The following is a 57,671-nucleotide window of genomic DNA, read 5'->3' on the forward strand; positions in this document are numbered from 1 at the left end:
TCAGCCGCGCGGTCCGCAGATCGGCACGCCCCTCGTTGGCTCTTACGATGAAGGCCTGAAGCGAGTCAGTCGCGGGCGACGCCGGCTTGAGATCCGGTAAGGCCTCACCGGGAGCAAGCTGCGCCAGCCGCCGGAGCGTTGCTTCCGCGGTCGACAGACGTCCTCGGGCACTATTGATCTGCACGGTAGCCTTGGCCAGTTCTACCTTCAGCAGATTGGCCTCAAGCGCGGGAGCATCGCCTTCGCCTACGCGTGCTTCGGTTAATCCCAGTGCCTGCCGGTTCGCATCACTGAGTTGCCGCAGCATCGCAAGCCTGTCCGCCTCAGCCGATCGATCAGCCGCGGCGACCCTGATCTCGTAGGCGAGCTCAGCTGACCTGGCCGCCAACTCGGCCTCAGCCTTGTCGACATCGAAGCCTGCGACCGCGATACGCTTGCCGCGTTTTCCGAAGGTCTCGACTTCCTGGGAGAAGTCAGCGCCATAGGTGTCTTCACCAATGGTGCCGATCGGTCTTCCTGTCGCCCCTTTCAACGTAAGGCCCGGCGCCGGCCGTACTCCAGCCTGCCGCTTCAGGCCGCGCGCTTCGGCGATTCCCTCACGAGCCGCGGCAAGATCTTGATTGCGCTCAATTCCTATGCGTACAAGTTCCTCAACCGTAGATGGCGAGGTCTGCTGCGCCGGCGCGTAAGCCGATGCAGACAGCAGTACGCAAAGGACGAGCAATCGTCCTTTGAACATGGGTATCTCCTTGTGTCGTTAGCTCAAAACAACGAAGCGACGATCAGGAGAGTTGAGGAGGGTGTTCGATCTCGGAGGGTCTTGTGTGGGGCTTCTGGAGCGGTTCTGCAATATACGCAGAGACACTGATTCGGTCCAGCGTGACAAAGGCAAACAGTTCTACCGGCGCGGGATGGGCACAGCAGCAGATACAGTTATCGCCGCTATCTGTCGAGACCAGATCCTTATGCTGACGCTGTGACGCTAAAGCAGAGCAATCTGATCCTGGAACATCGCACGTTATAACCTGCACGCCCACATAGAGGACGAGCAGCAGTGCGACTGCGCGGAAGATGCGCGACCAGACAGCCATGGGCTTATCAGCCATAGGCTCATCATACCGCGTTGATCGGAAGCGGCTTCGCATCGACATCGCGACAGGCGTAAGTAGTTGAATTCACAGGGGTAAATGTGATATAATACTAAAGGTAATTTCATCCTGAAACTCACTATGAGGTGTCATGACAATCTCACGCGACGCTGTTGCATCGTTCTTCCGGAAGTTTGCGGCCAGCAGTAATTCCAAAGACACACCAGCCGAGATCTCTCACTTTGCCGACGTATTCGTTGCGGCGGGTCCGTCTGGCAACGCTATCGTCAAGGTCGAAGATTTCGCAAAAGTATTGCCGAAGAGACGCCAGCTCCTGGAAGCATCCGGCCTTGTTCATACCTCACTCAAGTCCTTCGATGTAACGGCCTCAACAGACCGCCACGTCGTCGTCAACAACACGTGGGAGATGAGCTTCAAGACCCAGACACACGGCGAGGTCACAATACCGGTCTCAGCCACCTTCACCATTGATATGGGCGGTGAAAGTCCCAAGGTGCTTGTCTACCTTGCACATCAGGACATCCTGCAAATTCTGCGGGATCGCGGGATGCTGGCCGCCAACTAGGCCAGGATAGACCGCCAAACCTACTTCACTAATGGAGCTAGTAAGTCGCTGAGCAGATCGGGCATGTTCACGGTGCGCTCCAGGCGAGGAAATCGCTCACCATCGTGATACATGATCGGCACATCTCGTAACGCATTGCCAAGTTGCACAGTGATGAAGATGGGCTTGGATGCATCTACGTCGGTGGACTCCGGCTTTCTCTCCATCAGTGCTTTGTGCAAAGCAGATCGGGAGAAAGCTCGGCCATCGATCGTAATGATCTTCTCGCCCGGAGAGAGTTTGGCCTCGAAGGCGGGCGAGAAGAACCGGACATCTCCTATGGTTCCATCCTCCCTTACGAGCAGGCCCAGCGAAAAGTATGCGTCGATGGTTTTGCCCATCTCCCCTTTCTCGTAATCGCTCGCCTCGTCAGAGTACGCGAGCGTCCAGCCGCTTTGCGTGATGCCATCGAGATCAGCGTGAGGCGAGAGAGAGGTGATCTTTTCCCGCAGGAAGTTCGCCCAATCATAGGGGGCAACCTGGTTCAGGTCGGCAACCAGTTCGTCAAAGTTATAAGGCACCGTGACGGGTGCAGTGTTGCCACCCTTCGCAAAAAAGACCAGGCAGAAGTCGTGCAGCGATTTCTGCCCGTTCGTCAGCTCGCGAATGAGCATGTCGGTATGCAGCCACAGGAGCTCGCCCTCAGCGTAGTAGTCAAAGCTGCGCCGCCAGTTGTTGTAAGCCATATTGCCTCCCTGGATGGGAGCCGATATCGCTGAATCTTCCACGTTGCGCCAAACACGGCCTGGCTTTTGATCCAGCGAGGCTGCTGAGTATGCGAGCGCCTCTCGGAACTGCTCCGGTGTCTCGAATCCAGACCGCACCGCCAGAACATCTCCCAGAAGTCTTGTCAGCCCTTCGTAGACCCAGAGCAATTCGCCTTTCATCGGTGTTGCGAAATCGGGTGTGTCGAGTCCTACCGGACGGCGGTATTTGCCATTCCATGAGTGGGTAAACTCGTGCGGCAGCAGCTCCCCATTCGATACTGCCTGGACTGGATCACTGTACGCATTATGAGAGCCGCCATTGTTGCTCGATTCCTGGTGCTCCTGACCATGACGTCCGGCGAAATCACTCAGGGTAAGCAGGAAGTGATACGAGTCGTAATGGTGAGATCCGTACATCGCCCACGCTTCCGGCACCAGCTTGTTGAGCGCGGCAAGAAAGGCCGGGGTCAGGTTCTGATCGAGGTCCTGGGGCGAGTCGGCGGCGACATCCAGAAAATGCTGCGGCGCAATGCCCGGCGCCAAAGGAATCTCTTTGAAGTAACGGCCGGTGAGAATCGGCGAGTCCTCAAGATGGCGAATCGTCGTTTGCGCAAAGGTGGTAGTGTTTCCAGTGGATTTAGCCGGTATCAGCGCAGTACCCAGATGCCAGCCCTCCGGCACAATCACACTCGGCACAACAACGATCTGGCTAACGGGCACGCCCGCGGGATAGAACATCAGCCGTTCCCATTCAAGCTCAGCCAGATTGGGCGCCACGTCGATGCCTTGAGAAACAGCAAGAAAATCGTCGTGAATGTGCAGGCGCGTTACTCCGTTGGGAACGACAACGTGGAATGCGTACAAATCAATGTCGTCACGCCGCCAGGGAATGGCCTGCCCGTTACCAGTGACGACAATGCCGGCGAACTCGCCGATTGGTCCTGTTGGACTGTGACTGCCCGGAATCCATTTGGCCGCGGTAAACGTAAAAGGTCCGGGTTTGACGGGGATTTCGATTTCGGCATGTAACAACTTCCGAGGCGCATCGGTCAGGTTCGCGGTAATGGTCATCGGATTCGCCGCAGCCGTTTGATTGTTAGTTTGCGCAAGGGGAGCAGCATGAATCCGTAAAGAAGCGAATACACAAGCGAACAGGGTGATACCCGTGAGACAACGAGCGGACAGCCGGAAGGGCATGCGCGGGCTCCTCTTTCCGGAGATACGGTGCCAGATAACGTTTGGTTCCCGAATCAAAAAGCCAGGTACCAGCCTGTCCGTTTCATCGCGCGAGGTAGATGATTGTTAACGCCAAGTAAGGCAACGTACCGCAAATGGAGGGAGCATGGCGAAACTGCTCTCAGTCAATGTCGGCCTTCCACGTGAGATCGAATGGCAAGGCAAGCTGGTCCGTACCGGAATCTGGAAGCTCCCTGTCTCGGGCCGTGTCTTTGCCCGGCGATTGAACCTGAACGGCGATGGCCAGGGAGACCTTGCAGGTCACGGTGGCGAACACCGTGCCGTCATGGTCTATCAGATCGATGCCTATCGCTACTGGGAGAAGGTACTCAACCGCAACGATTTTGAACACGGGCAGTTCGGAGAGAACTTCACCGTCGAAGGTCTTGCGGATGATGAGGTCTGTATCGGCGATCGATACAGCATCGGCAACGCGGTCTTTGAGGTGACGCAGCCTCGCGTGACCTGCTACCGGCTTGGCATCCGCATGAACAATCCGCAGATGGCCGCATTGCTTGTCTCGCACCGAAGGCCGGGATTCTACTTCCGCGTGATTACAGAAGGCGAGGTTGGCGCAGGAGATGAGATTCAGAAGATCGCCGATGGTCCCGGACGAATTACCGTCGCCGAAGTGGACGGCTTGTTGTATCTGCCGAATCACGATGCCAAACGCATTGCGATAGCGGTCGATATTCCTGCACTGAGCGGTGGATGGAAGGGCTCGCTTGAAGAGTTACTGAAAGCAGATGAGCAGGGAGTGCATAGCGGAAACGCCGGTCTTACATCTTCTATCGCATCTCCACCCTTGTGGAATGGCTTTCGCACGCTACGGGTTGGCGCAGTCCACCAGGAGACCAATGAAGTAAAGTCCATAGTGCTGGAGTCCGCGGATGGCGTGTCTCTCCCGGCCGCACTGCCGGGCCAGTACCTTGTCCTGCGGCTATACCCGGACAAAGGTTCGCGCCCAGTGGTGCGCAGCTATTCCATCTCAGGCGCTTGCGATGCGGGAACATACCGCATCAGCGTGAAGCGAGATACCGGCCCAGGCAGCCAATACATTGCGGACGTAACCCAGGCAGGCGACATGCTTGAAGTAAGCGCGCCGCGTGGCGAGTTTGTACTGCGTTCCGGGATACGTCCGGTCGTTCTGCTGAGCGCCGGGATCGGTGCGACTCCAGTCTTATCGATGCTGCATGCTCTTGCCTCCAATAGCGCAGCATCTCATCGCGAGGTGTGGTGGATTCACGGAACGCGCAGTGGCGGAACACATGGCTTTGTCGAAGAGACGCGCGGGCTGCTGAAAGCCGCTCCCGGAAGCCATTCGGTGATCGTCTATAGCAAAGCCGAACCGACAGATCGGCTGGGAAAGGACTTCGATCTCGCAGGGCGTCTGGATCTTGATGGCCTGCGGAAACTCGGCATGCCTCTCGATGCCGATTTCTACCTGTGCGGCCCTGCAGGCTTTCAAAACGACATCACCCGAGCCCTGGCCTCTTTGTCGGTTCCAGCGAACACGATTCACCAGGAGATATTCGGCTCAGTGGGTTCTATCACCCCCGGCGTCGTGAAGGCCGAGGTTAAACTTCCGCATCCACCCACTGCATCCACGGGAAACGGACCGCTTGTCTCGTTCACGCGCAGCAATCTAACGGTACCGTGGGACAACAGATTTCGAAGCCTGCTGGAGTTTGCCGAGGCCTGCGGCGTTCCCGTCCGATGGTCTTGCCGCACCGGCGTCTGTCACATGTGTGAATGTGGGCTGCTGAGTGGCAACGTGCATTATTCTCCTGATCCTCTGGATCAGCCGGCCGGCGGGAATGCGTTGATCTGCTGTTCGACGCCGGAATCACAGGTTGATCTGGATTTGTAACCACCCGAGACCTGTGCCGCAGGATGCATCGACGCTTGCTTTGGGCCTTGTTAGAAGTTGTGGGCATTCCCCACCCACCCTAGCGTTGCGAGGGCGGGGCACCCCGGGCAAGGAAAACAAGAGAAACGACAAGCAAAGGTGCCAGGCTCTAAGCGCTGAAGGCGCGCTCTATACCAGCCTGGGGCGTTGCCCGGGCAACGCCCCAGGTTTCATTGCCAAAGATGTTCAAGGGCTGAAGGCCCGCTCTATAGTTCTCCCGTTCAGGCGATTGAGCAGGCCCAACGACTCACTAATATTCGGTAGAACAAACATCTCTCCAAACTCACCGCAAGACGCGCGCCCACACTTCGTGAATAATTCTCCTTGTGAAAAAGACATCCCTCGCGCTGTTGAGTCGCCGTGACCTCATCCTGGGAGCAACCGCCTCGGCTTCGCTCGCCGCCACACCGCTTCGCGCACAGAGCGTCAAGCCATCGCTCCCCTTTGCCGATCTTCGTGAGACACCTGCACAGATAACGGCATTTGCTGGACTGGACAATGCACGCCCGTTGACTCGTTCCGGCAGCGAATGGCGGGCGGGCGACCTGGTGGTTACGCTCGACAACTCGCGAACAGGAACCGTCGTATCGCTCGCGGCTCCGTCGGTGGCTGTGACGCACCTGCGTCTTCGCTGGAGCCTCCGGTATCCCGAAGATATCGTCGTGCTGGGCGATGCGTGGGAGCGCTCGTACGGTGACCTCGGCTGGCGCAATGTCGTCGCCGAGCGTCCATTGCCCTGGTACTGCGCTGTTCACCAGAACGGCACCACACACTGTTACGGAGTCGAGACCGGTGCTGCGAGCCTTGGGATGTGGCAGGTCGACACGGCAGGAATCACGCTCTGGCTCGACGTGCGCAACGGCGGCGAGGGCGTCCTCCTCGGATCACGCGTGCTCAAGGCAGCCACGCTGGTCGCGCGTCGCGGAGATCGCGGCGAGTCCATTCATAGCGCTTTGTCTGCCTTCTGCCGCACCATGTGTCCCTCGCCACGCCTGCCGAAGACTACCGTCTACGGATCGAATGACTGGTACTACGCTTACGGCAAGAACACTGCCGAAGGCATCCTCCGTGATGCGGAGCTGGTCGCAGCGCTTGCACCCTCCAACGGGCCGAAGCCGTTCGCCATCGTCGACGACGGCTGGCAGAACCAACAAACCTTTCCCGACATGGCGGCACTGACAGCACAGATCCGCTCCAAAGGCGCACGTCCGGGCTTGTGGATTCGCCCGCTGCAAGCGCATGCAGGCACCGATCCCAAACTTCTCCTTCCCGACGTACGCTTCGGACGCCGGCGAGAGCGTTTCAACGACCTTGCCTACGACCCCACCATTCCAGAGGCTCGCGAAGCCGCACTCAACACCATGCGTGAGGCGGTGCGCTGGGGCAATGATCTGGTCAAGCATGACTTCTCGACCTACGAGCTGTTCGGCGGCTGGGGCAGTGAGATGGGAGCATCAATGACGACGGGCGGTTGGCATTTTAACGATCGCTCACTCACCAATGCCGAGATCGTACTCAACCTGTATCGTGGCCTGCGCGAAGCTGCAGGTGAGCAGACGGTCGTCATCGGCTGCAACACCATCGGACATCTCGCCGCCGGGCTGTTTGAAGCCAATCGCACGGGAGACGATGTCAGCGGACGAGCCTGGGAGCGGACACGCCGCATGGGCGTCAACACGCTCGCCTTCCGGCTGCCGCAGAACCGCGCTCTCTTCATCGTGGACGCGGATTGTGTTCCGCTCACCAAAGCCATCGCGTGGGAGAAGACACGCATTTGGCTCGACGTGGTGGCGCGCAGCGGCACCACGCTGATCGTCTCTCCCGAACCCGGCGCGATTGGAGCAGAACAGAAGGCAGCCCTGCGTGAGGCCTTCGCCATCGCAGCGACAACTCCTGCCGCTACCGCGGACGATATGCTGCAAAGCAATGCTCCCGAGCGCTGGACGTTTCAGCAGAACGGTGGAATAAAGAAAGCGAACTATAGCTGGGATGAAGACGGCGCATCGCCGTTCTCGATTTAGCAACCGGGTGGGAGCCGTGGGCTTCAGCCCACGGTTTATTGGCCACAAAAGAGGTCGGGCTTTAGCCCTGGGCCTTTTCCTGATAGACAGAGAATGCCCAGGGCTAAAGCCCGACGTTTTGATGCTTGCTAATCAGCGGGCTGAAGCCCGCTGCTCCCACCGGTTCGAGCTACGCTCGAATCACCCCACTCAATGCGCCGCTGGGCTCCTTTGAACTAACCCCGACACATAGTGCACGATGGTAGTGATGAGTGAGTTTGTGAACGTTGGTCTTATCGGTTATGGATACGCGGGTCGTGTCCTTCATGCTCCTTTAATTCAGGCAATCCCTGGCCTGCGTCTCACCACGGTCGCGTCTTCCAAGGGAGACCAGATCCGCGCGGCCTTGGGAGACGTCCGTGTCTGCACGCCGCAGGAACTGATTGCGGACGAACACATTGACCTGGTTGTCATCGCCACGCCGAACACCGAACACTTCCCGCTCGCGATGGCGGCGCTTGAGGCCGGCAAGCATGTCGTGGTTGACAAGCCGTTCACGCTCGATCTGGCCGAAGCAGAAAAGCTGCGCGCTGCTGCCCTTCGTAAAGACCGTATGCTCACCATCTTCCATAACCGCCGCTGGGAGAGCGAAGTTCTTGCCATCGACGAAGTGCTGCAACGTGGAGTGCTCGGGCGCGTGGTGCAGTTTGACTGCCACATGAACCGCTATCGCCCAGTCGTCCGCAAGCGCTGGAGAGAGGATGCCGGACCGGGCGCAGGACTGTGGTTCGATCTCGGTCCACACATGATCGACATGGCACTGCACTTCTTCGGCCTGCCCCAGCAGATCACCGCTTCGTTCGCAATCCTGCGTGACGGTGGACAGACCGATGACTGGGCCCACGTCATCCTCAGCTATCCGGACAAGCGCATCGTCCTCGAAGCCATGAATCTTGCCTCCGGCTCACTGCCTCGCTCCATACTCCATGGCACGCAGGGCACCTGGGTGAAGTATGGGCTCGATACGCAGGAGGCGCAGTTGCAGGCAGGCATGTCTCCGCTTGATCCGGCCTTCGGTATCGACCCTGTGCCCGCGGTCTTCTATGCCGGCACGGGTGAGACAGTGGAATACCCCACGCCTCGCGGCAATCAACTGCCGTTCTATGAAGGCGTGCGCGATGCCATCCTGCACCACAAGCCTGCACCTGTCTCCTCGCGAGACGCTCTTGCCGTCATGGCGGTTCTTGAAACCACCTTCCGCTCCGGCGAACAGCAGCGCACGCTTCCTCTCGAATTCAAGCTGCCGCAGGAGCAGGAGTGGGGCGAATCAGAACGGTCCGCAGGCGAGAAGCAGTGACAAGCATCCATGAGAAAAGGACCAGGACAAATGCGCGATTGGTAATGCCGTAGGGAGCGCCTCGATGCAGCGTACGGAACTGGATAGCAAAGGCGATAAGGATAAGCACTGCCCAAAGTACTGACTCCAGGCGAAACGATCGCCAGCCAGGATGTTTCCAGTACGCCATAGGTAAAAGTAGCGCAACGAGTATGCTGCCGCCCACATTAATGAGGAAGCTGACGGTATGGATATTGCCGGTGCGAGTACTTACGGTAGACTCCTCCAGATCTGTGGGGAAGATCGCGGAGACGATCAAGCCAATGGAGACCACCACAAGCAGCGATATCGCAAGACGGGCGACCAGCGAACGTAGGCCGCTCCGGTTGAGTCCGAGTGCCAATGAGAGATAGCCAAGGCTCATCGCCACGAAGACAGACTGCATCAACCAGCCGAAATGCCCGACCGCGTAATCACTGATCATGTGAGAGCGCGGGGTATAGTCTGGCCGCAGAAAATGCAATAAAGCCAGGGCGGCGAATGCATACAAGATGAAGAAGGCAACCAGGTTCGGCCAGATGCTGCTTTGAGTCCGAGCGGGCGGGACAGAAATCTCCTGAGTCATAAAGGCATTCCAGATTGCATCGAGTTTTAGAGTGACGGGAGAAAGGCGGAATTCTCTCGCAAGTAGCTTACTTCGGGCCCGGTTGTTTGTCCTCAGAAGCTCCGTGCGCCAACTGAAAGCTAACGTAATTCCTGCAAATACGGCGCGAAAAACCGATAAAACCTCACGAGCGGCAGTAGCGTTACACTCATAGGGTGAAAACGAAGATGTTGTTTGCACCTTTCATGGCGATCGCGCTCGCCTCGACCGTCGCCGCGCAAAACACCAAAGCGTTTCTCGGCCGTTGGGACATGACCGTTACGCCCGCCACCGGCAAGCCATATCCGCAGTGGATCGAGCTGACGGAGAACGGCGGCAAGATTGAAGGCCGCGTTCAGCCGCGCGGCGGCGGGTGGCATCCGATCTCGGACGCACACATCGAATCAAGCAAATTGATCGTGGCCGTGGGAGAAGCGACCAATTGGGAGCTCACCTCTCCCAGCGCAGGCAAGCTGACTGGCATCGAGAAGCACGGCAACACCGATGGCCCAGCACTCGCCGGCGTGAAGGCGCCTTCGCTGGATCGGCCCATGCCGAAGAAGTGGACCAAGCCCCGGCCTATTTTCGACGGTAAGGATCTGAAAGGCTGGGAGCCGATCGGCAATGTCGACAACAGCAAATGGGTGGCTCGCAATGGCGAGCTGGTGAATGACAACCCTGAAGTTCCCGGTCAAAGGACCCACGGCGCTGCCAACATCATGACCACCGAGAAGTTCCAGGACTTCAAGCTGCATATTGAAGTGAACTGCCCTGAAGGCGGTAATAGCGGAATCTACCTGCGCGGCCGCTACGAGGTACAGGTCGGCACCGAAGGCGGCAAGCTGCCATCGCACGAGATGGGCGCGATCTACAGCCACTATCCACCGCCGGCGGGTTCAGAGCTCGGTCTCGGAAAATGGACGACCTTCGACATCACTCTGGTCGGCAGGCATGTAACAGTTCTGCGCGATGGCAAGGTGTACCACGACAATGTCGAGATCCCCGGCCCGACCGGCGGCGCTCTTGATAGCAACGAGGCCGAGCCGGGACCGTTCTATCTGCAGGGCGATCACCACGGCGTCATCGAATACCGCAACATCACCATCTCCGTTCCGGCAAAGTAAGACCTTCTCTGAACCGCGCGTCTGCGGACTCGGTAGGCGGACGCGCGGTTCGATAAATTCGGTTTGAATTTTGATAGGAATTTTGGGTATTCCGAACCCACCCTCACGTTGTGAGGGTGGGGCGCCCCGGTTGGGGACAACGTATCAAAAGCAGATTTCTCCGCTACGCTTCACCCCAGCCAGCAAAGCTGGTTGTGGACCCCGAACGCTCCGAAATGACAAAGCAAAAAGATCTCACGATTCTTAGCGCTGAAGGCGCGTTCTATACCAGCCTGGGGCAACGCCCCAGGTTTCATTGCCAAAGATGTTCAAGGGCTGAAGGCCCGCTCTATAGTTTCAGTGTTCAGAGTCGACGATTTCAGCGTAAAGTTCTGGCTGTGAAATGCGCGATCACAGCAACGCTGCTCTCCGTAATGTTCGCTCTCTCGGCGCCCGCCGAGACTTCGCCTCATCCCGTCCCTCCGGGACATCCCTTGGCAGATTTACTGAAACAGGAAGTTCCCAAGGCCCCCGCTCCGCCCGTCGCACTACAGACACCCATCAGCGACTACGACACCCTGAACGACGCTTCGTATTTCGTCCTTGGCTTCTATACCTTCCATCCGGAGTCAAAAACTATTCAGCCTCCATTGCAGATTCTGCTTTTGGACAAGCCGAGTAACTCGTGGAGCTACCTCGAAATCCAGGGTAAGTCTGACGCTGATGACGATCCCAGGAATGGGTGCCTCGGCAGCGTTGTTCGGATCAGATCCATTGAAGAGAAGTTCTTCCTCGAGACTCACCAGACACCTTCAGCTTCCTGCCAGTTTGTTCTTTCGCGTCATCTCAAACTGGAACACATTCTCTATGGCTGGCCGTGGGAGAGCCGCCCTTCTCGCCGTGTCCTCATCGAGGGCAACACGGTTCATTTTGCCAGGACCCACCCTCTACGCCTGAGCCTGTATGATCCTGCAACCGCAGTCGAAACCTCATTGCTGCCAGTCGCCAATGATCGTTCGATGAAATGGCTTGACGACGACCTGAGCGACCTCATCGATGATTCGTGGTGCCGGGAAAACAACTCGCCTTGCGAGGCTTCAGGGCTCGCTGGCTCAGCAAAAGCTTTCTTCGTGAACGACAAGTCGAACGCGGTGGCGATTGACGTCGAATACATCGGGGAAGGAATGGGGCCGAGAGCCGAAACCTTCAAAGCCGAGGTGATCTATATCTTCGACTTGCGCGGCAAGGCGTTGCGGCACGTGGAATTCAAGCCCGATTCGTTGCAGAAAATGATTGGCGACTACAACATGGAAGAGCTAACCCAGCCCTCAGCTTTGCGCCAATTGCTTTCGCACTAGTCGACAACCTGACTACACTCAGGAATGAGCGTGCGGTGAAATGCATCCACATTCACAACCTGAGGAGCATCATGAATGTCGAATGACGACGGTACCAGGATTATTCCCAGGCGCACGCCGGAGTCGGCGGCCATGGTGGCCAGCGTCAAGCGTGCCATGGCAATCACTCCGGCTCTCAACCGTCTGACCTTCGACGATGCAGACGAGATTCGAGCCGTGTTCAGCGATCTCATCGGCCGCAAGGTAGACGAGAGCTTTTCGCTGATCCCCCCGTTCTACACCACCGGTGGCGAGAATATCCGCATTGGGCGCAATGTCTTCATCAACCAGAACTGCACCATGTACGATCTCGGCGGCATCGACATTGCTGACGATGTGATGATCGGGCCGAACGTAAGCCTCATCACATCAAGCCATCCGGTCGAGCCTTCGCAACGGCGCGCCTTCGTCATCGCAAAGCCCATTGTGATCGAAAGAAACGTGTGGATTGCTGCCGGAGCGACCATTCTCGGCGGAGTCACCGTCGGTGAGAACTCAGTCGTAGCCGCAGGCGCGGTCGTCACCAAAGACGTTCTCCCGAATACCCTTGCCGGCGGAAATCCTGCGAGAGTAATTCGTTCGATTGGCGATTGATCCCGAATAGCCCCGGTAGACGTCCAACACTGGAGAGCACTCAAGGGGATTGACCGCCATGCGGACCTGGGCTGTAGCCTCATTCTTTGCGCTTCTTTCATGCGCTGAAGCTTTCGCGCAGGTCTCTGCAACCTTCTACCTGGATAAAGACGTCATCCAGTCAGGACAGAGAGCTATTCTTCACTTCAAAGTGACAAATCTGGGATCGTCTCCCTACATGCTGAACACCACGGGGCTGCCCAATCAGCCGTTTTGCTCTGGTTATTCCTTCAAGGTCTTGCGTCAGCCCAGTTCCGCCTCCAATCAAAATGGGGCGCTGGCTAATACCTGTGTCATCAATGGACAATTCCACCATGTGTCCATTGCTCCCGGCGCCACCTACGTTCAGGACATCGACCTCAGTCTGTATCTCGATCTCCAAGTGCGGGGAGAATACGTCATAGAGGTATCCCACCGCCCCATACCGTGGTCCGGAGGCGCTCATGATCCAGCGAATGCCAAAGCGGACTTGAGCTTGCGTGTTGAATGAGATGTGTCGTTGCTTTAGGCCTGTTAGCAGCAAGAACGGGTCTCCAGCGAACGATACGAGTGCTCAGTAAAATAAAGGCCGGGCCCATGTCCCTAAGGGGACATGGGCCACCCGGTGCATGGGCAATCTCAAAGATGTCGATCCGCCCGAGCTGGCGGCATCAGTCATTTGCGATGGGCTGCCAAAGCTCGATGCGATTTCCTTCCGGGTCGGTGACCCAGCCAAACTTTCCGAAGTCGTAGCTTTCGCGCTTTGGATCGACCGTGACACCTTCGGCGATCAGACGGTCCAGCAATCCATCCAGGTCATCCACCTGAAGATTGATCATCGCCTTCTGTTCCGGAGGAAAATACGCGCTGTCTTGCTTGAAGAAAGAGAAGACAACCCGCGGGTGTTGCGTCGGAGCTGGAAATCCAAACGCTCCGTCAGCTTTCACCAGGCCGAGATGCTGCTCGTACCACTGATAGAGAGCCTTCGGATCATTTGCCCGCAAGAATGCTCCGCCAAAGCCGGTAATGGAAGCCATGTAGTTCTCCTATGAGGAACGCTTGTCCAGAGCTTAAGCCTGGAGGATCACAGTGTATCGGAGAGTTCGAAGGGGTGACTAACAATGGAGGGGAGATTCGAGCGAAGCTCGAACCTGGTGGGAGCAGCGGGGTCCCCGGCCAGCTTTGCTGGCTGGGGTGTTCAGCGGGCTTCAGCCCGCTGACAAGCGATAACAGATAGGTTGGGCTTTAGCCCTGGGCCTTCTCTATCTATAAGAAAAAGGCCCAGGGCTAAAGCCCATTTCTTTCTTGGGTCGATGGACCGTGGCCTGAAGGCCACGGCTCCCACACAGTCCGAGCAAGCCACCGTTACGCAATCTCCTCCGCAGGCGTCACTTTAGCAAGATCCTGCTTCAGCAGATAGAACGACACGGCCAGCGGCACTACATCCTTCATCAGAAAAGCCACGTTGCCAACCATCGCGGGAAAGCCGCCTGCAGATGGGGCCCAGCCATCGGGCATGAACGGGATGATCGTCACCGTCGCGATGAAGGTGAACATCGATCCCAGGGCTTCCAGAATTCCCGCCTTACGGTTCCAGAAGCCGGTGAGCAACAACCCGGATACACAACAATTAAAATCAGGCTCTCGCCGAGTCGTCCGGGCTGAGCGACAATGGCTTCGAAAGGGTTTTGTTATGAGCGCACCCACGATCGAACTTTCGATGATCGTGAAAAACGGCGGAAGCAGTCTGGCGCGGTGTTTACAGAGCGCGCGCTCCATTGTGGATCGCATCATCATCGGCGACACCGGATCTACCGACGACACCGCTGAGATTGCGAAGAGGTTTGGGGCGACCTGGATGCCCATCCCCTGGAACGAGGACTTCGCCGAGGCCAGGAACCTTGTGCTGCAGCAGGCAACCTGCGACTGGATTCTTGTCCTCGACGCCGACGAGATGATGGACCCGGAGGGCGCTGAGCTTCTGAAGAAGCTGGTCGCAAAAACGGAGATGGACGCCTTCGATGTCGTGCGATGGAACTACGTACGGCAGGCCAACAGTCGGAGCGGCGCGGAAGGAGCATTGGCGAACCCACGTATCCTTCCGGAGTCAGCCCCCTTCCCTGCGTATGTCACGACCATCAATACCCGGCTGTTCCGCCGAAATCCTGAGGTCCGTTTCGAACGGCCGGTGCACGAGACCGTTGTCTATCGCGTGCAGGAGCTCGGTCTCCCAATCGGCCAGGCAACGTTCGTGATTCATCACTTCGGGCTGGTCGACGATGACGAAAGCGTTCGCGATGCCAAGAACGCACTTTATCTGGAGATCAACAGACGGCATTTTGAAGCCTATCCAGAGGACAGTAGAACGGCCTATGAACTGGGCTGGGCCTTGCTGGAATTCTCCAAGGACCCGCAGGCAGCCCTGGACATGTTGATCCGCGCCGTCCAGCTGGATGAATCCAACATGGATGCCGTCATCCTGGGCGGGGTCTGCCTGCTGCGCATGCAGCGTTATGACGACGCGATCCAACTACTCTCGCATGCCACAGCGAGGAACGTGACCAGCATCGTCCTGTATGAGACCATCGGAGACGCTCGCCTGCACCTGCAGCAGTACGAGGAAGCCGCTCACGCCTACAGCACGGCTCGCAGACAGGGTGGAGCAACCGCGCTGATCCTCGCGAAATACGGTGTATGCCTGATTCATCTGGGCAAGACGCAGGAAGGAATAGAGATTCTGCGTGAGGCTTGCTCGATGGAGCCCAAATATCCAGAGCTACTGGATATCGTGATTGCCGGCGCAGTAACGATGAACGAACTGGCCTTTGCCGCCGAGATCGCGAAGCAACGCCTGGAGCTCCCAGGAGCGACCGACCTGCATCGCTCGATTGCGGAGTATTTAGAAGTGGAGCAGAAATAGTTCAGCGTTTTCTCCGGAAGGAGGCGTGCCCCAACGGGATCTCCTTCCCGCTCATGGTTAGCCACATCGACAACTGCAACATGCCAGCTGCTGACAGGCCGACAATCTCGCGTAAGACGACAACACCCTGCTTACGTCCAATGGCATGGATCGATTGCCCATCAAGGCGATACGAAATCTCATCGACCAGCGGCGATCCTTTGACGGGATAGAACTCTCCGTCCAGGACAGCATCCACCTCCACAATAAGATCACCGGTTTCGCGCGAAATCTCTTCGCGAATGTGAATTCGCTTGCCCTGAATATCGATGATTTGCTTCCAGTGCGAAGGTGAGGACGTCAGTTCAGACGCACTTGGGTCAAAGTCCCACGTCCCGGCGAAGAGCTCGATTGACATACGTTTGCCTTACCCCTGATCCACTTCAGGTTTTGGGGAAATCCTAAATGGGAGCCTCGCTCTCCACAAACTGCTCTCTTCCGTCTTACCTGCCCGCCTGAGACGCATGGGCAGCATATCTCACTCTGTCCGCATCTGAAGTTCTACAGAACGGAGGAGGATTGAGATGACCACAGCAGACCGCATCAAGCATGCAATAGCCATTACATTGATCGGCGACGGAGTGGCTGCTGCCTTGCACCCCACGCACGGTGCACAGTTCTGGAAGAAAGGCCCTGCTGGCTGGCGGCGCAGCATGCGCTGGTGTCAGCGCCATCCTCACGCGACCCGCATGTTCGCCATCGCGCAGGCGGGTCTGGCAACAATGTGGGTGCTGCATCACGAGCGCGGAGCCAGAAGTCTCTTCGGCTGACTCGTTATTGTTCGTATGACAGTGCTTCTATGAGATCCTCCGCTGAAGCTGCCCAAAGTCCGCACAGATCCGCGAAAAGAAAACTGGCTGCGGCCGTGATTCCTGCGAGCGGCCACAGCTCGTAGCGTACCTGGATGAAAAGCAGGTCAGGAACCAGATGTGCGAGCAGCAGACGGATGGCATACACCAATCCGATCCCGCCGATTGTCCCGGCCACCGTAACCAGAATCACTTCCTCCAGCAGCAAAGTATAGATAAGGGTCCAGGACGCGCCCAGGGTCTTCAGAATCGCGAACTGCTGCGTCCTTTCGCCCACCTGCGAGTACCTGTTGATCGTCATCAGGACCATGCCCACGAGCAGGCCAAGCCACAGCATGGAGGCAAAGGTCACTTTGAGGATCTTGTTGATGAGCAGCATCCCTGCCTGATGGGTTTCTCTGAACGTCGCTCCCGCCAAAATCAACATGATCATCACGACAAGCGCGATGCCGAGCGCGTTCAGGAGCGCCTGCTGGGCATGGCCACGAAGATGTCCCACTACGACTCGATGAATCATCAGGGGTGCTGGCCCATATGTTCATTCAAATAACAGAACGGCCGGTTTTTGGGAAGCATTTGTGGTCAATGAGTACGCGCCGATTTGACGTGAATCCAAAAGGACACCTGGATGCAGAGGCGGTTTCCGGTACTCACCACATACTATGGTTAGAACGTGACTGATGGTCCCGAGCAATCCGCCGGCGGACGGCCTGAACGCGGTTTCTCAAGATTCTGTCCTACCCATGGAGAAGTACAAATGAGACGCGCGCTGTTCTCTTTGCTGCTGGTGTCGCTCTTACTCTGCCTAACCCCTGGTCTCCATGCCCAGACCTTCAACCTGCAAACCGGACGCGAACCCGTTGCTTCCCTCGATGGCCTCTGGCGTTTTCACACCGGCGACAATCCCGGATGGGCCGACCCTGGTTTCGACGATTCGCAATGGCCTCTGCTCCGCTCCGATGAAGAGTGGGGCCAACAGGGTTATAAGAACTATGGCGGATTCGCGTGGTATCGCTTCACCGTCGCGGTGCCCGATGGCAGCAGGAACTGGTCCATCTATTTAGGACCGATGGAAACCGGCTATCAGCTTTTCGTTGACGGACGTCTCGCCGGTTCTTTCGGCCCGATCCAAAGTTCCCGAAACTACGCCATCTCAAGCCGCGTCTTCGACCTATCCCCCGCCGCCGCCTCCGGCCCGCGTACATTTCACATTGCCATCCGCGCCTGGCACGCTCCTAATTGGGCGGGGTTTGCACGGGGAGGGTTTTACGGCGGCAATTATTTCGGAGACTCCCGATTCATCGCGCAACGTGCGGCGACGGACCGATCGCTTCAGTGGAACGGGTTCGGCAATGAATATACCTATGCCGTGCTCAGCACGCTCGTCGGCCTCGTCGTGCTCGTCCTGTTTTTCATCCGTCGCCAGGAACGGGAATATCTGTGGTTCGCGCTGCTTCTACTGGCGAACGCGATCGACATTGGATTAGGCATTGGCCGGCTGCTTGCTCTGATCCCATTGCCGGTCTTCGATTTGGTCGATGGCCTCGTGCAAGCGGCTGCTCTCTTTGCCGCCCTGGCATTTTTCTCCGTCGTGCTGCACGCCTCGCGTTCCAGATCCTGGTGGCTCATCGTTGCCCTGTTGTTCATCAGCCCGCCAACGGTCGTCTTTCTTTACGTCTTCAATATCACCCCCGTGGCAATCGCCGGGCTGCTTGGCACGCTGGCGTTGCTCCCTGCCATCGTATGGATTCTCGTAACCCTGGTTAAGCGTTCACTCCAACGCGATCGCGACGCGCTCATCCTGCTTGCTCCTACCCTTCTCTGGCAGGGATTTCCCTTAATCGACAACATCCTCCTGGTCACGTGGCAACTGGGCTGGCAGCGTTGGACGGCGCACTGGGTTTTCCCATTGCTCACCAAACCGTTCGTGCTGATGCCTGGTCCGGCCGTCGGCACAATCTATATCTTTGCCCTGCTTCTATTCCTGATTCGGCGCTTCTCCCTCGCCCGGCAGGAGGAAACGCGCCTTGCAAGTGAACTCGAGTCTGCCCACAGCATTCAGCGCACGCTCGTGCCACCCATCTCTGCCTCATGCAGCGGCTATGACCTGAATGGCCTCTCGCTGCCCAGCGAAGAAGTGGGCGGCGATCTGGTGGACGTCGTCGTGCTCCCCAATCAATCCATCCTTGCCTACGTCGCTGATGTTTCCGGCCACGGGCTCCCGGCCAGCATCCTGATGGGCATGATCAAGACCGCGGTCCGCACCATCCTGCTCGAATCCTGGGATGACTCCGCCTTCCTCCTCGCCGGTCTCTGCGACCGTCTCAACCGCGCACTTCCTGCGGTGAAGGCGCCGCACATGTACGCGACCCTCTCCGCGATCTATCTTGCACCCGATGGCCGCGTCCGGTACACGCTCGCGGGACACCCATCGATCCTCCACTACCGGGCATCCAGCCGGACCGTGCAAGAGATCACCTGCCATCAGCTCCCCGTCGGCCTGCTTCCGGTGGACGCATATATCTCCCACTCCCTGCAAATGGAAGAAGGCGATCTTCTCGCCATTGCCACCGACGGCATTCTTGAAGCGGCCAACACTCAGCAAGAAGAGTTCGGAAGCGACCGCATCGCGGCGCTCCTCACAGAGATGCCCGGTCAGAACCTCGCAGGCATTCGCGACAGCATCGTCTCCGCCGCAAAGGCCTTTGGCAAACAAGCCGACGATCAGACGATCCTGCTCATCCGCCGCGTTGAATAAACTCGCAGCCACGGCTTCGGACAACCTCGGCATCCATCTCACCGGCCATCTGGCTATTGCAACGCAATGGGCGGGATGTTCGGGGTGAGCTATTCGAGCGGAGCTCGAAACCAGTGGGAGCCGTGGGCTTCAGCCCACGGTCTATCGGTTCAATATAAAAATGGGCTTTAGCCCTGGGCCTTCTCTGCCCGTCAGGAGAAAACCCAGGGCTAAAGCCCATTTACTTTTATATGCTGTTATCAGCGGGCTGGAGCCCGCTGAACACCCCAGCCAGCAAAGCTGGCCGGGGACCCATGGGATTATCAATGCACCTCACCGCGGTTGGCACGGCGGAACGCCAATCGATCGTGATTATCCTGCATCAGTCATCACAGATCCCGACCACATGGTCCATGAGTGGACACCAAAGGGTCTTTGCCAAGCACGCAAGTAAGCGAAGACAAGTCTCGAGTAGCGCCAAAAACTCATTCGGCTTGGAGCGTCGTGATTGGATCAAGGCGAAGGCGGCGCATTCGCTGAACGTGCAGCTTTTGGCGGCGAAGATGGTGCTCGCAGGTGGAGTCAATCCTCTGGAGATGCCTAGCCTGATCCAAAGCTAACGGTTATCATGATGATCCACCATGATCTACCGTCGTATCTTCTTTGTCTCTCTTGCGGCCTTTATCGTAACCACCGTTGGCTGCTTGGGATTCGTGTATATCTCGTTCAGGTACTTCACCTATCAGGGCAACGGGATGGATTGGATTTATACCGCTGGAGGTTTTGCAGTCTTAATTTGGATGGCAAGTGCATTTTGCACTGTTCTGGCAGCCGTCATGATGGCGACACGCCGTAGAGCAGACCGGGACATGAGGTGAGAGACGATGAGCGCGCCAACTACACCCAGTCCAGTACCGGCGGCAGTCAGGCCGGCGCCCCGGCGCAAGACAATCCTGAGGATGTTGCCTCTTTGAACTCCCCATGCGAGGCGAATGGCGATCTCTCGTCTCTGTTCATTCACGACATACGAAATCGTCCCGTAGAAGCCCTGCGAGCAGCAAGCAGAGGCATCCAAAATCAGGACACCTCCGCTTAGCATGCCAGGGTTCAGAACAGGTACTTGATTGCCAGCTGTAGCTCGCGGTTGTTCAAACGGGTTGAGGTGATCTGGCCGAACGTACCATCTCCCAGGTTGGAATCCGGTGTCGACCACTGCGGAGTGTTGAAGGCGTTGAATGCTTCGAAGCGGATCTGAAGTTGATGGGCCTCGTTGAAAGGCATTGCAACGTTCTTCATCACGGCGAGGTTTACTACGTCGGTTGCAGGCGACACAAGAGGATTCCGCGTCGACGTCCCATAGTGCAGCGTGCTGAGCGTAAACGCATCCGTATTGAACCAGTTGTCAATGGAGCGATGTGCCACCGACAAAGTCGAACCAGGAACCCTGTCGGGACGTTGCCACTGGTTATCCGTATTCTGTCCGTCACTGCTCTGCAGGACATCGTAAGGATTTCCGCTCGCAAGCTGTACCAGTCCGTTCAATGCCCAGCCGTCGGCCAACAACTTTGCGGCCATCGCATCGCTCTTGTTGAAAGCAGGAAGCTTCCACACGTAGCCCATGGATAGGTTGTGCCTTTGGTCAGTCGTTCCGCTTGCCCACTCATGCGGGTTGCGAGGGTTCTGACACCCGCAGCCGCCGCCATTCGTATCAAAGGCCTGGTTATCCAGCTCATGAGACAACGTGTACGCAGCCGTAAAGCTCAGCCCTTTGGTGAACCGATGCTCGAAGTGCATCTGCAAACCGTTGTAGTTCGATGCTCCATCGAAATCCTGATAGCGGATCCGAGCGAAGGTATTGTAGGGCCGTCGCCCCTGGACCGGATTGACCAGGTCGCCCGGCGCAGGCGAGTTGAAATTCTTGATACTGCTGTCGATATGGCTGCCATTCACACCGACGTAGCTTACGTCCAGCACATTGGATCCGAACTGTTTTGAAACAGTCAGATTGTAGGTTTGCAGATAGAGGTCCGGGCGCCTACGATCCGCAGGAAGAGTTACGGCATTGAAATAAGGATTCGCGGGATAGAGCGAGGCCGGCACGGGGTTCTGAATCGTCGCAACCGGATTGCTGCTGGGATTGGTTATGGTGAGACTGCCTGCCGTTGGAGGATTCAGCTGCAGGATGTTGATATTGTCGAACTGTCCGCCATAGTAGAAGATTCCGTATCCACCGCGAACCACCATCGTAGGTGTCACACTGTAGGCAAAGCCCAATCGCGGCCCGAAGTCTTTATGGGTGATCGACCAGATGTTGTTCAACCGTTGGCCCGGAGCCGGCGTGAATACCGGCACAGCGCCACTGAAGTCGAGCGTACGGCTGACGTTGTTCACATCAACCGGCGGAGCGAACAGGTCATAACGAATGCCAAGATTGACCGTCAGTTTTGAGTTCACACGCCAGTTGTCCTGCACGTAGTAAGCCGAGCGCCATTGCCGGGCCTTTGTGATCGGAACACCTTCAGGAGTAAGGCTGGTGCGTGGGAAACCGAGCATGAAGTCCGCAGCGGGATCCCCGGTGATATCTCCGGTGAAGTCCATCTCTCCAAAGGGCGTGTTGTTCGTCGTCGCGTCGTCGAGCACATAGCGGATGTCGGTGCCGAAGATCAGTGTGTGTTTGCCATGGGTCCACGTCAGATTGTCGGCAAGCTGATAGGTCCGGCTGTAATCAAGATTCGATGCTGCGAGGTCGTCACCCATGCCCAGATATCCAGCGATATTGAGGATGGGGAAGCCTTCTTCATTGGGATTCAGAGGCCGGCCATTCGGACCGCCGACTTTGAACCCATTGATCCCTAGAGATTCAACTGTAAAACCCGTGCCAGTCCGCGTACTCGACTGCTTCACGTGTTCGAGGTTCGTGCCGGCGCGAAGCTCGTTGAGCAGCTTCGGCGAGAAGATATGGAGATATTGCAGCGCAACGTTGTGGATTGGATATGTACCGGTGAAGTGAAAGTTAGGATTCACATCAGTCACCGGAAAGTCGCGGATGGCATAGATGTAATGGAGGAATACCTGGTCGCGGTCGCTGAACTTGTGATCGAGCCGAACGATACCCTGGTTTACACTCAACCGGCCAGAGTTGACCCCAGCATAGTTCGTACTGCCACTGCTGTTTGGCAGGGGCATATACGTATTGATGATGTTCTGGGCTACGGCATTCACTGGAATCTGGTTGTTTGGGTATGGGTTACCGGTAAACGGGTTAATGATGGGAGTCGATGAGGCGGAAAAATCGCCTTTGCGCTGCGCCGGCGTCAGAACATTCGCCGTCGATGGAAACTCCTCAATGGAGCGAAGGCTTTCATAACTGAGAAAGAAAAAGGTATTGTCCTTGATGATCGGACCACCAACTGTTGCTCCAAATTGATTCTGCTTCAATACATTTTTCGAAAGCGGAGCGGGGCGGAAGTAGTTACGCGCATCGACTGCATCATTACGAATGAATTCGAATGCGCTGCCGTGGAATTTATTCGTTCCCGACTTCAACTGGATATTTACATTCGAGCCGGCACTTCCACCGTACTCCGCGGAGTAGTTGCCGGTTTGCACGGTGAACTCTTCGATTGCGTCGATGGAAGGATAGAGATTCACATACGCATGCCGATTGTTCACCATCGTGATGCCATCGACGTTGATCTGCCCCCAGGTCGAGCGGCCGCCATTGGAAGATATGGCGGAACCGTCGGTGCTCGATGAATGAAGATCGGGATTGTAGACACTGACACCCGGGGTCAACACGGCGAGATCATCGAACTTCCTTCCATTCAACGGAAGATTCTGGGTTCGTTCTGTATCGATCACTGCGCCCAGCGAGGCATTCTCGCTCTGCAATAAAGGCTGACTGGCTTCGACCTGCACAGTCTGGTCCGATGCACCGGCACTTAACGTAAAGTCGATCTTTTCCTGTTGATTGAGAGTCAGGACGATCCCAGTCTTTTTCTGCCTTGCGAATCCCTGGGCTTCAATCGCAACATCATAGGTTCCCGGAGCAAGATAGCGGACAGCGTACTGGCCTTCGCTGCCCGTGACGATGGCCTTTCGGGTGCCTGTCGCAGGAGACGTGATCGTGATTGTCGCGCCAGGCAAGACTGCACCTGAACTATCCGTGGCCGTTCCCAGAATGCCGGTGTCAAAGGATTGACACCAAAGCGGACAGGCCATTGCAAAACACAGTATTGTCGCCAGAAAAGCGAGACGGGTACACATCGGGGGAGACCCTCCTGAGCATTGAGTTTGCGTTCAGAGATGGGGAAGCAACGCTTTAGCGCGGTACGATGTCTACGATTTCAACTATTAAGGACTTGTTACGACGATGGGCGATTATAGTCATGCCATGGTCGTCCGAGGACAGGGGCAAATGACCTAGTAAACGCTAGGAAATTCCTGCTTATAAATTTTATTGATCAATAGGTGAAAGTAATTTTTTGCCGGTAACACGGCAGATCCGCGGCCCAATACACGTACCGACAAACGTACTCGAGGTCTGCTTCTGTATACCCATCCCATTTCGAATGATGACAACAGTGCTTACCACTCATTGAATCGGAGTTGCGATGCTGATGTATGGAACATCACAAATCTCAATGGTCGCGTACGGAGCCGTCTGTCGCATCCCACATCTCCGGGAACTTCCATTCCGGGATGCCGCGCTCATTGTCGATGAGGTTGTCATCCAGCTCGATGCCGAGCCCTGGCCCGTCCAGATTGCCCTTCAGGACAATATTGCCCTCGGTCATCACGAATGGCTTTTTGATGTAGCTCTTCCCCATCGGGCTGCGCTGCACATTGGGCGGCCCTCCCTTCACCGCCTGCAGCGACGGCACCTCATGTGCGAGGAAGTTCGGGATCGACGCCGCCACATGCATTGAGGCGGCAAAGCCCACCACACCTTCCTTCGAGTGCGGCAGCATATCGGCATAAAAGGCCTCCGCGAGCGTGGCAACCGCCTTCAGCTCGGTGATGCCGCCCACATGCGTAACGTCCGGCTGCAGCAGTTGCGCCGCGCCGGCCGTCAGCAGGTCACGGAACTGCCACTTCGTCACCATGCGCTCGCCCGTGGCGAAGGGGAACACTGTCTTCTTCGCCATCTCCGCCATCAAAGGCAGGTTCTGGAACTGGATCGGCTCCTCATAGAACCAGGGGCGGAAGGGCTCGAGCGCCTTGATGATCTCCATCGCGGCGGGCGGCTCATGCTCGCCATGCATCTCGATGCCCAGGTCGAAGTCGGGACCGACGAGCTCGCGGATCGCCTTTACCTTTTCGACAAAGCCGTCGATGTAGTACGGGCTCTCAGACGAGCGTGACAGCCGGCCTCGTGTGGACGAGACGCTGGTCTTCATCGACCGGTAGCCCTGGGCGAGCACGTGGGTTCGGGTTTCTTCGACACTCTCGGCCTGGCCGTAGCATTTGATGCGATCCCGCGTGGGGCCACCCAGAAGGTCATAGATTGGAACTCCCAGAGCCTTGCCCTTGATGTCCCACATCGCGATATCGACCGCGCCCAGCGCGGAGGTGAGGACAATATCGCCGCGATAGAACGCGTGCCGGTAGATCGCCTGCCAGTGGTGTGCCGGCCGGCGTGCGTCCTTGCCGATGAGGTAGGGCTCGATCTCCTTGATGGCGGCGACCACCGTGGGGATGCGTCCCTCCACAGTGCCCTCGCCGATACCGGTGATACCGGCATCGGTGTGCATCTTGATAAAGATGCTGCGCAGCGAGTTGACCGGGATGATCTCGAGTCCGGTTATCTTGATCTCGTCGCGCGGGTCGGCCAAAGCGGAGGCGTGGTTCACCGGCTGCGCGGCAAGGTTGCGCTCGCTCGCGAGCAGGCCGCCCAAGCCCATGGCGGCGGTTTTCATCCAGGTGCGGCGTGACTGGGCCATCGGCGATTCCCTCGGTGTGATTCCAGGAAACGCTGGAGCATTTTTCCTGTAAGTGTAGTGTAGGGTTTCCGCATCTATGGGCGTTTTCCGCAATGAAAACGCCACTGTACTCCCCTCCCGGGATACCCAGCAACAGGAAAAGTGCTCTATCACCTGCGCCGTGAGAACGTCATCATGCAGCGTACCGGCTCGTGGTAAAGGCTGTAGGAATTTTCCTGTGGCGCTTGTCAGTAGTTACCTGATCATTTCCGGTAAGACGGCTTCGCGGAACTCATGCGGATCAACGAGTGCATTCGCTATTTGGCACCAACCCGGAAGTATCTCTGACGAGGAGAGCGTTTATCGGAACTTTGAGATCAGCGGATCGAGTAGCCACCATCGACGACCACCGTGGTCCCCGTGACGAAATCGGATGCTCGCGACGCTAAGAACACCGCAGCCCCAGCAAGCTCTTCCGCCTGCCCCCACCGCCCCGCGGGAGTCCGCAGCATGATTTCATTATGCATCGCGGGCATCGTTTTCACCGGAGCAGTCATCTCCGTCTCGAACCATCCCGGTGCGATCGCGTTCACTTGAACGTTCCCCGGAGCAAACTCGATCGCCATCGACTTCGTGAGTTGGATAATCGCTCCCTTCGCGGCGCTATATGAAGGGATAAGCCCCGACCCGAAAAACGAGTACATGCTTCCGATATTGATGATCTTGCCCGCCCTGCGACTGAGCATCCCCCTGGCAGCGATCTTGGATAGAAGAAACGTTGCATGCAGATGAGTTGCGATTACGTTGTCCCAGTCGGCATCTGCTTCGTTCATGATGCCGCCGCTCAGAGAGACATTCCCGGCGTTGTTGACGAGAATGTCGACAGCCCCCAGTTTCGCTTCCACGGCTTCGAAGGCTGGGGCAAGATCGTCCCGCCGGGTAAGATCGAGTGCCACGGCCGTACAAGGAACGCCAGCTTCTCGAAGCTCTTGCAGCACGGCGTTGTTCTTGGCTTCGGTTCTGCCCAGCACTGCAACAGCGGCACCCGCCCTGGCTAGTCCCAAAGCGATTCCGCGACCGAGACCACCGTTACCGCCGGTAACGACAGCGACTTTGCCCTTTAAATCAAACAGCTCGCCATTCGACATCACAACCTCCATTGCGAGTCCGGAAGATCAGTTCCGCCTCATAACGATGTGTGAACAGACTGATCCTACTACGAGCCGCCGACCTCAAAGCCTCAACCAAAGGACTGGAAAAATCTGGCCGCATTAAGTACCGGGAAGCCGGCTTACCGGAAGTGACCGGTTTGTGACGGGAAAAGCCTTTATCAGGATTGAATTTATGTTCAGCTGCCTTCTGGCCAGAAGACCTCGGTAATCGCAGATCGGTTGTGCTCAAGAATCCAGTTGACTTCGGACCGGTCCCGCGAACGGCAGACATAGGCGTTCGCTACGGTTGTGCTCGGCGCGTTGCCTTTCGCCGTACGGCGGATTTTGCTATCTGCTTCCCGCACGAGGGCGGGACGTTGGCCATCTGCTTTGCGAAGACATGGTAGCTTTGTGTGCCCGGTTGCAGCGTGGACCAGTAACTGCTGCGGGAGAGCAGAGGCTTATCATGGTCGATGATTTGGGTCTTCAGTATCCGCATTCCGCAGGCAAGATTGCGCTCAGGCTGAAGGATCGTGCGGGCTGGGTCTTTGAGACCGAGCCGGCTGTCGGCCTGCCAATCGAAGTTACAGCCGTAGGTTTCTCCGTCCTGATAAGAAAGTTGCAACAGGCCTTCCTGCCGCATGGGACGGCGCGTGATCTTATCCGTCTTCGCAACGGCGGGCTGCGTGTGTTGGGCGGTTGCCTCGGGTTTCAGGCCTGCTTCAGCGGCCGCCATGGCCTGTATCGTGTACGCCCAGAACGCCCGCTTGTCGGCTTCTGACGCGGCGGAGAAGGCCGGGCAGTACGACTCTACAGCCTTTGCAGCCTTGGCAGACAACATTTCAGGCGGGAGATTCTTCTCAATGAAGGTATCCCAGACTTGTGTCCACGCGTTCTCGGTACCCAGCTCGTCCTTCTTTTCAGAGAGCGGAGTAGCGGGTGCAGGCTTGACCGCGGGCTGAATGGGCGCGGGCGGTGGGGTCTGAGACTGCTTGCAGCCAGTAACGGATAAAACAATCGTGAGTAAGACAGAGCCGGCGCGGTATAGCATAGTCGGTGAATTCCAGGCGAAACAGCTACTCGACCTTGCTTGCTTTATTCAGCAGCACCACGTGAGAGAAGACTCCCGTGTCGGGCGTGGTTGGGAGATGCGAACAGAAACCAATGCCCACATAAAACGGTGCGTCGAAGTGCATTGTCAGCGGAGGCCCAAGCGGGTGCATCGGTTCACCCTTAATCGACGCGTAAATCGTGATCTCATCACCCTTCTTCCTGATCCCGATCCGCTGAGCAATCACTCCGTTGAGGGTGCCGCCAAAACGATATTCCATGTCGCTCATCTGCGCGCCTTTTTCCGGACGATCGGCTAAGTGAATCATGCCAGTGCCGTGCATACCGACCATGGCTTCCTTCGAGTCGTCCTCAAGTGTCTGCCGGACTACCAGCACGACCTTGCGATCGCCGTAACCGCCAGTCTTCGGAAAACTGGTATTCGCCGCAAGAGAGACATCGCCGGACATCCTCTTGAAGAGAAAATGGAACTCGTCCCGCTGGTACCAAATGTTGTATCCGGCCGAGGTCACCGTATATTGCCCGATGGACTTGTCGTATCTGCCGCTGCCTTCCACAAGCGCGCCACCCACGTCCGCCTGCCCATCGAAGATGCCGATGGGCATATTGTCGATCCGGCTGGATCGGTGGAAATCGGAAGGTGGAGGCACCTGCTTATGCGTCGGCGAGCCGGGCAGCGCCCAGTCCGGCGCCTGCGGTTGCTGTGCTGTCGACAGAAGGCTGAGTGGTCCTATGAGTAATGCAAATGCAGCGCAATAAGCATGCTTTCTCATCGCCTCAGCACTCTAGCAGATGGTGGTGAGAAGTTGCCACGAACTTACAAACACTATGGATAGACGGTCAGACCATTTCCTCCGCCTGCCCAACCCGAAGGGACGCGAGTTAGTTTATGCGTAAACGAGGATCAAGCTGTGATCGAGTGGTCTTGGATACCGCAGTCCGCACTGCGAAAGCTCATGGTTCAATAACCTTCCAAAATCGCGCGCATGATCCATGCTCGACAGATGTAATAAGCCCTCATAATGTCGGCTTGTGGTCACCAACGCCTCAACTGACGAGAAGAGCGTTTAGCGGGACCAATCCTCCGCACCATTCCAGCCCCCACTCACCTATGTCATCGGTAATCAGAACCGGTAATCCGGCTTAAGTTCACAGCGGTAGACCGCAGTCTTCTCTTTCTCCGGTCCGGTCCGAACATTACAGACGGCCCAACTCAAGTTCAGGTGCGGACCCAGCGGGAATACCATGGGAGAGCCATCGATCTCACCCTGAAGGCTCACGCCTTCCTGAGTAGGTGGCAGGGTAAAGTTGAGCGTCCGACCGAAGATGACAGGGTACAGTTCACGGACGTTGGAACTGATTGTCGTGCGATAGACCTCAGCCTCCATCAGGAAGGTGGCTGTGTCCGACCAGTTCAGAGCTGCAACCCGGATGTTGCGGCCGCCATGAATAAATCCACTTGTGTCGATCCGGGTAAACGGGCACGGCCCTGCAATGCAGGAGGCTCTGACATTCTCGAACGTATTGTCCGCTCCAGCATCCAGCGACGCAGATCCCCAGGATGCCTTCCACTTCCCGTCCGGGGAACAAGGAGACTGATTTTCGCAGGGGACATTTCCTTTATTGATGACCTGAAAGGTCTTGACCGCGCTACCCACATTCGTCTCGGTCCTGGAGTTCGTCGTATATCTCACCCGGATGTTGGAAACCACCTTTTCCGGGCGTCTGGGCCCGGCTGCGATCTTCGCAGGAACCGGGATCATTGACGCAATGTATAGCTCGTTCTGGGTCTCCAATCTTCCAGTTTGCACATTTAAGTCAAGCGGTTCATAGGATGCATGCCGGAAACTGACCGTGACAGGCTTTCCGGACAGCACTCCTTTTTGCAGGACAATCTTGAAATATCCCGAAGCTTCGGACTGAGTCGTGGCACTCTTCACGCCATCCGATGCGGTGATCGCAACACCTGCGATTGGCAGTTCCTTCTCCGTGTCAGCATCGCGCTGGATTACTGCGCCTTCAATTGTGATCGATCGATGCACTGAGATTGATCTTAGCCAGTGCGCGCGCAGCAACAGCGCAATGACCACGGCTGCCAGAACTACGATCGTCGCCCAGATAATCTTCTTTCCCGTCATGCAACACCAGCAAACAAAGAGTTGGACTGCAACTCAGAGTACATGCTACCCAAGGCCCAGGGGCTGCTCTGATACAACGCACTCGTGCATCTATTATTCAATACAAAGCGTTGCTCGGAATCAGTTGGGCAATTACGGGTGGCCTGAATGAGCATAGATGAAAGCGAAGACGGAATCGACGGGAACAACGAGGCGCAAATTCGCAAAGTAACCGACCAGAGTGAGAATCGCACTTCCCGCCGCCAACTGCTGCGCCAGATTGCCGGCATCTCCCTTGGTCTGCCGCTCACCCAATTGGAAGCCCTTCCTGTGTGGGCGCCGGTCTCCGCGCAGCGACAGGCTGACAGAGAGCGCAGAGAGCCAACACCTGTGCCAGCGCAGACCGCCTTTTCACAAGAAGATGAGCAATTTCTGGACGATCTTGAGCATCAGACTTTCCTCTACTTCTGGGAGCAAGCCAACCCGCAGACCGGACTGATTAAAGATCGCTGCAACGTGCGCGCAGCGGACACAAGTATTGTCGCAAGCGTTGCGTCCACCGGCTTCGGACTGACTGCAATCTGCATTGCAGAAAAACGCGGCTTCATCTCCCACCAGGACGCACGCCTGCGCGTTATTACGACACTCGATTTTCTTTGGAAGAAACTGCCGACGCATCGCGGGTTCTTCTATCACTTTGCCAATATGAATACGGGCGAGAGAATATGGGACTCGGAAGTCTCTTCTGTCGATACGGCAATCTTGCTCTGCGGCATTCTTACCTGCCGCCAGTATTTTCGAGATCGCGACATCGTTCAACTTGCTCGTGCAATTTTTGACCGGGTTGACTGGACCTGGTTATCGGAAGACATCACATTGCTGCCTATGGGATGGACGCCCGAGTTCGGCTTCCTGCCTTCCAAGTGGGATTACTACAGCGAATTGATGATGATCTATCTGCTCGGAATGGGTTCTTCTACGCATCCCCTGCGTCCTGAGGCGTGGCTGGCGTGGAAGCGCACAACGTTCGAGTATGACGGATTGCGCTACATCGGCTCATTTGCTCCGCTCTTTGTACATCAGTACTCTCAGGCCTGGTTCGACTTCCGGCACAAACGCGACAAATACGCAGATTATTTTCAGAACTCAGCCATCGCCACGGAGGTACACCGCCGCTTCTGCGTGGAACTGGGCAGGACCTTTCCCGACTACAGCGATGATCTCTGGGGCATTACTGCCTCGGACTCCGACAAAGGCTACGTGATCTGGGGTGGCCCTCCGGCTATGGGTCCCATTGATGGAACCGTAGTCCCCGCTGCCACTGGAGGCTCATTGCCCTTTCTGTCTGACGCTACGATACGCGTCCTCAAAAACATCAAGAATCGGTTCCCGCAGACCTGGAGCCGCTACGGCTTCATCGATGCCTTCAATCCATTGAAAAAGTGGTACGACACTGACATCGTCGGCATCGACGCCGGGATCACAATGCTCATGGCGGAAAATGCACGTACCGGCTTCGTATGGGAAGTCTTCATGAAGAACCCGGAAGCACAACGTGGAATGGCGATTGCAGGTTTTAAAAGCTACAGCTCAGCTAGCCCATCCAGTTAACAGGATGGCGCTTGTGGAGCAATATGCTAGCTGACGAGAACGGCGTTTGTCCTACATCGCCCGCGACCACCTCCAGCGCGCCACCCAGTCGTTCCCAAGACGGAGCTGTTGCAGCTCATCGCCTTAGAGCATTTTCCCTGTTGCTGGGTATCCCGGAAGGGCGTGCAGTGGCGTTTTCTTTGCGGAAAACGCCCATAGATGCGGATGCTCTGGACTACACCTACAGGGAAAATGCTCTATCCGCAGCGGTTGCAGATGCCTGCAGTTCACGTCCGCAGGTATATTGGTCGCCCGGGAGTGAATGATGATTAATCCTTTCATGATGGGCCAGCCGACGTCCACGCTGAACGTGTATCTCGACTGTGCTGCCACCAATCCCTAGCGGCACCGGGCCGGACAGCCTAAACAATGCAGGCACATAAAAGGCGTACAGGGTTACCTGCCGCGCCGCTCCCTGCTTGAACGACGAAGCAGGCTAGGTGCCGAGTCTAAAGTTCGTGACATAAATCATGAAAACTTTAGTGCTTTATCGAGCGCTCTTCGCACCGCAAGTGCGAATGTCTTGCTTAAGGGGACGGCTTCACAGTTTGCGGAAAAACGCGTCTTTTCGCCTGCGGGTCAGTCTGTTGTGAGGGATCGGTGAGTTGTTTTGGTTCTCTATGGCACGTTGTTATGCGGTTTGGGTGGGTTTAGAGGGTGTTTAGACACACTACGGCCGTGTCATGACTGTGCTGGGATGGGAGGTATCAGCTTCACCAGCCGCAGGAGATTATGGGCTGCGGCCATGAGCTGTACCATCCAGTCCACCTTGCGTAGCCCACGCAGCTTGGTCTGTCGCATCGAACGGTCCAGCTTCATCCAACCGAAGACCTTCTCAACCAGTTTGCGTTTCCTCTGACTGATCGCATATCCCGGCTCGCTGCGTTCCTTGCTGTTGAGCCAGTTGGGCCATTTGGGGTTCGGCTCATACTCGGCCACGTGCGGCCTGACCTTGCGACGGCGCAGGGCCTTGATGAACTTCTCGTACTGATAGCCCTTGTCGGCTCCCAGCGTGATCCGCTTTTTACGCTTGATCCGCTTCAACATCTTCAGAGCCGCTGCACGTTCCTCTGTCGTCCCGGCCTGTGTGGCCATGGCCGCCACCACCAGACCGTTGCGGTTCTCGGTGATCACATGGCCCAGATAGCTGGGAACCGATGCTCCGCTGGAGCTCTTGCGATACAGCCGCGCTTCCGGATCGGTAGAGGACTCATGAGTATCACGCAGTAGCTTCTTACCACCCGCTCCCGTCCCACGGTCCGGAGGATCGGCCTTCTCATGGAAGCTGCGCCGGTTGGCCCATGCCTGGATCAGCGTGCCGTCCACCGTGAAGTGTTCTTCGCTGAGCAGCTTGTGCTGGCTAGCTTCCTCCAGCACCGCCAGCAGAAGCTTCTGGCTGGCTTCGCCGGCGATCAGACGCTCCCGGTTCTTGGTAAATACCGTCACGTCCCACACCGGATCGTCAATCTCCATGCCCACGAACCAGCGGAACAACAGGTTATAGTTCAGCTGCTCCATCAACTGCCGTTCCGAGCGAATCGAGTACAGCACCATCAGCAACTGCGCACGCAGCAGACGTTCCGGCGCGATCGATGGTCGCCCTGTCGCCGCGTAAAGCTGCGACAACTCACCATCCATCCGCTTCAGTGCCGCATCCACCATAGTCCGGATCCTCCGCACCGGATGATCCGATGCGATCCGCTGCTCCATCGTTACGTAACTGAACATCCCGCTCTGCTTCGCTTCTTCTCCCCGCATACCTCTCTCTTACGACAATCCCCGAAAAACGAAAAGAGTTTTTCCGCAAACTGTAAAGCCGTCCCGTCCCCGCACTGAAATACATGCGGCTTTAGCCGCTGAGGTACCGAGACTATGCCCCTCAGCGGCTAAAGCCGCGTCTCAGTGGAGATCAATACGGCACGGCTAAAAGCCGTGCCCTTAAGCAAAACAAAGCGCCTTTGGCGCTTCGGGTCAAGACAAGAACGCGCTGAAGGCCGCGTTCGCTGGGTGGGGAGCAAAGTTCACGTACCGGCGTGTAGTGAACGCACATGGGATGAGTTCGGTATTGATCGTGCTGCTCGTTGCTGCCACGTTTGGCATCAACTGATAAGGTTGATGCCATGGAAGTGCACCTGATCGATGGGACCTATGAGCTCTTTAGGCATTTTTATGCTCTCCCCTCGGCCAAAGACAGCGAAGGTCGCGAGGTTGCCGCTGTGCGCGGTGTTCTCGGTTCACTTCTGGGCATGATGCGCGCAGGTACGACGTACATCGGTGTGGCTACCGACCATGTGATTGAGTCCTTCCGGAATCAGATGTGGCCTGAATATAAGACCGGAGAGGGTGTGGACCCCCAGTTACTATCGCAGTTTCCGTTGTTGGAGGAGGCGCTCCGTGCGCTCGGAGTCGCAGTGTGGGCGATGGAGGAATATGAGGCAGACGATGCGCTGGCATCGGCGGCTTCTCTCGCACAGGACGATCTTCGGGTTGAGCGCGTGATCATCAGCACCCCGGACAAGGATCTTGCTCAGTGCGTTGTCGGCACACGCGTTGTGCAACTCGACCGGCGCAGGCGCCTCGAACGCGATGAACAGGGAGTTATCCAGAAGTTCGGAGTCAAACCAGGCTCCATTCCGGATTATCTCGCCTTGGTCGGTGACGCGTCCGATGGCTATCCGGGACTGCCAGGGTGGGGCGCCAAGTCTGCTTCTGCCGTTCTCTCTCGCTTCGGCAAACTGGAAGCGATCCCGTCCGACCCACGGGATTGGCAGGTGAACGTTTCCAATCCGAAAGGCCTCTCCGAGGTTCTCAATAGTAAACGGGATCTGGCATTTCTATTCCGGGACCTTGCTACCCTTCGAACGGATCTTCCGCTCTTCGCAACCGTTGACGATCTACTTTGGAAGGGTCCTACGACCACCTTTCCTCCCATAGCAGATCGCTTGGACAAGGCAAGCTTTTCGAAAGAGCGCGTTCCACGTTCCTCTTGAGACGGGAAGATTCGGAATGGGAACGTCCCGTCTGTTTGGATGTATAGGCGGTGAGGGGGCGTGGGCGGAAATGCAACAGGGTTCTCCTGGAGATTACGCTGCTGAGACTGGCTGTATCGAGCAGCCGGCTCAGAAATCCCAAACAGGAGAACCCCATGGATGTCCTTCACTATATCGGATTAGATGTGCACAAGAGGAGCATCAGCTACTGCATCAAGACGGTAGCTGGGCAGATCGTGCAAGAAGGCAAGCTACAGGCAAGCCGGCAGGAGCTGCGACGTTGGGCAGAGGAACTCCAGAGATGGAGCGGAGCGATGGAAGCGACGCTGTTCAGTGCCTGGATCTACGATACGTTGAAGCCGTACGCGGAGCGGCTGGTGATGGGACATCCTGCGAAAATGCGAGCCGTCACTGCTGGCAAGAAGAAGAGCGATACGATCGATGCGCGAACGATCGCCGATCTGTTGCGATGCGATCTGTTACCGGAGTGCTATGTGATGCCGCCGCAGATGCGCGATCTGAGACGGCTGCTGCGTTATCGCAGCATGGTGGTCCAGCAATCGGTGCGGATGCAGAACAAGATGGCTGGGCTGCTGATGGAAAGCGGGACTGTCTTCCACAAGGAAAAGCTGCACGGCAAGAAATACTTCTCCGCTCTGATCGAGACACTGGAAGAAGTGCCGGAGTCAGTGAAGGATCTGCTGCGGATGAGCCGCAGTTCGATGGAGCTGTTCCAGTCGGCACAGAAGCAGATCGCCCAGAGGCTGTTATCGGAGCCGGCCTTAGAGCAGCGGATCGAGCGTCTGATGAGCATCCCCGGAGTGGGTCCGATCACGGCGTTGACCTGGGCCTTGGAGGTTGGCGATCCGTATCGCTTCTCCTCCATCGGGGACGCGGTGAGTTACTGCGGTCTGACGGCTGCGTTCCGGTCCTCTGCCGGCAAGCAGCAACGAGGACCCATTTCCAAACAGCGCAATGCGTGGCTGCAGACGGTGCTGATCGAAGCAGCCAAACTGGCGCCACGCTGGAACCCGCAACTGGCGGCGCTGCATGCCAAACAACTGGAGCTCGGACATCGCAATCGGGCCACGCTGCAACTAGCACGCAAGCTGGTGGCTTATCTGCTGGCGGTGGACAAGAGCGGCCAGCCCTTCCGGATCGTGACTTCGCCACCGGAAACAAAAGACGCCATGAAGACAAAAACGAAAAAGCAGCCTCTGCTCACTCAAGCTGCCTAATACCAGTTCGACCTGTCAGCGATCCACCGGCCGGTCCTTGCTCGCTTGGGGACTGTGCAACGGAGCAGCAGCTCCGGATACACTTTACCGTCTGTTTCGAGGCCGGCCGGTCAACTCTCACTCAATCTTCGCCGACGCCGTTCCACCAATGGTGTTCCCGCAAATGGATGTCTGGCCACGCTGCCTATGCGTTGGTCTTATCTAAGGATCGAGAACAGTTCGACTTCACTCATAACCAAGCGCCGGGAGAATACCTTCCGCCTCGCCATGGGAAATCTCCGTTTTCCCTTGACTCTTACCTATCATGGATGTCCCCAGGTTTCTCAATGATGATTTGTCCCTCGATCCTCAGTTGCAGCGCCTCGTTGAGGGCGCGTCCAGGACATGTCGCGTTTGCGCGCCCAGTCGGATCAAGCCGCCCGATCTCAGCGCTCAGATGCGTCCTGTAGGCTACACCGACCTATTCTTGTTGTTACTTCGCTATCTGTGTGAGACCCTTCGTATGAAAGAAATGGGAGACTCGTGAACTATCGGCTTTCCACCAAGCTAGGGGTAGTATCGGTCGTCCTTGCGTCGCTTCTCGCAAGTGCCGCCGCGCCTGCCCAGGCGCCGGTCGCGCGAGTGACCGAAACCTCTCTGGAAGCGTTGCTGACTGCGGCTCACTGGTCCGAGCGCGCCGATGATGACTTTCACGGAGAGCAACTGTCAACCTCGTCGGTCTCACTGTTAGCGACTGGCGCAGGGGCGAGCAGACCTACCTCCGATCAACTTGGCGGCCTTGGCGTGCTCGTGTTGGCCCTTTCGGTTGCGGAGTGGGGTGTCAAAGCAGACGACACGCAACAGGTCACGCAACAGGATCCCGCCAAGCATAGTTGGAGCGGCCCCAAAATGTTGGGGGGTAAGCACATCATGAGCTATACCGCGGGCGGCATCGGCATTCCCCATCTCGACGTCGGAGACGCGATGCCATTTTTCGACGAGCTTGCTCGCTTGCTACCCGCAGCAGGACCCGTAGCGACCGAATTACGCCATGCCGGACAGGACGGCTCTGTATTTCATTACGATGTGGTTCGGGCTCAGGGCGGAATTTGCTCAACCGCTAAGCCAAAGCCGACCAAGCTCATAGACTTGGACGGTGAGGCTTTCTCCGACGTAGCGGAGTCCTACGCAGGACCCAAATACTGTCAGAGATTTAACAGCTCTTCGCGCCTTGATCCCGAACGGTGGCAGCGTCTCCGGCATTGGAGTCGAGTCGGTCTGCGTCGTAGGGATATTCAGGCGTGGATTGTTAGGGATTGGGTCGCCCACCGCTGGATGCCGGCCTATCTAGAAGTCTCCAGCCGTCCGGAAGGTACGCTCGCAGAAGCCTTCATTATCGCGCGTATCCGAAATTCATCGCCCGCACTCGCGCAAGCGGCGCTGAAAGCAGCAGGGAGTGCGACTGATCCTACAAGGCGAATTATGGCCGAGCTCGCCAGGTACGCACGGGGCAGCGAAACAAACCGATGTCGGGCAGGGGTTATGCAGCGACCTGCGGCGATGCTGGGACTCACTGTCGTGTCCACTGACAAGGACGGATGTCTCCCTAGGTCCATGGTCTCGGATCAACGCTGACAAGGGATGAAGGAAACGTGCTTCTCGTCTGCAATGAAACTGCAGTTATGCAAAGTCGCCGATGCGCTTATCGAGAATGATAAGTAACCATATGTCGGCTTATGTTGACTGATCACAACGAAACTGGCGAGAACAGGGCTGACCGCTCATTGAATCAGAGTTGCGAGGTTTCGATGATTGCCATGAGAAACGCGCTCATCAGCAGCGACAAAGCACTCATTCGGAGTGGAGCGTCGTGATTGGATCGAGGCGCATGGCTCGTAGCGCCGGGATATAGCTGGCTGCAAGCGCGACGGCGGTAAGGACAACGGTGAATCCTGCGAAGGTGGGCAGATCCGTAGGTGACACGCCGTAGAGCAGACCGGACATCAGGTGAGAGACGACGAGCGCACCGGCTATACCCAGTCCAGTGCCGGCGGCAGCCAGACTGACTCCCCGGCGTAAGACCATCTTGAGGATGGTGGCTTTTTGGGCTCCCAGGGCGAGGCGGATGGCGATCTCACGTCTTTGCTCATTCACGACATATGAAATCGTTCCGTAGATTCCAAGCCCGGCGAGCAGTAACGCAGTGGCCGCAAAAAATCCCACCATCTCCATCGAGAATCGCCTGACGGAGAGCGACGTGGAGAGCACGTCATCCAGAGTCTCGCCATGGAAGACCGGGAGCTCCGGATCGATGGATTGGATCTGCGTGCGCATCTGCGAGGAGATGGCGCCGGGATCGAGTTGTCCGCGAAGAAAGATGGCCAGGTCTTTGGCGGGGCGCTGGTAGATGCTGCGGTAGATCTGCGGAATGGCCGCGTCGGCCAGCGATTCCGTACGTGCATCCGCAATGACGCCAATGATCGTTGTCCAGGGTGGCGTAGCCCCCGTCCGCCGGTCGCGACTATCCAGACGCAAGCGGACGCGTTTGCCCAACGGATCCTGATTTGGCCAATAGGTAAGAGCGGCGGCCTGATTGATGACCGCAACCTGCGGCGTGTCTTCAAGGTCCTGATCGTTGAAAAGGCGTCCGCGTAACAGCGGCACGCTCAACAGGTGGAAGTATTCGGGCGAGACGATGGGGCTGTTGATCACGGGCGCCTCATTGTCCTTCATCTCGATGCCTTCGCGGAGCAATGGCAGCCGGCCGGGCTGGCTGTGGCCCAGGGGAAGCGCGGCTTCGTCACCGGCGGCCGCTTCTTCGACACCCGGCAGGGTTCGACTGCGGCGAAGAATCTCGCGTACCAGGACCGCTTCCTGCGTGGCCGATCGGTAGATATCAGCACTGGGATCGTTTGGCCCGGGCAGCCAGGATTGAATGGCCATAACGCGGTTGGGATTGAAACCGGGCTGCACCTTGAACAGATCCCAGAAGCTGCGCAACAGCAGACCCGCGGCGATGAGGAGCACCAGCGAGAGCGCCAACTCACTGATGACCAGTATCTGGCGAGCACGCGCACGTTCCCGTGATCCGCTGGAGCCGCGTCCTTCCTGGCGAAGCGTACCAATCAGATCGAAGCGGCTCATCAGCCACGCCGGAGCAAGCCCGAAGACGGTTCCGGTTACGACGGAGACAGCCACCGCAAACACCAGCACGCCCCAGTTGATCGAGATGTTGTTCAGATGCGGAAGGCTCTCCGGAATGAGCCTCAGCAGGAAATGCTGGGCGCTGAAGAGAATGGCAACACCGGCGAGTCCGCCAAGCACGAAGAGCAGCAGGCTCTCGGCGAGGAACTGGCGGATGAGCCGCGTCCTCTGCGCCCCAAGAGCCTGACGAAGCGCGATCTCACGGCCTCGCCCGCTCGCCCTTGCGAGCAGCAGATTGGCGACGTTGACGCAACTGATCAGCAGAACCAGGCCTACCGCGCCGAACAGCAGAATGAGAGAGGAACGAATGCTGCCGACGACGGTTTCGGTCAGTGGAATCAGACGCACGGTCCATGCGGTCTGTGCCGGATACTCCGCCGGATATTGCTTTTTCAGCGAGTCAACCAGTGCATCGAGATGTCCCTGCGCAGCCGCAATCGACAGACCGGGCTTCAGGCGCGCAATAACAGCGCGACTCGCCAAACGCAGATCGCGCTGCGGAGGCCGGAACGGCAGACCGGAAAAGCCTGCGCCCAACCACAAGTCAACATTCTGCTCGTCGCTGGTCGAGCCCTGATCGCGAAAGCCGCGCGGCATCACACCCACAACACGATAGGCATCGTTGTCCAGGCGCAGAACCCTGCCAACAATCTGAGGGTCGGCGCCGAACTCCTTCCTCCAGAGCCCGTCGCTGATCACGACTTCCAGGTTGTAGCCGGGAGTGGTGTCGCTGGGATCGAAGGTGCGGCCCAACTGCGCGTCCGCGCCGAGGACCGCGAAGTAATTCGGCGTGACCTGCTTGAAGCTGAGACGCAGGGGCTGCTCACTGCCCGTGAGGTTCACGTTTGCGCCGGTGCCGGTAAGCGCCACGGACTGGAAGATTCCGGAGCTCTGCAGGTCTCTCCACTCAGGGATGGAGATGCCGACGCCGTGCGCGCCTACACCGGGAAGGTCGTCCTGAACGCGCACCAACTCAGTGGGATTTGGATATGGCAATGGGTGCAGCAACGTGGCATCGATCACGCTATAGATGGCAGTGGTGGCTCCGATGCCCAGCGCCATGGTGCCGATCGCAATGGCAGAGAATCCAGGAGACTTCAAAACCATGCGGCTCGCATAGCGCAGATCGAAGAGCAGGTTCTCGAAGAAAGGAAGGCTCTGCTCAGCGTGATGACGCTCGCGGATAGCTTCGACCGGTCCAAGTTTGAGTGCGGCCTGTCTCCGCGCCTCGGCAGGCGGCATGCCGGCGCGCACGTTCTCCTCCGCCTGAAACGCAAGATGCTCGGCGAGCTCTTCCTGCAGCCGTTGGTCAGTACTCCGCCGAGTTACGAAGTTGGAAAGCCGAATTCTGAACCGCCGCAGGAATCTCACGGTAAATCCTCCGCCTTGACTTTGAAAAAGCGAGCGATGATGGCCGCGGTCTGCTCCCACTCGCGGGTCTCTGCCTGAAGTTGCTTGCGGCCGGCCGCGGTAAGCCGATAGAAGCGCGCTCGGCGCTTGTTCTCCGACACGCCCCACTCGGATGCGATCGAGCCTTCATGCTCCAGCCGGAGCAGGAGCGGATAGAGCGTGCCCTGATTGACAGCCAGAAGGTCTCCGCTGATCTGCTCGATGCGACGGGCAATCCCCCAACCATGCTGCGGCCCAAGGACATCGAGTGTCTTGAGGACCATCAGCGCGAGCGTACCTTGCAAAACGTCTGGCTTTTCTTTCACGGGGCTTTCCTTCATGGCAAATGAACCTTTAGGTTTCCAACAGGAATAATGACACGCTTCTTTTGGGAAAACAACAGGAGATTTAAAAACTTCCTTTGACGGCAGATCCAGAAGAGTTCTCAGGAATGTCAAAAAAAGAGTGTCATGGTTCCGTGGATGGATAGAGACAGCCACGGAGCGTTGGGCTGTATCGGACAAACTCCGGGCGGAACTGAACTTGGCCTCAGCGGCTAAAGCCGCCGTATTTTGTGGCTTGTTATCGCACGGCTGAAGCCGTGCGCTTAAGCAAGGCATTCGCACCTCCGGTGCGAAATAGTTGCGCCAAGCGCAACTATCATCGAGCCGTGTTCCAACAACTGATACGGAGGACGTCGAAGAAGTTCTTGTCATAAATGTTGTCATCCTGAGCAACGCGAAGGACCTGCTTTTCAACGCTTCGGATGGCAAGGATCTTCATGATTGATCTCGGGGACTTCAGGGACAGGACACCAGGGCGTATCCATACAACAGCCCGAACAAGAGAACTATAGAGCGGGCTTTCAGCCGTTTATTCTTTCCTGGGCCTGGGACTTGAAGCGAGCTATGATGAGCCTACCCATGCTGTAGACTTCAACCGGACCCTAAAAAATCAACTATGCGATTCTCTGGCAAGCTTTTCGCAGTAGTCCTTTTCGCCTCCATTTCTGTCCTGGCTGAAAGCAAGAACCCGGCAGACTATCCGCTCCGTGTCCATGTCTATCCCCATCAAAAGGTTCACTTCTACAAAGGCACCACCGAGGAAGAATCCAAGGGCGAGGGTATCGCTAACCTCTATGAAAACGGCGTGCCGCACGGCGTCGAATTCACCTTTGACTGCTCGCAGAACGTTAAAGGAAACCCTGGGTTTGAAACTTACCCCGCGAAGTGGAAGAAGCCCAACCAGGAACTCGTCGTACTCGTACCCGTGTTCGCTAAGACGAATGCCTACTTCACCTGCAACTTCAAAACCAGCGTCAAGGACGAGGTCTACGCGGTGAACAAGGGCAAGCTAATCAAGGTGCCGGGCGTTCAATACAAGGACTGGATGACAAAACACAACTACGATCCTGAACATGGCCTGAACACTCCTACCAATATCCAGCAGGAGAAGGAAGACAGCGACTCACCGACGAAATAACGCCCGTCGAATCACCTCATCGGAGACAGGCCACCACTCTTAGCCACATGACGCTCTTATCGGAAGCCAGCAACCCCGCACCACCGGGATGCTGGCTTCCCGGTATGTAGGCCGTATTGATTCTTCCGCCGGACGGTTCTTCTATAGAATGGCTGCAATTATGCGCAGTATTGCCCTTTTGGTTCTGGTGATGCAGATTGCTTCAGCTTACGGCCAGACAACAGCTCGTCTATACGGCAACGTTGTCCCCCAAGCAACTTGGCAGGAGGCGAAGCCTGAAGCTGCAGGGTATTCCGGCGAAAAGCTGGAGGCATTGCGCGGCTGGCTGAAGGTGCAAGATACCGAGTCGATGATGGTGATCGTGCAGGGACGGGTCATCTTCTCCTACGGCGACGTTGCGCACGTCAGCAAGATTGCCTCGGTTCGTAAGAGTATCGTCGGGATGCTTTACGGAAACTACGTCGTTGCGAACAAGATCGATCTCTACAAGACCGTCACAGAGGTGGGTCTGCAGGAGTCCACGCCATTTCTCCCTATTGAATCCCACGCGACTCTTGAGCAATTGCTCGAGGGACGTTCCGGCATCTATACAGATCCCGACGATACTCTGCCGAGACGCGGCTCAGAGTATCCGGGAACGTATTTCGTTTATCAAAATTGGGACTTCAACGCCGCCGGCACAGCCTTTGAAAAATTGGCGGGAAAAGGAATCTACGAAACGCTAGGGTCGGACTTGGCCACGCCGTTAGGCATGCAGGATTTCGATCTCAAGAAGCAGCACAAGTTTCCGTCCACCGGAAGCGTTCATCCGGAGTATGCGATGTACCTGTCCACTCGGGACATGGCGCGCTTAGGACTATTGATGCTCGATTTCGGCGTTTGGAATGGTAAGAACATAATTCCCTCAGACTGGGTCCGTTACATGACCTCGCTAACGACCTCTTTCAAGGATATGCACCCGGACGTGTTTCAGAACGCAGGTGAGCCTGAGCGATGGGGCTTCGGCGCTACATGGTGGGTATGGGACCAGCCAGCGTTTCCCGGCTCTGTTTACTCTGGGTTTATGCAGGGTGCGTACTCAGCCATGGGTACAGGAGGGACGTTCATCACAGTGTTGCCCGCCAAGAATATGGTCGTCGTGCACAAAGTCGATATCGACCGAAGCGAACACGCCACCGTATCCCCCTCAAGCTATATCGCGATGCTCACGATGATTGCCAATAGCTATTGTGGAGATTCGTGTTCCGGCAACTGATGTGAAGTACCTCGAAGAAGATAGGACACCGGGGTGTATCAATACAACAGCCCGAACAGGAGAACTATAGAGCGGGCCTTCAGCCCTCTAATTCTTTACTGGGCCTGGCACCTGGGGCGTTGCCCCAGGCTGGTATAGAACGCGCCTTCAGCGCTCAAAGCTGTCGCCCTTTTGTCATCTTGAGCATGGGACGGACAGACCCTGCAGTGGAATGGAACGATGCGAGCGTTCAATGGTTCGACGAGAGCATACTACGGACAGAACGGTTCGCTACTGCAATCCATGGTGGCGAAGCCTTAGTGACATCGATGCCACAAGACCCTAATTCACTTACCGGCGAAGAGATTGATGCCCTCTGGAGCATCCGTGATCCGGTGAATGGCGAGATCAAACTGAAGAAGGCCTTGACCGAGTACCCCGCATCCGCAGATGAACTGCACACCCAGATTGCAAGATCCCAGGGGCTTCAGGGCAGATTCCACGAAGCATGGGAAGAGATCGCGAAGGTCTCAACAACTCCCCATGAAGTTGTCCAGATCAGGGTCCAGTTAGAGTCCGGACGACTGAAAAACACCTCGGGCGACACAAAAGAATCGCAAGCCCATTTTCTGAAGGCCTTTGCCTTGGCCAAACAGGGGCATTTCGATTTCTATGCGGTCGATGCCGCCCATATGCTCGGCATCGTCTCAGAAGGACAGGAATCGATCCAATGGAACGAAAAGGCACTCAAACTTGCGGCAAACTCAAAGAACGAAAGAGCGCGGAAATGGAGGGGCAGCCTACTCAACAACCTGGGATGGTCGTATTTCAACATGGGCGACTTCAATACGGCACTGGTCACGTTTGAGTCTGCTCTTGAGTTTCAGCAAACGACTGGCAATCCCGTACGTATTCGTATCCCAAGGTGGGCTGTGGCCCGGTGCCTCCGCGCTTTGAAAAGATACGATGAGGCGTTTGCCATCCAAAATGACCTGATTCAATATCCAGAGCAGGGTTATGTCTCAGAAGAACTCGGAGAACTTCTTCTTGTTATGGGGCGTCCCGATGAGGCCAAGCCTCGATTCAGAAGGGCATACGAGCTTTTGAGCCCGAGTTTGAGTTCCGACCCGAATGAAAGAACACGTCTTGCTCCGCTCAAGGAACTGAGCCAATAAAAAGGCAGGCAGTCAATGGCGGATTCGATGCCCATAAACGCGCTTAGCGCAAGCTGCAGATTGACGTTACCGGGGAGCCGGCTTCTCGAAGAGCGATTCTCAGATTTTTCTTCCTCTCGCGAACAATTCGCCTCGTCGGGGTGTCTAATCTCATCGAACGCCAATGAAAGCTCCGAACGTCTTAGCCTTCTTCGTCCTCATCTCCATTGCCTCCACGTCAACCTGTCTTGCACAGGAGCGTGCGACGTATTCTGGGAATGACCTTCCTACGAATAAAGGTAAGGCAGTGCCTTGCGATACAGGTTCGAGTTTCCGTGAGGACACGAAGGCGGCATCCTCAGGCGATAGAAAAGCCATGTATACACTCGGGTGCCGGTACGAACGTGGTGACGGAACCCAAAAAGCCCCTGCCAAAGCAATTGTCTGGTACCGAAAGGCAGCAAGTGCCGGGTCGACTCAAGGAATGAACCGTCTGGGCGAGATCTATCGAGACGGAGACGACGGTGCTAAAGATTATGGCAAAGCGCAGTCATGGTTTAAAAAGGCCGCCGCAGGCGGTAGTTCCGATGCGATGAACAACCTGGGGTTACTTTATTCCTACCAGCGTAATTTTCCCCCGGACTATAAGGCAGCTCTCGATTGGTTCCAGCGCTCGGCCAAGCTCGGCAACTCCGAAGCAATAAACAACCTCGGCATGATGTACCTGGAAGCGCGAGGCGTTACCCGGAGCTATGTCACGGCGCGCGAGTGGTTTGAACGCGCTGCTGCTCTGAATAACAATTCAGGCCGAATCGACCTCGGTTATCTCTACCAGCTTGGTCTCGGTGTCACCAAGGACATGCCGAAGGCTATCCAGCTTTATGAAACCGCTGCAGCGGAGGAACATCCCCAGGCAATCGAGATGCTCGGTCAGCTTTACAGGGATGGCACAGGAGTCCCCAAGGACCTGGAGAAGGCGCGTCAGTACTTTGAAAAAGCTGCAGCGCTGAATGACACAGGAGCAATGTACTCGCTTGGCGAGATGTACGACGGATCGCGGGGCTTTCCGCGCGATCCCGCTAAGGCAAAGTATTGGTACGAGCGCGCCGCGTCGAGAGCCGATCAATCCCTGGCCAATCAGTGGGTAAGTGAATGGGCGATGGAGCGGCTTGGCGACAGCTACCAGTCAGGCATTTTCACTGAGCGTAACTATCAAACATCCCTGGATTGGTTCAGGAAAGCGGCTCAGGTCTTCAATTCACCAAATGCGATGGATCGGATTGCAGGCTTCTATGAGTACGGGTACGGCGTTCCGAAGGATGCGGTGGAGGCTCAGAAATGGCACGCGAGAGCAACTGCCTTGCGCCCCCCACCTCCGCCCGTTACGCCTCAATGTGCAGAGTATGATCTCGAAACCAAACTCCGCGTTTTCGATCAACTGGGCCGCCATGCGATAGCGATTGAGAAGCGCAATCTCACAAAGGCTGCATGCAAACTGGGAAACTATACGCTTGCGCCGAACCAAGTGGCACACGCCTGGCGCATGTGGAGAACAAGAGCGGACGACGGTTCTACCGCCGGATGCCACGACCTTTCCGACAACCATTCCCTGAATGGCGTCAGCATCGCTTCACCCACACTGTTGCCTCCGGTTTGTTCCGGCCTGGAAGTCCACGACTTTGCCGACGGACCCTTTGTACCGTACTGGACGGCCTACAACACAGATCCAATGCCTCCTCCGCCGAATTTGACTCTCAGCATCCCAAAGACTGAATACCTGGAAGGCGAGCATGTGCGCCTGCGCCTGAACGTAGACGGTATCGATGCCGTGACGCCAAAGACGGACCAGGGCTGTCCGGTATTTCTCCGCACCGTCATCTCTTCCGCGGGCCTTATTCGCATTGACGAAATGACGCCGGTAACTCCTGATATAAGTGGCAGCTTTTTCCTGGCCATCAACTGCCACGAGACCGCATTTCATGGACCGCAGAACCATGAGTTCGAATTTAATGAGAACCAATACTTCGAGCAGAAGGTGTCCTATAAGGTGCATTTCTTCACACTGGCCGGAAGGTCGCCGCAGGGGGAGATCCGTCTGGTGGAATCGAACTCCACCGCGATCGTGTTTAAAGATCCGGCGGAGATACCGCGGCAATGGGGGCCTACAGAACAGGGAGTGCGCGTCGACCTGACTCTGGATAAAACAAGATTTCAGGTGGGTGAAGACATTTCAGCGCACATTGCAGTACAGGTGGTCGACTCGAAAGAGCCAGTGTTCGGAGAACCGTTTGTTCGCCGTGAAGCATTTTTTCCCAACTTTGACGGCGGCTTCCATCTTTCGATCCTCGATGCAAACGCCTCGCCGGAATACAACGATCACAGCGCCAATCTGTACGCACTTCCATCAGGGAGCAGCGGCCCCATCGTCTGCCCTCCTGCGCTGAAGGTAGGCAAAGTGATTCCGCTGGAACGTTCCCTTCGCGATTTCAAATTGCTGCCCACAAGACCAGGTACCTATCAGCTTTCTGTCACGTGGAGCCCGTACCATTCACGTTTCTCAGAGTGTCCCGATCAGCGTCCCACGCCACCTGAACAACCGTTTGTCACGGCAAGGTCAAAAACAGTCACGATTACTATCGTCGACAAGTCACCCGCCGCAGCCCTGCCGCCATCTCCAGAGTGATCCCGGCTAGCGTACATACGTCAAGGTCAAAGTAACGCTCCCTGGATGCACATCCCTGCTTTCGCCATGCGATGTTTCACTCCGCGCGCGGACGACCGTAGGCGTGACCCCAGCCATTCTGTCATGCCGGTTGGGGTCGAGTCAGTAGCGACAAACGCGCTTCACGGAAGGTCTGCCGTACGGCGAAAGTGCTCTAACGCTTGCGCATGCGGAGGCTTTGCCAGCTTCCATCGGCGGTCCAGCCGCCATCGACAGCGAGGGCCTGGCCGTTGATGAAGCCGCTCTGGGCTGGGTCGGCGAGGAAGAGGATGGCGCGGGCGATATCATCGGGACTCGCGAAGCGGGCCATGGGAACACGGCCGGTGATGTCGTCGTCGGTGTAGCCTCCGCCGGCCTGGTCGGCAACATCCATCTCTGTTTTGACCCAGCCGGGGCAGACGGCATTGACGCGAACCCCGCGTCCGCCCCACTCTCCGGCAAGGGTGCGGGTCAGTCCGATGAGGCCGTGCTTGGATGCGTTATACGCGGTACGGTCACTCACACCGACGAGACCGGCGATCGACGCAACATTGACGATACTGCCCTCTCGCTGCGCGAGCATAATGGAGCCGAAGGCCCGGGAGAGAACGAAGGGCGCGACGAGGTTCACCTCAAGCACGCGGCGGAAGGCGGAGGCTTCTACGGTCTCGGCAGGAGCGATGAAGCTGATGCCTGCATTGTTGACGAGCACATCGACACGCCCCCAACGTTCCGCGACCAGAGATACGGCCTGCGCGATAAAAGCCTCGTCAGTGATATCACCGGTGAGCGCTTCTGCTTCAGCGCCCGTCGCACGCACCGCCGAGAGCGTAGCTTCACAAGACTGCATATCGAGCAGTAGAAGGGTATAACCCGCCTCACCGAGGACTTCGGCAGTTCTGCGCCCGATGCCCTGCGCCGCTCCCGTTACGATGGCAACTCGCATCTCTCCACTCTACTTGAGCGTCCGTCCAGTCCGCATCTGCCGCGCTGTTCCCTTCTTATAAGCGGGCTTATCGGTACGAATCATGCTTCGCGGTGCCCTGTCCTATTCGGTTCGGAGCGCTTTCATTGGGTCTAACCGCGAAGCACGCCATGCGGGAGCCAGACAGGCCAGAGCCGCAACCGTCAGCAGCGTCGCAATCACTCCGGAGAGCACCACAGGATCGAGAGGCTTCGTTCCGAAAAGCATCGACTGGAAGATGCGTGTCGCCGCGAAGCTCATCACCAAACCAAGCCCCAGTCCGAACAGCGCCGGCCGCAGGCCATCCATCAGCATCAACTGCAACAGCTGATCTCGTTGCGCGCCGAGCGCCATGCGGATTCCCAGTTCCGAGGTCCGCTGCGTGGTGAGGTACGAGAGCACGCCGTACAATCCCACCGAAGCAAGAATCAGCGACAAAACAGCAAACGCCAGAACAAGAGTTGCACTCAGGCTCGCATTCACCAGGGACGCGCCAATGATCTGGTTCATGGTGAGCACATCTGAGACCGGAAGTTCAGGATCGAGCGACGCGATCTGTTTTTGCACCGGCACCGAGAATTGCAACGGATCCGTTGCCGTGTGAACCGCGAGCGTCGCTTCGCTACGGCCCTCAAAGATGGGGAGATACGCTGTCGCTTTCGGCTCCTTGCCGACCTGGTACAGGATATCGCCGACGACACCCACAATCTCCCAGTCCACCAGGTTTGGCGCTCCATCGTGGGCGCGCCCGGGAAGGCGCAGATGCTTGCCGATAGGATCTTCGCCTGCGAAATATTGCTGAACAAACTGATGGCTCACCATCACCTTGTACGAGCGCTCACCCCGTTCGTCGCTGGTAAAGAACCGTCCGCTCACAAGCGGAATTCCCAGAGCACTGAAATAGCCTGGATCGACCCAGCGCGTCAGCGCGTCGGGTAAGTGTTCGCCCGTCTTGAGCGGAGGATGCTCCTTCACCGTGAATTCGTCGGTGCCCCAGTATCCTGTTCCCGCGACCGTGGTTCCCAATGCAGCGCCCCGAACTCCGGGCATAGCTCTCACTCGCGCCAGCAGCGCTTCGTTGAATGCGTTTCGTTTCTCCGGCGTGTCGTACTTCTTGCCGGGCAGGTTGTATTGCAAAGTGAGCGTGTTGTCTACGACGCACCCGACATTGGCGGCGCGCAATTGCATAAAGCTTTTGAGCAGCAGCCCGGCGGCCACCAGCAGCACCACTGTGATTCCAATCTCCGCCGTGAGCAGCGACTTTCTGAGCGCGGTGCGAGAAACGCTGCTCGAGCCGGTCCGGACCGAGGTTTGCAGAGCCTTCAACATCGACTCACCTGTTGTGGAAAGCGCGGGCAGCAAGCCTGCAATCAGCGCCGCAGCGAACATGAGCGCGCAGGCAAACGCAATCACCGCGCCATCCATATGAATGCTCTGCGCGGTGGGCAGGTCCTTCCAGGTTTTTGCCAGCCACTCAGTGGCGCCCAATGACAGCAGAATCCCGCCCACACCGCCGGCTGCGCAAATCAGAACACTCTCGGCCATCTGCTCGCGAATCAGCGTGGCTCGCTGAGCACCGAGGGCGCTTCGTATCGCCACCTCCTTCTGCCGTGCCGCGCCCCGCGCCACCAGCAGGTTGGCGACATTGAGGCAGCCGATAAGCAGCATGCAGCCGACTGCGGAAAGCATCAACGTCAGCGGCTTCTTCACATCTCCGGCGAGATCCTCGTTCAGTGAGCGCGAAACAACCTCTTCAGCCACCGGATCGTGCGGGTACTGCAGATGATTCTGGTACTGTATGGCGCCGACCTGCGCGATTGCGCCGGCCAGGCTTACATCAGGGCGAAGCCTGGCCACCACCTGGCTCCCATGCCAGTCGTGATGCTGCAGCATCTCAGCACTGGCATCGGCCTTGTAAGGAACCCACAGCTGAATTCCGGCATCGGGATACGTGAACCACGAGGGCAGCACGCCGGCCACTGTGTAGGGTCTGCCGTCAAGGTGAATCTGGCCTCCCACAATCTTCGCGTCGCCTGCGAACCGCCTCTCAAAGACGCTCCAGGTCAACATCACAACGGCGCTGCCGCGCAGATCGTCCGCCTCCGTAAAGTCCCGGCCCAGTACCGGCTTCACTCCCAGCAGGGAAAACAGGTTCGAGGAAGCTGCCGCTGCGCGGACCGACTCCGGCAATTCGTTACGCACACCGGTGAGGTTGTACCCGGCCCAGCGCATGATTGCCATGTCTTCAAAGCCGTGGGTCTTCGAGCGCCAGTCGTAGAAGTCGGCCGGCGCAACCGGGTGGTAGCTCAATTCCCCTCCCCGGAAGTGTTCGTACACCATTACCAGCCGGGCGGGGTCGCGAAAAGGCAGCGGCCGCAGCAGCACCGAACGCACAACGGTGAAAAGAGAGGTGGCCGCGCCGATGCAAAGAGCCATCACCGCGATCGCGATGATGGTGAATCCGGGTGTTCGGCTCAACGTTCGAAAGGCGTATTTTACGTCGCGAGCGACACCGGCCAAACGTTGGGGAGTGTTTTGCATCCACAGCGATTCGCGCACCTTCTGGGGGTTGCCAAATTTCAGCCGGGCCTGTCGCCGGGCTTCGTCAGGCGACATCCCCCGCGCTACGTTATCCGCGGTTTCTTCGCTAAGAAAGGCCTCAATCTCGTTCTGCAACTCGGTGTCGGAGCGCTTGCGGTGCAGGAATCGCATCCAGCTCATTGCGGACCGCCTTCCTCACCCATCCCCAGACCAATGGCGCGGGTCATTTGCCGCCGGCGGCTGGTTTCGCGAACCAACTGCTTACGGCCTTCTGCATTCTGTGGCTCGCTGCTTTTCCGCATCGATCTCTCCACTCGAACTTCTATGGGAAAGAATCGTACGCCACTCGAAGTTCTATGGGAAGATCAAAAATTGAGCAGAGCCTCTGTTCCGCTTTCATGGATTCGTCCGCAGTTTCGGTATCGCAAACAAAATTGCCAAGTCAGTAACCAAGAAGTTGAAAAAGCCTGCAGCGCATAAGAAACCTGCGTGAGATTTCCATCTGGTCAACTCCGACACCGGCCTCCCAGCCATGGGACAAGGTAAGAAATATCAATGCCGCCTTTTCAGGAAAGTGACAAAATTCTGACGCAATTGATGGGTCGGTAGAATCATCATTTTGACAGACGCTTCATTGCAAGCCTAAGGCCGTAGGATGCTTAGGCTGATAAAGGCCGACCTCGCCACCTCCGGGAAGTCTGATCTTCGTAATGGAACCCCATCGTGCTTCCTGGACTTGAGAGCACTTAACGTCTTTCTTTGCGAGAGATGCCATCTCGGATTTCAAGTCGTCGCACATGAAGTAGAGATCCTGGGTGCCAATCTCGCTGGATGGGTGTACTGCAGCTTCTCCGGGCGGCAGGGCGAAGATCAGCCAGCCTTGACCGGCATCAACGGATTTGAAACCGAGGATATCGCGGAAAAATGCGCGATCCTCCTCGGCGCTTTTACTGTAGAGAATTACGTGCGCCCCAAAAATCATTGTTCCTCCTATGCGGATATGTGTGCAGTGTCGTTAGTCGCTCTACCAAACAAAGGGGAGCCCATCGATCCTTGACATAGAACGGCGGTAAATCTGGCAGCTTGCGTCGCCGCACACATCGACAAGGTGAAGTCCTTTAAAAATCGCCACTAGCTCCTCCACCTCCCGATTCTCCTCCGCCAAACCGAAAATCCGGATTGGTTGGTTGCGGGGTTGGCGTTATCGATTGCGGTGTTATCAGACCGAGTACGGCAGAGCCGACGCTCATCGTGTGTTTGTCCTTCCCCGACAAACGCGCGGCCGTGAAGCCGTGGCGAACTCCGTCCGGACCAAGAGCGAGCCAGCGTCGAAGGAACAATGAAACGGCAGTCAGTGTTATACCGAGAAGCATCGGGTCCCAGGTATGCCGCTGCCATCCGAGGTACGGTTTATTGGTGATAAGGGTGAGGACGGCAGTAATCGCGCCGGCCGCGATGATGAGGCGATCCTTCTGGCGAACACCGCGTGTGAGTATGAGAGGCGGCAGGCACCATATGAGCACCCACGTCATCCAGTAGAACGGGGAGGCGGATCCCGAGGTGAAGCGCGTGGGGCTCCCCAAACGTGAAAGCAAGCTGAAATCTGAGATTTTGAGGTTGAAGATCAGATATATGCCGAGCCATAGAAACGCCTCAGAGAGCGAGTACGCGTCCTCAAGGTAATCGAAACGGTGGCGGGAGCGAATGGAGGCTATACAGACCAGTCCGGCTGCATACAACACCGAGATAGAGACATGTTGCACCGGGTGAGATGGGGTCCAGTAAGCGGGCAGGAAGATGACGAAGATCATTGCTGCGGGAAATGCGTACCAGAGATTGAAGCGGTACCAGATCCAGAGCGAAGCAATGGCTCCAACGGCAGGAATCACAGACTGAATTTCGCGCGAGGGGTAGAGGGCGCCGCTGAAAAAAGCGTAATCCAGTCCTCCGCACAGAAAAGCAACTGAACAGACGGCGAGTGCTTCCTCAATCCCGTAGCGATACAGGCGGGCCTGGGTTACGGCGACCTCGGCGGCCGTGTAGGAGACAGCAGCGAAGATCAATAAGAAGATTCCTGTGGCTTGTTGCGACGGCCGCGAAAGAAAGATCGTGAAGAAGAGCCCGATCGCGCCTGCTACGCCGATCATGGTGAAGAAGAAAAGTACCAGCCTCAAAAAGATGTTGGTGGTGCGCAGGTCGGAGACCGTGTCTTGTTCAAGGCGCTGGTACTGATCGTCGCTGAGGTAGCCGTCTCCGATCCACTGCCTCAGGAATTTGCGGGCACGCAGAGTCTCTTCGCTCGATTCCGTGTAAATTCTCATTCCGGCCTCCCAAAGCGACGCGCGACCTGGACAAGCATCGCGATCATTGCGATTGCGGTGAACACGAAGTAGGCCAGGACAAAGGTGCTGTCCGACGTGTTGCGGATGAGCATCCAGCTAACACCCACGTAGCCGTAGACGGCGGCGTAGGCGACGAAGACAAACTGCCGGCGCTTCAGGCCCCAGGCGAGAGACGCGGCGCATGCGACCAGCAGACCGACAAGCCATAGGCCACGGTCGTGCGAATCGAAGACCCCGGAAAGGATTGCCCAGAATAGAACGTTGGCAACGATATTCAGATACGTAGTGAAAAAATGCACCTTCCATTTGAGGCGCTCAAAAACCGCTCCAGCTGCACCGACCACCAAACAGTAAACCAAGGCATAGAGTCGGTATGCCGTGTCCTGATGAGACGGCCAATGCGAGATAGTGAGTCCGAACCATCCGGCAAGCGAGGACAAAGCGAGAGACAGCACGAAGCGATTGTCGAAACGATAGGCAAGGAAGAGAAAGAGGAGGGCCGTGGCCAGGAGATAAAGATCCCATTGACCGGAAAGGACGTGGAAACGGTGTTCCAGGTAGGCGAGTTCTACGCACCAGACAAGGCAGCCGAGGTAGAGGACATAGTCGAAGATCGCAGTCGGCGGAGCCGTCTCCGCAGCCGACCAGGCGGGCGCACGGGAAAAGCAATACCAAAAAGAGGCGGTGAGGATGATGGAGAGAATGGTCAGGACGAGTACATCACCGAGTTGCTGCGACCAGGTGGAGATAGTCCAGCCAAGTCCGGCAACGAACGCCAAGATACCTGCATAGAGCAGAAGGTTGAGCTCAAGCGAGAGGGAGAAAGGTTGTCCGCGAGAGAGGCTCGCTAAATGAGCCTGCTGCTCAGTCGATATCGCACCTTGCTCCTTCCAGAGCTCCAAGCGAGCGAGGATAGTCATAGCGCTTTCATTCTCCGGACGTGAAGCAGCATGTCTGTGCTAACTTATTCGATTCCGATATTACATCTCGGCTCGCGAGGGGCCTAGTAGTTACTCGAAAGTCGCGTTTTCGTGATCTAGCTCTCAGGCCACCTCTATTGATCTGATTCTCCCAACCCTCTGCCGGGTCCCTTCCTCAATGAACTGCGCTCTGTGCCGCGTTGTCAGCGACGCCGGCAAGCAGGCCATCGAGTGCCTTCCGATCAAGTAACTACCTGGAATTGCCGGCCCATGCCAGGATCTGGGCTAGAATTCCCGCATGAAGCGTACGTTCGTTTCAGTCCTCGCACTTCTCAGCTTTTCTCTCGCGCTCGTATGTGCGTCCGATGCGGAAGTACCCGCCGCAAAAGCCGGTCTGCTGCCAACGCAAGCTCTGGCACGACAAGTGCGAGACCTCCAGCGTGTACCGGACAGCGATGCGGACGTTCCTAGACGAGTCCTCCTGGGAAAGGCAGTAAGAGATCACGTTGGCGAGTTCATCGTTCGCCAACTTGAGTCATCACCTTCGATATCGGGCGACCAGTTGCAACATCAACTTCAGAACATCGTTTGCCCTCAAGAGGGCACACACTCATGCGAGGAGGACCATGCAACGCCAAAGGTCTTCACTGAAGGTTGGGGCTCAAAGACCGAACGCCGCCAGGTTGTCGTGGCTTACCAGCTATATCTCGGATTTATGGGAGCGCGCGGGAGCCTTGTGATAGTCGAGAGCTACGTGTGGGAGAGGCAGAACCAAAAAGCCAGAATGACATCCCGCGGTGGAAGCGAATTCGACGGCCGTCATGTCGAGTTTCAGCAATTGGCGTGGTACCCGTCTGACGGCCAGTATTGGATCCTCGTCTCCGGACCACCACTCGGGTGGAGCGGCAGAGCATACGCCGGGAAAGCTACGCTGTACTCCGTTGGAATCGACGATGTGCACGCAATCTGGACCAGCGGCACACAGCCAAACCTGCGAGTCCAGAAGAATGAACTGGGTTGGGAGGCGAGCTACGCGGATCAGGATCGCTTCTACAACAACCTCCCCAAGCCATACGTCTTCGACGTTTACAAATTCGACTACGACTCGCGCAATTTTCAGCGAGTGATCCACTATTCCTACTAACCCATCCCGGCCAACCACAGCGAATGCGGATAGGTCGCGCGGAAACGCGCATCGCGGCAGGGATCTAAGCTCTCGGGCTGTTCCCTTCCTATAAGCCGACATATCGTTACTAATGCAGACTCGACGAGTGACTGAGCGATTTTGCACTAATTGGCACGGGGCCAAAAGAGCGGGAAACAACTCCTCGTAGTCTACGGTGACCTATTTTACGAGAATGTCGATCCTCTTTATCCGCGGCTTCGAGCGAAGCGGAGGCGAATGCTCTTTACCGCCCATGCTGACCCTCTCTCGATCGCTACCGCGTTGCACAGGTTTTCTCCAGCTAATTGCGGCTCGACGCGAAATCTTTCAGGGGCAGGACAAGGATTCACTCGATAGCTAGAGAGACTTATACTCCTGAGACATGGGCAAGCGTCTTCGGAAACCTTTACATGCCAATTCAGATGTCCTCCGCTCAAACAACACTAGAGTTCGCTCTTCGGGACATGCGAGCGCAGCGGAAGCCCCAGTGCGCCGCGAGAAGCAGCCTGGAGAGACAACTGTCTCAAACGAAAAACTCTGGATCGTACTTCGTCGCGCCCATCAAGCCATTGATGAATGTCTTGTGTACAACGTCACCACTCGAGGAATTGCAGTAACCGACTTCATGGTTCTTGAGGTTCTTCTGCATAGCGCGCCACTAGCCGCGGCAGCTATCGCAGAGAAAACCCGGCTAGCCATCGCCTCGGTCGAGATAACCATCTCTCGTCTTCGACAGCAGCAGTTGATCAGCGCTAAGGCCCATCGCGCGGGTGAGCAGGAACAGTTCTTGCTGACCGAAGAGGGACGAAATGTGATTGAGTGGATGTTCGCGGAACATCTGAAGGATATTGAGAGTATCTTCAACGTCCTTTCGAGCGACAAACTATTCGATCTATATCAGATACTGCGCAAAGTTGGGCGCAACGCAGAGAGCCGCCGTACGGCGCCTGCGATAGACGCCGGGGGCGGTCTCACCCCTTGGCAGTTGCGCCGCGCAACAGAATTCATGCGCCAGCGGATGGCCCATCCGATCACCACAAAGGAGATCGCCGCTTCTATTGAACTTTCCGACTCCTACTTCCGGAGAGCATTCAAGAGCGTGACTGGCGTGACCCCGCACAAGTGGCTTCTCAGCGCGCGGATCAATCACGCCCAGAAGCTTCTGAAAGAGGGCGCCGTACCCATGTCCGAAATTGCGTCCGTGACCGGATTCGGAGACCAAAGCCACTTCTCCCGCACTTTCCAACGCACTACAGGTGTCTCGCCACGTATATGGCAGAGAGACCACAATCTTCGGTAAGTGGCTCCTCACAGCTGATCGCGCAGCGATATCGCCTACCTGACGCGTAGGCAAGCAGCACAAGGATCGTGTGCTTGCCGATCTCGTGCTTCCGCTTAACACCCTTCATCCCATTGCGATACACCCTTCTATTTAAGAGAAGCGGATTAGACAACGGACGGCCGTTATCTGCAAGACACAGAGCAGACCGCGAGGCGATGCTTGCCTTGACGGGATAACGCCGTCGGAAGCGAACGCAAGGAAGGAGGAATCATGACCATCGGCCATCAGGAGTCGCTCGACTACGATCGCCTGATGCGTGAGCATCTTACCCGCGTATTCAACGAGCGTGATTCGAATGCCAGGCTCAAAGCAATTGAAGAGATTTACGCCGACGACGCCACGCTGTATGAATCTGCGGACTCTTCAGTACAGGGTCATCTTGCTATCAACCAAGCCGTGGATGCACTTTTATCGAGTCTGCCTCCTGCATTCACTTTTACCCCAATCGGTCCCGCAGTAGGTCATCACGGTGTCGGACGGCTTCGTTGGAAGTCAGGATCGCCAGATGGCCCGGTGGGCGTGACCGGAATGGATGTGATCCATTTCGTGAATGGCCGCATCCACTCCATCTACGTCTTTCTTGATCCACCTGCCGCTTAGGCGTTGGCTCATCCCGAGCTGTTACCCCAACAAACAAAGGAGTTTCCATGCCCAAGATTGGCCTCGAAGGCCTACTACGCCCTGAAGACAGCATCCTTGTGCTGATCGATCATCAGCCTTACCAGTTCACTAACCTGAACAGTCACGACCCGCAGGCGGTCATCAATAACGTCGTCGGTCTCGCAAAGGCCGCAAAGGTGTTCAACGTACCGACGATTCTCACCACAGTGATTGAAGAGCGTGGTGGATATTTGATCAAGGCACTTCAGGATGTCTTTCCGGATCAGAAGCCAATCGACCGAACTTTTATCAACACCTGGGAAGACCCCAAAGTTACGGACATCGTGAAGAAGAGCGGACGCAAGCAACTCATCCTGGCAGCCCTCTGGACCGAGATTTGCCTTGCGATGCCGGCGATTCAGGCACTTGGCGAAGGGTACGAAGTCTTTATCGTTACCGATGCTTCGGGCGGAGTCTCCGCAGAAAGCCACGACATGGCTGTACGTCGTTTGGTGCAGGCTGGTGCGGTACCGATCACTTGGGTTGCGGTTATGTCGGAGTGGCAGCGGGACTGGGCGCGTGATACGGCCGATGCTCTAACCGGTATCGTCACCGAGCATGGTGGTGCCAGTGGTGTTGCCTATGCGTGGGAGCAGCAACTGCTTGCCACCAGCAAGAAGGCCAGTGCATAGACAGCCCTCTCGACGACGGCGATTGGTCTTGCGGATTTGCTAGCTTCTTCTCGGCCGCACTTCCTAAATAATCTAGCCAAACAAGGACAAGAATGATCAGGAAAATACTCATCGCGTTTGTGACGGTTTATTCGTTCTGCGCGGGTCAGGCACAAACGACGCAGGACGATCCCGGGGCTGATCTGATCGTCATCAACGCAAAGATCTTCACTGGCAACCGTGCGCAGCCCGAGGCTTCGGCTTTGGCCGTCAAGAAAGGCCGCATCTATTTCGTCGGCTCTAATGAAGACATTCTTGGCCTGAAAAATTCCAAGACCAAGGTAATTGATGCGCGCAGCCGCAGGCTCATCCCGGGCATTATCGATGCCCATATCCACGTCCTGAACGACTTGGCCTATAACTACAATGTGCGCTGGGATGGCGTGCCGACGCTGACTCGGGCGTTGACGATGCTCCACGAGCAGGCGGAACGCACGCCGGATGGCCAATGGGTTAAGGTGATCGGAGGCTGGTCGCCGTATCAATTCAAGGAAAACCGCTTCCCCACGCTGGACGAACTACGCCAGGCCGTGCCCAATCGACCCATGATCGTGCAGTATGCCTATAACGAAGCCTTCTTGAACAAGCAGGCGATGGAAGCACTTGGCGTGGGCACCGATCGGT

At 56.9% G+C, this 57,671-nt stretch carries 48 protein-coding genes and 1 pseudogene (2 of these 49 cut by a window edge); 25 read left to right on the forward strand and 24 right to left on the reverse strand.

All coding sequences use genetic code 11. From position 1 onward, the window contains the following. Together FTW19_RS22345 and FTW19_RS22350 are read right to left on the reverse strand one after the other, a co-directional pair. Positions 1 to 739, reverse strand: partial view of a TolC family protein gene (locus FTW19_RS22345; protein WP_147649795.1) — the 5' portion only. 545 nt of this gene lie to the left of the window's left edge; the window shows 739 of its 1,284 coding nt (coding positions 1-739); it begins with the start codon at positions 737 to 739; its stop codon lies beyond the left edge, outside the window. Between the two features lie 43 nt (positions 740 to 782). After that, positions 783 to 1,106: a hypothetical protein gene (locus FTW19_RS22350; RefSeq protein ID WP_147649796.1), complete on the reverse strand. Its 324-nt coding sequence runs from the start codon at positions 1,104 to 1,106 to the stop codon at positions 783 to 785. A 133-nt stretch (positions 1,107 to 1,239) separates the two neighbouring features. Here FTW19_RS22350 and FTW19_RS22355 point away from each other — a divergent pair, with 133 nt between their 5' ends. Then, positions 1,240 to 1,674, forward strand: a complete 435-nt coding sequence (locus FTW19_RS22355) for a hypothetical protein (RefSeq protein WP_147649797.1) — start codon at positions 1,240 to 1,242, stop codon at positions 1,672 to 1,674. Positions 1,675 to 1,694: 20 nt separating this feature from the next. Here FTW19_RS22355 and FTW19_RS22360 read toward each other — a convergent pair whose 3' ends face one another. Continuing rightward, on the reverse strand, positions 1,695 to 3,491 hold the full coding sequence (locus tag FTW19_RS22360; protein WP_187143127.1) for a M61 family metallopeptidase: 1,797 nt from the start codon (positions 3,489 to 3,491) through the stop codon (positions 1,695 to 1,697). 271 nt (positions 3,492 to 3,762) lie between these two features. Between FTW19_RS22360 and FTW19_RS22365 the strand changes: the two genes are divergently transcribed. The 3 genes from FTW19_RS22365 to FTW19_RS22375 all read left to right on the forward strand — a co-directional run bounded on the left by FTW19_RS22365 (position 3,763) and on the right by FTW19_RS22375 (position 8,922). Continuing rightward, entirely contained in the window at positions 3,763 to 5,526 is a 1,764-nt protein-coding gene (locus tag FTW19_RS22365; RefSeq protein ID WP_147649799.1) for an MOSC and FAD-binding oxidoreductase domain-containing protein, read from the forward strand. 365 nt (positions 5,527 to 5,891) lie between these two features. Next, complete coding sequence (locus FTW19_RS22370; RefSeq protein WP_147649800.1) at positions 5,892 to 7,586, forward strand: hypothetical protein; 1,695 nt, start codon at positions 5,892 to 5,894, stop codon at positions 7,584 to 7,586. A gap of 247 nt (positions 7,587 to 7,833) precedes the next feature. Beyond that, a complete protein-coding gene (locus tag FTW19_RS22375) occupies positions 7,834 to 8,922 on the forward strand; it encodes an oxidoreductase (RefSeq protein WP_147649801.1) in 1,089 nt (362 codons plus the stop codon). On the opposite strand, the gene FTW19_RS22380 is transcribed toward FTW19_RS22375, so the two are convergent. Beyond that, complete coding sequence (locus tag FTW19_RS22380; RefSeq protein WP_147649802.1) at positions 8,861 to 9,526, reverse strand: DUF998 domain-containing protein; 666 nt, start codon at positions 9,524 to 9,526, stop codon at positions 8,861 to 8,863. The two genes, FTW19_RS22375 and FTW19_RS22380, sit on opposite strands and share 62 nt — an antisense overlap. A 206-nt stretch (positions 9,527 to 9,732) precedes the next feature. On the opposite strand from FTW19_RS22380, the gene FTW19_RS22385 reads away from it, so the two are divergent. The 4 genes from FTW19_RS22385 (at position 9,733) to FTW19_RS22400 (ending at position 13,167) form a co-directional block, all read left to right on the forward strand. Continuing rightward, entirely contained in the window at positions 9,733 to 10,668 is a 936-nt protein-coding gene (locus FTW19_RS22385) for a 3-keto-disaccharide hydrolase (RefSeq protein WP_246153451.1), read from the forward strand. A 377-nt stretch (positions 10,669 to 11,045) separates the two neighbouring features. After that, on the forward strand, positions 11,046 to 12,005 hold the full coding sequence (locus FTW19_RS22390) for a hypothetical protein (protein ID WP_147649804.1): 960 nt from the start codon (positions 11,046 to 11,048) through the stop codon (positions 12,003 to 12,005). 75 nt (positions 12,006 to 12,080) lie between these two features. Then, on the forward strand, positions 12,081 to 12,638 hold the full coding sequence (locus FTW19_RS22395; protein ID WP_147649805.1) for a sugar O-acetyltransferase: 558 nt from the start codon (positions 12,081 to 12,083) through the stop codon (positions 12,636 to 12,638). Between the two features lie 58 nt (positions 12,639 to 12,696). Continuing rightward, a complete protein-coding gene (locus FTW19_RS22400) occupies positions 12,697 to 13,167 on the forward strand; it encodes a hypothetical protein (RefSeq protein ID WP_147649806.1) in 471 nt (156 codons plus the stop codon). Positions 13,168 to 13,327: 160 nt separating this feature from the next. Here the strand turns inward: FTW19_RS22400 and FTW19_RS22405 are convergent, their stop codons facing one another. Both FTW19_RS22405 and FTW19_RS26315 read right to left on the reverse strand, forming a co-directional pair. Then, complete coding sequence (locus FTW19_RS22405) at positions 13,328 to 13,693, reverse strand: VOC family protein (protein WP_147649807.1); 366 nt, start codon at positions 13,691 to 13,693, stop codon at positions 13,328 to 13,330. Between the two features lie 328 nt (positions 13,694 to 14,021). Next, the gene (locus FTW19_RS26315; RefSeq protein WP_348641860.1) at positions 14,022 to 14,453 is read right to left on the reverse strand and encodes a DUF417 family protein; all 432 of its coding nucleotides are present in this window, start codon (positions 14,451 to 14,453) and stop codon (positions 14,022 to 14,024) included. Here FTW19_RS26315 and FTW19_RS22415 point away from each other — a divergent pair. Further along, complete coding sequence (locus FTW19_RS22415; RefSeq protein WP_187143128.1) at positions 14,350 to 15,576, forward strand: glycosyltransferase; 1,227 nt, start codon at positions 14,350 to 14,352, stop codon at positions 15,574 to 15,576. The two genes, FTW19_RS26315 and FTW19_RS22415, sit on opposite strands and share 104 nt — an antisense overlap. Position 15,577: 1 nt before the next feature. Here the strand turns inward: FTW19_RS22415 and FTW19_RS22420 are convergent, their stop codons facing one another. After that, a complete protein-coding gene (locus FTW19_RS22420) occupies positions 15,578 to 15,973 on the reverse strand; it encodes a hypothetical protein (RefSeq protein ID WP_147649809.1) in 396 nt (131 codons plus the stop codon). A 166-nt stretch (positions 15,974 to 16,139) separates the two neighbouring features. Between FTW19_RS22420 and FTW19_RS22425 the strand changes: the two genes are divergently transcribed. Beyond that, a complete protein-coding gene (locus FTW19_RS22425) occupies positions 16,140 to 16,385 on the forward strand; it encodes a hypothetical protein (protein WP_147649810.1) in 246 nt (81 codons plus the stop codon). Between the two features lie 4 nt (positions 16,386 to 16,389). On the opposite strand, the gene FTW19_RS22430 is transcribed toward FTW19_RS22425, so the two are convergent. Next, positions 16,390 to 16,941, reverse strand: coding sequence for an FtsX-like permease family protein (locus tag FTW19_RS22430; protein WP_147649811.1), 552 nt, complete (start codon positions 16,939 to 16,941; stop codon positions 16,390 to 16,392). A 240-nt stretch (positions 16,942 to 17,181) separates the two neighbouring features. On the opposite strand from FTW19_RS22430, the gene FTW19_RS22435 reads away from it, so the two are divergent. Further along, complete coding sequence (locus FTW19_RS22435) at positions 17,182 to 19,182, forward strand: PP2C family protein-serine/threonine phosphatase (RefSeq protein ID WP_147649812.1); 2,001 nt, start codon at positions 17,182 to 17,184, stop codon at positions 19,180 to 19,182. 305 nt (positions 19,183 to 19,487) lie between these two features. Then, positions 19,488 to 19,781, forward strand: coding sequence for a hypothetical protein (locus tag FTW19_RS22440; protein ID WP_147649813.1), 294 nt, complete (start codon positions 19,488 to 19,490; stop codon positions 19,779 to 19,781). A gap of 146 nt (positions 19,782 to 19,927) precedes the next feature. On the opposite strand, the gene FTW19_RS22445 is transcribed toward FTW19_RS22440, so the two are convergent. The 7 genes from FTW19_RS22445 to FTW19_RS22475 all read right to left on the reverse strand — a co-directional run bounded on the left by FTW19_RS22445 (position 19,928) and on the right by FTW19_RS22475 (position 29,442). Beyond that, positions 19,928 to 20,236, reverse strand: coding sequence for an FtsX-like permease family protein (locus FTW19_RS22445; RefSeq protein ID WP_187143129.1), 309 nt, complete (start codon positions 20,234 to 20,236; stop codon positions 19,928 to 19,930). Between the two features lie 32 nt (positions 20,237 to 20,268). Then, positions 20,269 to 23,427, reverse strand: coding sequence for a TonB-dependent receptor (locus FTW19_RS22450; protein ID WP_147649815.1), 3,159 nt, complete (start codon positions 23,425 to 23,427; stop codon positions 20,269 to 20,271). A 374-nt stretch (positions 23,428 to 23,801) separates the two neighbouring features. Then, positions 23,802 to 25,208 carry a galactonate dehydratase gene (gene dgoD, locus FTW19_RS22455; RefSeq protein ID WP_147649816.1) on the reverse strand — a complete coding sequence of 469 codons (1,407 nt, stop codon included), beginning with the start codon at positions 25,206 to 25,208 and terminating at the stop codon, positions 23,802 to 23,804. 251 nt (positions 25,209 to 25,459) lie between these two features. Further along, a complete protein-coding gene (locus FTW19_RS22460; RefSeq protein WP_147649817.1) occupies positions 25,460 to 26,230 on the reverse strand; it encodes an SDR family oxidoreductase in 771 nt (256 codons plus the stop codon). 304 nt (positions 26,231 to 26,534) lie between these two features. After that, entirely contained in the window at positions 26,535 to 27,284 is a 750-nt protein-coding gene (locus tag FTW19_RS22465) for a hypothetical protein (protein WP_147649818.1), read from the reverse strand. 25 nt (positions 27,285 to 27,309) lie between these two features. Then, positions 27,310 to 28,077, reverse strand: a complete 768-nt coding sequence (locus FTW19_RS22470; RefSeq protein WP_147649819.1) for a biopolymer transporter Tol — start codon at positions 28,075 to 28,077, stop codon at positions 27,310 to 27,312. 351 nt (positions 28,078 to 28,428) lie between these two features. After that, positions 28,429 to 29,442, reverse strand: coding sequence for a carboxypeptidase regulatory-like domain-containing protein (locus tag FTW19_RS22475; RefSeq protein ID WP_147649820.1), 1,014 nt, complete (start codon positions 29,440 to 29,442; stop codon positions 28,429 to 28,431). Between the two features lie 147 nt (positions 29,443 to 29,589). Between FTW19_RS22475 and FTW19_RS22480 the strand changes: the two genes are divergently transcribed. Then, on the forward strand, positions 29,590 to 31,032 hold the full coding sequence (locus FTW19_RS22480) for a glucoamylase family protein (RefSeq protein ID WP_147649821.1): 1,443 nt from the start codon (positions 29,590 to 29,592) through the stop codon (positions 31,030 to 31,032). Positions 31,033 to 31,752: 720 nt separating this feature from the next. Here the strand turns inward: FTW19_RS22480 and FTW19_RS22485 are convergent. Then, positions 31,753 to 32,829, reverse strand: coding sequence for an IS5 family transposase (locus FTW19_RS22485; protein WP_147645881.1), 1,077 nt, complete (start codon positions 32,827 to 32,829; stop codon positions 31,753 to 31,755). A gap of 362 nt (positions 32,830 to 33,191) precedes the next feature. Here FTW19_RS22485 and FTW19_RS22490 point away from each other — a divergent pair, with 362 nt between their 5' ends. Beyond that, positions 33,192 to 34,061, forward strand: coding sequence for a 5'-3' exonuclease (locus FTW19_RS22490; RefSeq protein ID WP_147649822.1), 870 nt, complete (start codon positions 33,192 to 33,194; stop codon positions 34,059 to 34,061). A gap of 155 nt (positions 34,062 to 34,216) precedes the next feature. Continuing rightward, the gene (locus FTW19_RS22495; RefSeq protein ID WP_222705456.1) at positions 34,217 to 35,299 is read left to right on the forward strand and encodes an IS110 family transposase; all 1,083 of its coding nucleotides are present in this window, start codon (positions 34,217 to 34,219) and stop codon (positions 35,297 to 35,299) included. A gap of 1,830 nt (positions 35,300 to 37,129) precedes the next feature. On the opposite strand, the gene FTW19_RS22500 is transcribed toward FTW19_RS22495, so the two are convergent. Further along, a complete protein-coding gene (locus tag FTW19_RS22500) occupies positions 37,130 to 39,853 on the reverse strand; it encodes an ABC transporter permease (protein ID WP_147649823.1) in 2,724 nt (907 codons plus the stop codon). Next, positions 39,850 to 40,197, reverse strand: coding sequence for a PadR family transcriptional regulator (locus tag FTW19_RS22505; protein WP_147649824.1), 348 nt, complete (start codon positions 40,195 to 40,197; stop codon positions 39,850 to 39,852). The genes FTW19_RS22500 and FTW19_RS22505 overlap by 4 nt, the downstream gene beginning before the upstream one ends. Positions 40,198 to 40,831: 634 nt before the next feature. On the opposite strand from FTW19_RS22505, the gene FTW19_RS22510 reads away from it, so the two are divergent. From FTW19_RS22510 to FTW19_RS22525, 5 genes and pseudogenes are all read left to right on the forward strand, one after another. Then, on the forward strand, positions 40,832 to 41,353 hold the full coding sequence (locus FTW19_RS22510) for a hypothetical protein (protein WP_147649825.1): 522 nt from the start codon (positions 40,832 to 40,834) through the stop codon (positions 41,351 to 41,353). Between the two features lie 160 nt (positions 41,354 to 41,513). Continuing rightward, positions 41,514 to 42,608 carry a serine hydrolase domain-containing protein gene (locus FTW19_RS22515; protein ID WP_187143130.1) on the forward strand — a complete coding sequence of 365 codons (1,095 nt, stop codon included), beginning with the start codon at positions 41,514 to 41,516 and terminating at the stop codon, positions 42,606 to 42,608. 206 nt (positions 42,609 to 42,814) lie between these two features. After that, the gene (locus FTW19_RS22520) at positions 42,815 to 43,762 is read left to right on the forward strand and encodes a tetratricopeptide repeat protein (RefSeq protein ID WP_187143131.1); all 948 of its coding nucleotides are present in this window, start codon (positions 42,815 to 42,817) and stop codon (positions 43,760 to 43,762) included. Positions 43,763 to 44,117: 355 nt separating this feature from the next. Beyond that, positions 44,118 to 44,204: pseudogene (locus FTW19_RS26505) on the forward strand (SEL1-like repeat protein); the annotation flags it as partial. Between the two features lie 21 nt (positions 44,205 to 44,225). Next, positions 44,226 to 46,424, forward strand: coding sequence for an SEL1-like repeat protein (locus tag FTW19_RS22525; RefSeq protein WP_246153453.1), 2,199 nt, complete (start codon positions 44,226 to 44,228; stop codon positions 46,422 to 46,424). A gap of 193 nt (positions 46,425 to 46,617) precedes the next feature. Here FTW19_RS22525 and FTW19_RS22530 read toward each other — a convergent pair whose 3' ends face one another. From FTW19_RS22530 to FTW19_RS22550, 6 genes are all read right to left on the reverse strand, one after another. Continuing rightward, complete coding sequence (locus FTW19_RS22530; protein WP_147649829.1) at positions 46,618 to 47,388, reverse strand: SDR family NAD(P)-dependent oxidoreductase; 771 nt, start codon at positions 47,386 to 47,388, stop codon at positions 46,618 to 46,620. Between the two features lie 102 nt (positions 47,389 to 47,490). Further along, positions 47,491 to 50,127 carry an ABC transporter permease gene (locus FTW19_RS22535; protein WP_147649830.1) on the reverse strand — a complete coding sequence of 879 codons (2,637 nt, stop codon included), beginning with the start codon at positions 50,125 to 50,127 and terminating at the stop codon, positions 47,491 to 47,493. After that, a complete protein-coding gene (locus FTW19_RS26320; RefSeq protein WP_281292402.1) occupies positions 50,124 to 50,249 on the reverse strand; it encodes a hypothetical protein in 126 nt (41 codons plus the stop codon). Before FTW19_RS26320 ends, FTW19_RS22535 begins: the two co-directional genes overlap by 4 nt. A gap of 329 nt (positions 50,250 to 50,578) precedes the next feature. Further along, positions 50,579 to 50,929, reverse strand: a complete 351-nt coding sequence (locus FTW19_RS22540; RefSeq protein WP_147649831.1) for a VOC family protein — start codon at positions 50,927 to 50,929, stop codon at positions 50,579 to 50,581. 136 nt (positions 50,930 to 51,065) lie between these two features. Next, complete coding sequence (locus FTW19_RS22545) at positions 51,066 to 52,268, reverse strand: hypothetical protein (RefSeq protein WP_147649832.1); 1,203 nt, start codon at positions 52,266 to 52,268, stop codon at positions 51,066 to 51,068. Next, positions 52,265 to 53,209, reverse strand: coding sequence for a DUF2157 domain-containing protein (locus FTW19_RS22550; protein ID WP_147649833.1), 945 nt, complete (start codon positions 53,207 to 53,209; stop codon positions 52,265 to 52,267). The genes FTW19_RS22545 and FTW19_RS22550 overlap by 4 nt, the downstream gene beginning before the upstream one ends. 784 nt (positions 53,210 to 53,993) lie before the next feature. On the opposite strand from FTW19_RS22550, the gene FTW19_RS22555 reads away from it, so the two are divergent. From FTW19_RS22555 to FTW19_RS22575, 5 genes are all read left to right on the forward strand, one after another. Beyond that, entirely contained in the window at positions 53,994 to 54,353 is a 360-nt protein-coding gene (locus tag FTW19_RS22555; protein ID WP_147649834.1) for a hypothetical protein, read from the forward strand. 508 nt (positions 54,354 to 54,861) lie between these two features. Continuing rightward, the gene (locus tag FTW19_RS22560; RefSeq protein WP_187143133.1) at positions 54,862 to 55,674 is read left to right on the forward strand and encodes an AraC family transcriptional regulator; all 813 of its coding nucleotides are present in this window, start codon (positions 54,862 to 54,864) and stop codon (positions 55,672 to 55,674) included. Between the two features lie 252 nt (positions 55,675 to 55,926). Continuing rightward, positions 55,927 to 56,316, forward strand: a complete 390-nt coding sequence (locus FTW19_RS22565; RefSeq protein WP_147649836.1) for a nuclear transport factor 2 family protein — start codon at positions 55,927 to 55,929, stop codon at positions 56,314 to 56,316. A gap of 47 nt (positions 56,317 to 56,363) precedes the next feature. Further along, complete coding sequence (locus tag FTW19_RS22570; protein ID WP_147649837.1) at positions 56,364 to 57,008, forward strand: hydrolase; 645 nt, start codon at positions 56,364 to 56,366, stop codon at positions 57,006 to 57,008. Positions 57,009 to 57,100: 92 nt separating this feature from the next. Then, positions 57,101 to 57,671: the start of an amidohydrolase gene (locus FTW19_RS22575; protein ID WP_147649838.1), read on the forward strand. Its footprint extends 1,235 nt past the window's final position; 571 of the gene's 1,806 nt are visible here — the first part of the coding sequence; it begins with the start codon at positions 57,101 to 57,103; its stop codon lies beyond the right edge, outside the window.

The organism is Terriglobus albidus (genome assembly GCF_008000815.1).
Classification (GTDB): Bacteria; Acidobacteriota; Terriglobia; order Terriglobales; family Acidobacteriaceae; genus Terriglobus; species Terriglobus albidus_A.

Bases quoted from the DNA above. Each gene is read 5' to 3' on its own strand.
- FTW19_RS22350 (WP_147649796.1), bottom strand. From the start codon at position 1,106: ATGGCTGATAAGCCCATGGCTGTCTGGTCGCGCATCTTCCGCGCAGTC.
- FTW19_RS22355 (WP_147649797.1), top strand. From the start codon at position 1,240: ATGACAATCTCACGCGACGCTGTTGCATCGTTCTTCCGGAAGTTTGCG.
- FTW19_RS22360 (WP_187143127.1), bottom strand. From the start codon at position 3,491: ATGACCATTACCGCGAACCTGACCGATGCGCCTCGGAAGTTGTTACAT.
- FTW19_RS22365 (WP_147649799.1), top strand. From the start codon at position 3,763: ATGGCGAAACTGCTCTCAGTCAATGTCGGCCTTCCACGTGAGATCGAA.
- FTW19_RS22375 (WP_147649801.1), top strand. From the start codon at position 7,834: ATGAGTGAGTTTGTGAACGTTGGTCTTATCGGTTATGGATACGCGGGT.
- FTW19_RS22380 (WP_147649802.1), bottom strand. From the start codon at position 9,526: ATGACTCAGGAGATTTCTGTCCCGCCCGCTCGGACTCAAAGCAGCATC.
- FTW19_RS22385 (WP_246153451.1), top strand. From the start codon at position 9,733: ATGTTGTTTGCACCTTTCATGGCGATCGCGCTCGCCTCGACCGTCGCC.
- FTW19_RS22395 (WP_147649805.1), top strand. From the start codon at position 12,081: ATGTCGAATGACGACGGTACCAGGATTATTCCCAGGCGCACGCCGGAG.
- FTW19_RS22400 (WP_147649806.1), top strand. From the start codon at position 12,697: ATGCGGACCTGGGCTGTAGCCTCATTCTTTGCGCTTCTTTCATGCGCT.
- FTW19_RS22405 (WP_147649807.1), bottom strand. From the start codon at position 13,693: ATGGCTTCCATTACCGGCTTTGGCGGAGCATTCTTGCGGGCAAATGAT.
- FTW19_RS22415 (WP_187143128.1), top strand. From the start codon at position 14,350: ATGAGCGCACCCACGATCGAACTTTCGATGATCGTGAAAAACGGCGGA.
- FTW19_RS26315 (WP_348641860.1), bottom strand. From the start codon at position 14,453: ATGATGATGCGATCCACAATGGAGCGCGCGCTCTGTAAACACCGCGCC.
- FTW19_RS22420 (WP_147649809.1), bottom strand. From the start codon at position 15,973: ATGTCAATCGAGCTCTTCGCCGGGACGTGGGACTTTGACCCAAGTGCG.
- FTW19_RS22425 (WP_147649810.1), top strand. From the start codon at position 16,140: ATGACCACAGCAGACCGCATCAAGCATGCAATAGCCATTACATTGATC.
- FTW19_RS22430 (WP_147649811.1), bottom strand. From the start codon at position 16,941: ATGATTCATCGAGTCGTAGTGGGACATCTTCGTGGCCATGCCCAGCAG.
- FTW19_RS22435 (WP_147649812.1), top strand. From the start codon at position 17,182: ATGAGACGCGCGCTGTTCTCTTTGCTGCTGGTGTCGCTCTTACTCTGC.
- FTW19_RS22440 (WP_147649813.1), top strand. From the start codon at position 19,488: ATGCACCTCACCGCGGTTGGCACGGCGGAACGCCAATCGATCGTGATT.
- FTW19_RS22450 (WP_147649815.1), bottom strand. From the start codon at position 23,427: ATGTGTACCCGTCTCGCTTTTCTGGCGACAATACTGTGTTTTGCAATG.
- FTW19_RS22460 (WP_147649817.1), bottom strand. From the start codon at position 26,230: ATGTCGAATGGCGAGCTGTTTGATTTAAAGGGCAAAGTCGCTGTCGTT.
- FTW19_RS22465 (WP_147649818.1), bottom strand. From the start codon at position 27,284: ATGCTATACCGCGCCGGCTCTGTCTTACTCACGATTGTTTTATCCGTT.
- FTW19_RS22470 (WP_147649819.1), bottom strand. From the start codon at position 28,077: ATGAGAAAGCATGCTTATTGCGCTGCATTTGCATTACTCATAGGACCA.
- FTW19_RS22475 (WP_147649820.1), bottom strand. From the start codon at position 29,442: ATGACGGGAAAGAAGATTATCTGGGCGACGATCGTAGTTCTGGCAGCC.
- FTW19_RS22480 (WP_147649821.1), top strand. From the start codon at position 29,590: ATGAGCATAGATGAAAGCGAAGACGGAATCGACGGGAACAACGAGGCG.
- FTW19_RS22485 (WP_147645881.1), bottom strand. From the start codon at position 32,829: ATGCGGGGAGAAGAAGCGAAGCAGAGCGGGATGTTCAGTTACGTAACG.
- FTW19_RS22490 (WP_147649822.1), top strand. From the start codon at position 33,192: ATGGAAGTGCACCTGATCGATGGGACCTATGAGCTCTTTAGGCATTTT.
- FTW19_RS22495 (WP_222705456.1), top strand. From the start codon at position 34,217: ATGGATGTCCTTCACTATATCGGATTAGATGTGCACAAGAGGAGCATC.
- FTW19_RS22510 (WP_147649825.1), top strand. From the start codon at position 40,832: ATGCGATTCTCTGGCAAGCTTTTCGCAGTAGTCCTTTTCGCCTCCATT.
- FTW19_RS22515 (WP_187143130.1), top strand. From the start codon at position 41,514: ATGCGCAGTATTGCCCTTTTGGTTCTGGTGATGCAGATTGCTTCAGCT.
- FTW19_RS22525 (WP_246153453.1), top strand. From the start codon at position 44,226: ATGAACCGTCTGGGCGAGATCTATCGAGACGGAGACGACGGTGCTAAA.
- FTW19_RS22530 (WP_147649829.1), bottom strand. From the start codon at position 47,388: ATGCGAGTTGCCATCGTAACGGGAGCGGCGCAGGGCATCGGGCGCAGA.
- FTW19_RS22535 (WP_147649830.1), bottom strand. From the start codon at position 50,127: ATGAGCTGGATGCGATTCCTGCACCGCAAGCGCTCCGACACCGAGTTG.
- FTW19_RS26320 (WP_281292402.1), bottom strand. From the start codon at position 50,249: ATGCGGAAAAGCAGCGAGCCACAGAATGCAGAAGGCCGTAAGCAGTTG.
- FTW19_RS22540 (WP_147649831.1), bottom strand. From the start codon at position 50,929: ATGATTTTTGGGGCGCACGTAATTCTCTACAGTAAAAGCGCCGAGGAG.
- FTW19_RS22545 (WP_147649832.1), bottom strand. From the start codon at position 52,268: ATGAGAATTTACACGGAATCGAGCGAAGAGACTCTGCGTGCCCGCAAA.
- FTW19_RS22550 (WP_147649833.1), bottom strand. From the start codon at position 53,209: ATGACTATCCTCGCTCGCTTGGAGCTCTGGAAGGAGCAAGGTGCGATA.
- FTW19_RS22555 (WP_147649834.1), top strand. From the start codon at position 53,994: ATGACATCCCGCGGTGGAAGCGAATTCGACGGCCGTCATGTCGAGTTT.
- FTW19_RS22565 (WP_147649836.1), top strand. From the start codon at position 55,927: ATGACCATCGGCCATCAGGAGTCGCTCGACTACGATCGCCTGATGCGT.
- FTW19_RS22570 (WP_147649837.1), top strand. From the start codon at position 56,364: ATGCCCAAGATTGGCCTCGAAGGCCTACTACGCCCTGAAGACAGCATC.